General features: G+C 62.5%; 62 protein-coding genes and 1 tRNA gene (2 of these 63 running past the window's edge). 31 read left to right on the forward strand and 32 right to left on the reverse strand.

What is annotated here, in order from left to right; translation table 11 throughout:
* Positions 1-330, reverse strand: the start of a protein-coding gene (gene cysE / locus FJ942_RS13245) for a serine O-acetyltransferase (protein WP_140564637.1). It extends 519 nt beyond the left edge of the window; only the first 330 of its 849 coding nucleotides appear in the window; the start codon lies at positions 328-330; the stop codon falls past the left edge of the window.
* Between the two features lie 124 nt (positions 331-454).
* On the opposite strand from cysE, the gene FJ942_RS13250 reads away from it, so the two are divergent.
* Positions 455-1,060 carry a hypothetical protein gene (locus FJ942_RS13250; protein WP_140625535.1) on the forward strand — a complete coding sequence of 202 codons (606 nt, stop codon included), beginning with the start codon at positions 455-457 and terminating at the stop codon, positions 1,058-1,060.
* A 43-nt stretch (positions 1,061-1,103) separates the two neighbouring features.
* Here the strand turns inward: FJ942_RS13250 and FJ942_RS13255 are convergent, their stop codons facing one another.
* From FJ942_RS13255 to FJ942_RS13265, 3 genes are read right to left on the reverse strand one after another with little or no spacing between them, the layout of a single operon-like run.
* Positions 1,104-1,871 (reverse strand): alpha/beta hydrolase, encoded by a 768-nt coding sequence (locus FJ942_RS13255; protein ID WP_140558495.1) that lies wholly within the window; start codon positions 1,869-1,871, stop codon positions 1,104-1,106.
* Positions 1,872-1,891: 20 nt separating this feature from the next.
* The gene (locus tag FJ942_RS13260; RefSeq protein ID WP_140625537.1) at positions 1,892-2,455 is read right to left on the reverse strand and encodes a DUF192 domain-containing protein; all 564 of its coding nucleotides are present in this window, start codon (positions 2,453-2,455) and stop codon (positions 1,892-1,894) included.
* Between the two features lie 22 nt (positions 2,456-2,477).
* Positions 2,478-3,023 (reverse strand): cold-shock protein, encoded by a 546-nt coding sequence (locus FJ942_RS13265; protein WP_181165163.1) that lies wholly within the window; start codon positions 3,021-3,023, stop codon positions 2,478-2,480.
* 268 nt (positions 3,024-3,291) lie between these two features.
* On the opposite strand from FJ942_RS13265, the gene gloA reads away from it, so the two are divergent.
* Together gloA and FJ942_RS13275 are read left to right on the forward strand one after the other, a co-directional pair.
* On the forward strand, positions 3,292-3,732 hold the full coding sequence (gloA, locus tag FJ942_RS13270) for a lactoylglutathione lyase (RefSeq protein WP_140522101.1): 441 nt from the start codon (positions 3,292-3,294) through the stop codon (positions 3,730-3,732).
* 129 nt (positions 3,733-3,861) lie between these two features.
* The gene (locus FJ942_RS13275; RefSeq protein WP_140897929.1) at positions 3,862-4,155 is read left to right on the forward strand and encodes a DUF2218 domain-containing protein; all 294 of its coding nucleotides are present in this window, start codon (positions 3,862-3,864) and stop codon (positions 4,153-4,155) included.
* Between the two features lie 31 nt (positions 4,156-4,186).
* On the opposite strand, the gene FJ942_RS13280 is transcribed toward FJ942_RS13275, so the two are convergent.
* Positions 4,187-4,741: a DUF1697 domain-containing protein gene (locus FJ942_RS13280; protein WP_140897931.1), complete on the reverse strand. Its 555-nt coding sequence runs from the start codon at positions 4,739-4,741 to the stop codon at positions 4,187-4,189.
* Positions 4,738-5,994 (reverse strand): threonine ammonia-lyase IlvA, encoded by a 1,257-nt coding sequence (gene ilvA / locus FJ942_RS13285; RefSeq protein ID WP_140493713.1) that lies wholly within the window; start codon positions 5,992-5,994, stop codon positions 4,738-4,740. The genes FJ942_RS13280 and ilvA overlap by 4 nt, the downstream gene beginning before the upstream one ends.
* A gap of 408 nt (positions 5,995-6,402) precedes the next feature.
* On the opposite strand from ilvA, the gene FJ942_RS13290 reads away from it, so the two are divergent.
* Both FJ942_RS13290 and FJ942_RS13295 read left to right on the forward strand, forming a co-directional pair.
* The gene (locus FJ942_RS13290; RefSeq protein WP_140493715.1) at positions 6,403-7,476 is read left to right on the forward strand and encodes an alpha/beta hydrolase; all 1,074 of its coding nucleotides are present in this window, start codon (positions 6,403-6,405) and stop codon (positions 7,474-7,476) included.
* A 142-nt stretch (positions 7,477-7,618) separates the two neighbouring features.
* Positions 7,619-8,779, forward strand: coding sequence for an alpha/beta hydrolase (locus tag FJ942_RS13295; RefSeq protein WP_140671724.1), 1,161 nt, complete (start codon positions 7,619-7,621; stop codon positions 8,777-8,779).
* Between the two features lie 21 nt (positions 8,780-8,800).
* Here the strand turns inward: FJ942_RS13295 and ade are convergent, their stop codons facing one another.
* Complete coding sequence (gene ade / locus FJ942_RS13300; RefSeq protein ID WP_140493720.1) at positions 8,801-10,612, reverse strand: adenine deaminase; 1,812 nt, start codon at positions 10,610-10,612, stop codon at positions 8,801-8,803.
* Between the two features lie 185 nt (positions 10,613-10,797).
* Here ade and FJ942_RS13305 point away from each other — a divergent pair, with 185 nt between their 5' ends.
* Positions 10,798-11,463 carry an outer membrane protein gene (locus tag FJ942_RS13305; RefSeq protein WP_140897933.1) on the forward strand — a complete coding sequence of 222 codons (666 nt, stop codon included), beginning with the start codon at positions 10,798-10,800 and terminating at the stop codon, positions 11,461-11,463.
* Between the two features lie 659 nt (positions 11,464-12,122).
* Positions 12,123-12,413 carry a hypothetical protein gene (locus tag FJ942_RS13310; RefSeq protein ID WP_140671726.1) on the forward strand — a complete coding sequence of 97 codons (291 nt, stop codon included), beginning with the start codon at positions 12,123-12,125 and terminating at the stop codon, positions 12,411-12,413.
* Positions 12,414-12,596: 183 nt separating this feature from the next.
* On the opposite strand, the gene FJ942_RS13315 is transcribed toward FJ942_RS13310, so the two are convergent.
* Complete coding sequence (locus tag FJ942_RS13315; RefSeq protein ID WP_140517659.1) at positions 12,597-12,833, reverse strand: hypothetical protein; 237 nt, start codon at positions 12,831-12,833, stop codon at positions 12,597-12,599.
* A gap of 471 nt (positions 12,834-13,304) precedes the next feature.
* Between FJ942_RS13315 and FJ942_RS13320 the strand changes: the two genes are divergently transcribed.
* Positions 13,305-13,604, forward strand: coding sequence for a DUF1236 domain-containing protein (locus FJ942_RS13320; protein ID WP_140493726.1), 300 nt, complete (start codon positions 13,305-13,307; stop codon positions 13,602-13,604).
* A 173-nt stretch (positions 13,605-13,777) separates the two neighbouring features.
* Here FJ942_RS13320 and FJ942_RS13325 read toward each other — a convergent pair.
* Positions 13,778-13,863, reverse strand: a tRNA-Leu gene (locus tag FJ942_RS13325).
* Between the two features lie 135 nt (positions 13,864-13,998).
* Entirely contained in the window at positions 13,999-14,577 is a 579-nt protein-coding gene (locus FJ942_RS13330; RefSeq protein WP_140522089.1) for an NUDIX domain-containing protein, read from the reverse strand.
* Between the two features lie 153 nt (positions 14,578-14,730).
* Between FJ942_RS13330 and FJ942_RS13335 the strand changes: the two genes are divergently transcribed.
* The 3 genes from FJ942_RS13335 to FJ942_RS13345 all read left to right on the forward strand — a co-directional run bounded on the left by FJ942_RS13335 (position 14,731) and on the right by FJ942_RS13345 (position 16,513).
* Positions 14,731-15,834 carry an NADH:flavin oxidoreductase/NADH oxidase gene (locus FJ942_RS13335; protein WP_140522087.1) on the forward strand — a complete coding sequence of 368 codons (1,104 nt, stop codon included), beginning with the start codon at positions 14,731-14,733 and terminating at the stop codon, positions 15,832-15,834.
* Positions 15,835-15,964: 130 nt separating this feature from the next.
* The gene (locus tag FJ942_RS13340) at positions 15,965-16,243 is read left to right on the forward strand and encodes a DUF982 domain-containing protein (RefSeq protein ID WP_032920128.1); all 279 of its coding nucleotides are present in this window, start codon (positions 15,965-15,967) and stop codon (positions 16,241-16,243) included.
* A gap of 30 nt (positions 16,244-16,273) precedes the next feature.
* Positions 16,274-16,513, forward strand: a complete 240-nt coding sequence (locus tag FJ942_RS13345; protein WP_140493732.1) for a DUF2188 domain-containing protein — start codon at positions 16,274-16,276, stop codon at positions 16,511-16,513.
* Positions 16,514-16,620: 107 nt separating this feature from the next.
* Here the strand turns inward: FJ942_RS13345 and FJ942_RS13350 are convergent, their stop codons facing one another.
* Positions 16,621-16,917 carry a hypothetical protein gene (locus tag FJ942_RS13350; RefSeq protein WP_140494988.1) on the reverse strand — a complete coding sequence of 99 codons (297 nt, stop codon included), beginning with the start codon at positions 16,915-16,917 and terminating at the stop codon, positions 16,621-16,623.
* 171 nt (positions 16,918-17,088) lie between these two features.
* Positions 17,089-17,688 (reverse strand): NAD(P)H:quinone oxidoreductase type IV, encoded by a 600-nt coding sequence (gene wrbA, locus FJ942_RS13355; protein WP_140671730.1) that lies wholly within the window; start codon positions 17,686-17,688, stop codon positions 17,089-17,091.
* 174 nt (positions 17,689-17,862) lie between these two features.
* On the opposite strand from wrbA, the gene FJ942_RS13360 reads away from it, so the two are divergent.
* The 8 genes from FJ942_RS13360 (at position 17,863) to FJ942_RS13395 (ending at position 26,104) form a co-directional block, all read left to right on the forward strand.
* Positions 17,863-18,606 carry a competence/damage-inducible protein A gene (locus FJ942_RS13360; protein WP_140517664.1) on the forward strand — a complete coding sequence of 248 codons (744 nt, stop codon included), beginning with the start codon at positions 17,863-17,865 and terminating at the stop codon, positions 18,604-18,606.
* An 81-nt stretch (positions 18,607-18,687) separates the two neighbouring features.
* The gene (locus FJ942_RS13365) at positions 18,688-19,521 is read left to right on the forward strand and encodes a universal stress protein (RefSeq protein ID WP_140493736.1); all 834 of its coding nucleotides are present in this window, start codon (positions 18,688-18,690) and stop codon (positions 19,519-19,521) included.
* Positions 19,522-19,634: 113 nt separating this feature from the next.
* Positions 19,635-20,135, forward strand: coding sequence for a xanthine phosphoribosyltransferase (gene gpt, locus FJ942_RS13370; protein ID WP_140897935.1), 501 nt, complete (start codon positions 19,635-19,637; stop codon positions 20,133-20,135).
* A 209-nt stretch (positions 20,136-20,344) separates the two neighbouring features.
* Positions 20,345-20,833, forward strand: a complete 489-nt coding sequence (locus tag FJ942_RS13375) for an NUDIX hydrolase (protein WP_140517665.1) — start codon at positions 20,345-20,347, stop codon at positions 20,831-20,833.
* A gap of 107 nt (positions 20,834-20,940) precedes the next feature.
* Positions 20,941-21,252 (forward strand): PilZ domain-containing protein, encoded by a 312-nt coding sequence (locus FJ942_RS13380; protein WP_140493741.1) that lies wholly within the window; start codon positions 20,941-20,943, stop codon positions 21,250-21,252.
* A gap of 666 nt (positions 21,253-21,918) precedes the next feature.
* Positions 21,919-25,686, forward strand: coding sequence for a vitamin B12-dependent ribonucleotide reductase (locus FJ942_RS13385; protein ID WP_140897937.1), 3,768 nt, complete (start codon positions 21,919-21,921; stop codon positions 25,684-25,686).
* Positions 25,687-25,692: 6 nt separating this feature from the next.
* Positions 25,693-25,893, forward strand: coding sequence for a type II toxin-antitoxin system HicA family toxin (locus FJ942_RS13390; RefSeq protein ID WP_140517667.1), 201 nt, complete (start codon positions 25,693-25,695; stop codon positions 25,891-25,893).
* A 4-nt stretch (positions 25,894-25,897) separates the two neighbouring features.
* The gene (locus FJ942_RS13395; RefSeq protein WP_140517668.1) at positions 25,898-26,104 is read left to right on the forward strand and encodes a type II toxin-antitoxin system HicB family antitoxin; all 207 of its coding nucleotides are present in this window, start codon (positions 25,898-25,900) and stop codon (positions 26,102-26,104) included.
* Between the two features lie 50 nt (positions 26,105-26,154).
* Here FJ942_RS13395 and FJ942_RS13400 read toward each other — a convergent pair whose 3' ends face one another.
* Positions 26,155-26,781, reverse strand: coding sequence for a hypothetical protein (locus FJ942_RS13400; protein WP_140897939.1), 627 nt, complete (start codon positions 26,779-26,781; stop codon positions 26,155-26,157).
* Positions 26,774-27,295 carry a hypothetical protein gene (locus FJ942_RS13405; protein ID WP_140517670.1) on the reverse strand — a complete coding sequence of 174 codons (522 nt, stop codon included), beginning with the start codon at positions 27,293-27,295 and terminating at the stop codon, positions 26,774-26,776. Before FJ942_RS13405 ends, FJ942_RS13400 begins: the two co-directional genes overlap by 8 nt.
* Before the next feature lie 206 nt (positions 27,296-27,501).
* On the opposite strand from FJ942_RS13405, the gene FJ942_RS13410 reads away from it, so the two are divergent.
* A complete protein-coding gene (locus FJ942_RS13410; protein WP_224519152.1) occupies positions 27,502-27,840 on the forward strand; it encodes a hypothetical protein in 339 nt (112 codons plus the stop codon).
* A 10-nt stretch (positions 27,841-27,850) separates the two neighbouring features.
* Here the strand turns inward: FJ942_RS13410 and FJ942_RS13415 are convergent, their stop codons facing one another.
* The 10 genes from FJ942_RS13415 to FJ942_RS13460 all read right to left on the reverse strand — a co-directional run bounded on the left by FJ942_RS13415 (position 27,851) and on the right by FJ942_RS13460 (position 36,620).
* Positions 27,851-28,825, reverse strand: a complete 975-nt coding sequence (locus tag FJ942_RS13415; RefSeq protein ID WP_226880337.1) for a DUF3592 domain-containing protein — start codon at positions 28,823-28,825, stop codon at positions 27,851-27,853.
* A gap of 173 nt (positions 28,826-28,998) precedes the next feature.
* Positions 28,999-30,081, reverse strand: a complete 1,083-nt coding sequence (locus FJ942_RS13420) for a GH25 family lysozyme (protein ID WP_140517671.1) — start codon at positions 30,079-30,081, stop codon at positions 28,999-29,001.
* Positions 30,082-30,252: 171 nt separating this feature from the next.
* Entirely contained in the window at positions 30,253-31,038 is a 786-nt protein-coding gene (locus FJ942_RS13425) for a phosphodiester glycosidase family protein (RefSeq protein WP_140517672.1), read from the reverse strand.
* A gap of 132 nt (positions 31,039-31,170) precedes the next feature.
* Positions 31,171-31,797, reverse strand: a complete 627-nt coding sequence (locus FJ942_RS13430; protein WP_140517673.1) for a transglutaminase-like cysteine peptidase — start codon at positions 31,795-31,797, stop codon at positions 31,171-31,173.
* A 207-nt stretch (positions 31,798-32,004) separates the two neighbouring features.
* Positions 32,005-32,877, reverse strand: coding sequence for an undecaprenyl-diphosphate phosphatase (locus FJ942_RS13435; protein WP_140517674.1), 873 nt, complete (start codon positions 32,875-32,877; stop codon positions 32,005-32,007).
* Between the two features lie 257 nt (positions 32,878-33,134).
* Complete coding sequence (locus tag FJ942_RS13440; RefSeq protein ID WP_140493757.1) at positions 33,135-33,332, reverse strand: hypothetical protein; 198 nt, start codon at positions 33,330-33,332, stop codon at positions 33,135-33,137.
* 244 nt (positions 33,333-33,576) lie between these two features.
* Complete coding sequence (locus FJ942_RS13445; RefSeq protein ID WP_140517705.1) at positions 33,577-33,972, reverse strand: GFA family protein; 396 nt, start codon at positions 33,970-33,972, stop codon at positions 33,577-33,579.
* 148 nt (positions 33,973-34,120) lie between these two features.
* Entirely contained in the window at positions 34,121-35,077 is a 957-nt protein-coding gene (locus tag FJ942_RS13450; protein WP_140561001.1) for an alpha/beta hydrolase, read from the reverse strand.
* Between the two features lie 206 nt (positions 35,078-35,283).
* Positions 35,284-35,532 carry a ParB N-terminal domain-containing protein gene (locus tag FJ942_RS13455; protein ID WP_006206067.1) on the reverse strand — a complete coding sequence of 83 codons (249 nt, stop codon included), beginning with the start codon at positions 35,530-35,532 and terminating at the stop codon, positions 35,284-35,286.
* A 128-nt stretch (positions 35,533-35,660) separates the two neighbouring features.
* Entirely contained in the window at positions 35,661-36,620 is a 960-nt protein-coding gene (locus tag FJ942_RS13460; protein WP_140896734.1) for a LysR family transcriptional regulator, read from the reverse strand.
* Positions 36,621-36,755: 135 nt separating this feature from the next.
* Here FJ942_RS13460 and FJ942_RS13465 point away from each other — a divergent pair, with 135 nt between their 5' ends.
* From FJ942_RS13465 to FJ942_RS13505, 9 genes are all read left to right on the forward strand, one after another.
* A complete protein-coding gene (locus FJ942_RS13465) occupies positions 36,756-37,538 on the forward strand; it encodes an ABC transporter substrate-binding protein (protein WP_140650685.1) in 783 nt (260 codons plus the stop codon).
* A 62-nt stretch (positions 37,539-37,600) separates the two neighbouring features.
* Positions 37,601-38,248: an amino acid ABC transporter permease gene (locus tag FJ942_RS13470; protein ID WP_140517677.1), complete on the forward strand. Its 648-nt coding sequence runs from the start codon at positions 37,601-37,603 to the stop codon at positions 38,246-38,248.
* Between the two features lie 13 nt (positions 38,249-38,261).
* Positions 38,262-38,921 carry an amino acid ABC transporter permease gene (locus tag FJ942_RS13475; protein WP_140650691.1) on the forward strand — a complete coding sequence of 220 codons (660 nt, stop codon included), beginning with the start codon at positions 38,262-38,264 and terminating at the stop codon, positions 38,919-38,921.
* Entirely contained in the window at positions 38,918-39,682 is a 765-nt protein-coding gene (locus FJ942_RS13480) for an amino acid ABC transporter ATP-binding protein (protein WP_140493771.1), read from the forward strand. Before FJ942_RS13475 ends, FJ942_RS13480 begins: the two co-directional genes overlap by 4 nt.
* An 8-nt stretch (positions 39,683-39,690) precedes the next feature.
* Complete coding sequence (locus FJ942_RS13485; protein WP_140493773.1) at positions 39,691-41,331, forward strand: N,N-dimethylformamidase beta subunit family domain-containing protein; 1,641 nt, start codon at positions 39,691-39,693, stop codon at positions 41,329-41,331.
* A gap of 1 nt (position 41,332) precedes the next feature.
* Positions 41,333-42,718, forward strand: a complete 1,386-nt coding sequence (locus tag FJ942_RS13490) for an aspartate aminotransferase family protein (RefSeq protein WP_140897941.1) — start codon at positions 41,333-41,335, stop codon at positions 42,716-42,718.
* A gap of 4 nt (positions 42,719-42,722) precedes the next feature.
* Entirely contained in the window at positions 42,723-43,652 is a 930-nt protein-coding gene (locus FJ942_RS13495; protein ID WP_140637925.1) for a 3-keto-5-aminohexanoate cleavage protein, read from the forward strand.
* A 52-nt stretch (positions 43,653-43,704) separates the two neighbouring features.
* Complete coding sequence (locus FJ942_RS13500) at positions 43,705-44,211, forward strand: GNAT family N-acetyltransferase (protein WP_140517682.1); 507 nt, start codon at positions 43,705-43,707, stop codon at positions 44,209-44,211.
* A complete protein-coding gene (locus FJ942_RS13505; protein WP_140897943.1) occupies positions 44,208-45,236 on the forward strand; it encodes a histone deacetylase family protein in 1,029 nt (342 codons plus the stop codon). The genes FJ942_RS13500 and FJ942_RS13505 overlap by 4 nt, the downstream gene beginning before the upstream one ends.
* A gap of 133 nt (positions 45,237-45,369) precedes the next feature.
* Here FJ942_RS13505 and FJ942_RS13515 read toward each other — a convergent pair whose 3' ends face one another.
* Together FJ942_RS13515 and FJ942_RS13520 are read right to left on the reverse strand one after the other, a co-directional pair.
* Positions 45,370-46,437 (reverse strand): aldo/keto reductase, encoded by a 1,068-nt coding sequence (locus tag FJ942_RS13515; RefSeq protein ID WP_140517684.1) that lies wholly within the window; start codon positions 46,435-46,437, stop codon positions 45,370-45,372.
* Between the two features lie 121 nt (positions 46,438-46,558).
* Positions 46,559-47,026 carry a hypothetical protein gene (locus tag FJ942_RS13520; RefSeq protein WP_140494990.1) on the reverse strand — a complete coding sequence of 156 codons (468 nt, stop codon included), beginning with the start codon at positions 47,024-47,026 and terminating at the stop codon, positions 46,559-46,561.
* 219 nt (positions 47,027-47,245) lie between these two features.
* Between FJ942_RS13520 and FJ942_RS28510 the strand changes: the two genes are divergently transcribed.
* Positions 47,246-47,575 carry a hypothetical protein gene (locus FJ942_RS28510; RefSeq protein WP_181169915.1) on the forward strand — a complete coding sequence of 110 codons (330 nt, stop codon included), beginning with the start codon at positions 47,246-47,248 and terminating at the stop codon, positions 47,573-47,575.
* A 58-nt stretch (positions 47,576-47,633) separates the two neighbouring features.
* On the opposite strand, the gene FJ942_RS13530 is transcribed toward FJ942_RS28510, so the two are convergent.
* A complete protein-coding gene (locus FJ942_RS13530; RefSeq protein WP_140656037.1) occupies positions 47,634-48,140 on the reverse strand; it encodes a DUF1993 family protein in 507 nt (168 codons plus the stop codon).
* Between the two features lie 142 nt (positions 48,141-48,282).
* On the opposite strand from FJ942_RS13530, the gene FJ942_RS13535 reads away from it, so the two are divergent.
* Entirely contained in the window at positions 48,283-49,320 is a 1,038-nt protein-coding gene (locus FJ942_RS13535) for a DUF1176 domain-containing protein (protein ID WP_140656039.1), read from the forward strand.
* A gap of 16 nt (positions 49,321-49,336) precedes the next feature.
* Here FJ942_RS13535 and FJ942_RS13540 read toward each other — a convergent pair whose 3' ends face one another.
* The 5 genes from FJ942_RS13540 to FJ942_RS13565 form a co-directional block, all read right to left on the reverse strand.
* Positions 49,337-50,179 carry an alpha/beta fold hydrolase gene (locus FJ942_RS13540; protein ID WP_140564733.1) on the reverse strand — a complete coding sequence of 281 codons (843 nt, stop codon included), beginning with the start codon at positions 50,177-50,179 and terminating at the stop codon, positions 49,337-49,339.
* 254 nt (positions 50,180-50,433) lie between these two features.
* Complete coding sequence (locus FJ942_RS13550; protein WP_140880400.1) at positions 50,434-52,044, reverse strand: molybdopterin-binding/glycosyltransferase family 2 protein; 1,611 nt, start codon at positions 52,042-52,044, stop codon at positions 50,434-50,436.
* On the reverse strand, positions 52,041-52,745 hold the full coding sequence (locus FJ942_RS13555; RefSeq protein ID WP_140880399.1) for an XdhC family protein: 705 nt from the start codon (positions 52,743-52,745) through the stop codon (positions 52,041-52,043). Before FJ942_RS13555 ends, FJ942_RS13550 begins: the two co-directional genes overlap by 4 nt.
* A gap of 6 nt (positions 52,746-52,751) precedes the next feature.
* The gene (locus tag FJ942_RS13560; protein ID WP_140493798.1) at positions 52,752-53,090 is read right to left on the reverse strand and encodes an XdhC family protein; all 339 of its coding nucleotides are present in this window, start codon (positions 53,088-53,090) and stop codon (positions 52,752-52,754) included.
* A 57-nt stretch (positions 53,091-53,147) separates the two neighbouring features.
* Positions 53,148-54,319: the 3' portion of a VWA domain-containing protein gene (locus FJ942_RS13565; protein WP_181165115.1), read on the reverse strand. It continues 79 nt past the right edge of the window; only the last 1,172 of its 1,251 coding nucleotides appear in the window; its start codon lies off the right edge, out of view; its stop codon occupies positions 53,148-53,150.

Raw genomic sequence — 54,319 nt, forward strand, 5'->3', positions numbered from 1 at the left:
CGGCATGATGAAGCGGTCGCAGGCCGGATCGCGGTCGTAATAGGCCTGGATATCGACACGCACGATGGTCGGCCAATCCTTGTCGTCGGCCAGCATCGACTTGAAGGTCTGGCGGATGAGATCGGAACCTATGTCCTGGTGCGCCAACCGCTCGGCCAGCCGGTGGATGACCGCCTCCTCCAGGCTCTCCTGATTGAGGATGGTCGAATAGAGGAAGGCGGCGAGCAGCGGGTCGCGATTGACCGCGTCCATCGCTTCGTCACGGATCGAGCGCCAGATCGGATCGACCGGCTGCAACGCGCTGTGTCGGGAAATGCTGATGCTGTTCATCGACGTCGTCCTGCCGCCTTGCCTAATGTCGGGCCGCACATATAAGCCAGATCATAGCACGATTGAACTCAATTTTCCTTAGTGCTCTGTCAAATGGATTTGGTTAGCGGGAATTCAAGCCGGCATGGAAAATGAACTCTTGCTCGACAATGCCCTCAAACGCGAGCTTTCCGCTCTCTATGAGAGACAGGACCGCCATTACCACAACCTTACCCATATCGAGGCGATGCTGGCGCTCGCCGGCGAGTACCAGAAGCTGCTCGACGATCCCGAGGCCGTCGAGGCGGCGATCTGGTTCCACGACGCCGTCTATGACAGCCGGGCTAAGGACAACGAGGCGCAAAGCGCAGCACTCGCGGAAAAAAAGCTCGCGGGCCGCATCGACGCCCAGCGCCTCTGCCGCATCAGCGCCATGATCCTTGCCACCGCAACACACCAGTTGCCGGGCTTCGAAGACACGGCCGCGGTGCGTGACGCCGCTCTTTTCCTGGACATGGACCTGTCGATCCTCGGCGCAGCGCCGGATGCATTCGATGCCTATGAGCGCGCGATCCGCGCCGAATATCAATGGGTGGAGGAGCCGATCTGGCGGGCCGGACGCGGCGCGGTGCTGAACAGCTTCCTGACACGCCCGCACATCTTCCACAGCGAGGAATTCCGTCGGCGCTTCGAGCAGCAGGCCAGGCTGAATCTCACCCGGTCGCTCGAAGCGCTGCAAAAACCAGCGTGACATCTGGCTTGTGCATCAGGTTTTATCGGGCTCTTGCGCCGGGTCAAAGCGGATTTTCGGCGTAGAATTCCAGCACACGCCGCTTGAAGGTCTTGTCGCCGACGGCCAGCATATGGTCACGGCCTTCGATGTGGAAAGCCTTGGCGTTGGGCATCAGTGCGGCAAGTTCGTCGGGCGAGCCGCCAATGTCGTCGGTGGTGCCGACGGCGATCAGCGTCGGCTGGGCGATCCGGGCAATTTCATCCTCGCTCAGCAACTCGCGGGAGGTGGCGATGCAGGCCGCGAGCGCCCGGCGGTCGCTGCGAGTCTGGTCGGCGAAGGCGCGAAACGAACGGCCGCGGGGATGAGTGGTCTTGGCCGGATCGTCGGCAAGAAGGGCTGCCGCGATCGGATCCCAATCGCCGACGCCGTCGATCATGCCGATGCCGAGACCGCCGAAGACCAGCGTCGCCACCTTGTCGGGATCCGACAGCGCCAGGAATGCCGCTATCCTCGCGCCCATCGAATAGCCCATGACATGGGCGCGCCCGATGCCGAGATGATCGAGCAAAGCAGCCGCGTCCGAGGCCATCCGGGCCGGGGTGTAATCTGCCTCTTCGTAGCTTTTCGATGACGAGCCGTGGCCGCGATTGTCCAGCGCAATGGCGCGGTAGCCGTCATCGTTCAGCGTCTTGAACCAGCCGGGCGAAACCCAGTTGACGTAATGGCTGGAGGCAAAGCCATGGATCATCAGCACAGGATCGCCCCGGCCCGATTCCGGCTGGCGGTCGAGGAAGGCGATATCGAACCCGTCATGGGAAAAAAACTGCATCGGCTATACTGCCCGCGTCCTCAACCGCCACCGCCGTTCGGCGCATCGCCATTGTCCGATGGCGGCACCTCGGGGCCTGATATGGTGCCAACGGCCGGATGCCGCACCAGGTCGCCATAATCGATACCGTTCCTGGCGGCGGTGCCCGCCTTGAGCTCAAGCACGAAGCGCACCGGCACGCCGGGCGAAATGAGCGCCTGGGATTGCGGCTCGCCGTGCTTGACCGCCCGGATCTTGCCATCCTGGCCGATAAAAACCAGGTCAAGCGGCATCGGCGTGTTCTGCATCCAGAAGTTGACCTGCTGCTGCATGTCGAAGACGAACAACATGCCGTGATCGTCCGCCATGTCCTGGCGATACATCAAGCCGGCCTCGCGTTCAGCATCGGTGTCGGCGATTTCGATGGAAAAGGAGCGATCTCCGCCTTTCGTCGCCACGACCAGCGGCGTCGGGTCCACCGGCAGGGTCATCACCCGGCTGTCGGCCGCCGTCGGTGCAGGCGAATAGAAATAGGCGGCCGCGGCGACGATGACCGCAGCCAGGACGCACATTGCGCCCGCCGTAAGCCAATTCCTATGTGTCATGCGAAAATCCTCGGCAACCGCCCTAATGCGCGACCGGCAAGGTTCCCATATCGGGGTGGATTTCGGCAGCCATAAGGCCTTTGTCGCCGCGCCCGAAGCGGACAAGCACGACCTGCCCCGGCCGAAGCTCGGTGATGCCGTAGCGACGCAAGGTCTCCATATGGACGAAGATGTCCTCGGTGCCCTCGCCCCGGGTCAGGAAACCAAATCCTTTGGTGCGGTTGAACCACTTCACCAAGGCACGCTCCAGCCCGCTTTCGGGCGTCACCGAGACATGGGTGCGCTGTTCCTGCATTTCCGCCGGATGGACCGCTGTGGTGACATCCATCGAGAGAACCCGAAAAGCCTGCAATCCGCGCTCGCCCTGCTTGACGAGGCAGACAACGCGCGCTCCCTCCAGAGCAGTCTGGAAACCATCCCGTCTAAGGCATGTCACATGGAGGAGGATGTCGCCTGAAACGCCGTCATCCGGGAGGATGAAGCCATAGCCCTTGGCTACATCGAACCACTTGATGGCGCCGGATATTTCGGTCAGATCGACGGCATCGCCGCCTTCGTCGCGCTTCATGGCGTCGCCAAGGGTTTCGGACCGCCCCGTCAAAGAGGCTTTTTCCCCCATAAGAATGCCCCCTTTTTTCAAGAACACCGCAACTGATTCTTGACACCAGATTAACACTGCGGCTTCCGGTGAGTGCAAGACCTGACGTGCCTTTTTTCACGGTTCATTATGCGAATACCGGATTTGTTCTTTGGCGGCGCCGGCAGCCGCCTGGGATTTGCCCTTTGGACGGCCCACCCCTATGTTGCGCCGCAACCCAACAAGTCGAGGAAATCACATGCGCTATCTGCACACCATGGTCCGCGTCGCCGACATCGATGCTTCGCTCGATTTCTACTGCAACAAGCTCGGCCTGAAGGAAGTGCGCCGCTACGAAAACGAGCAGGGCCGCTATACGCTGATCTTCCTGGCCGCGCCGGAAGACGAGCAAAGCGGCATCGACGAGAAAGCACCGCTGGTCGAGCTCACCTACAATTGGGACCCGGAAGACTACAAGGGCGGCCGCAATTTCGGCCACCTCGCCTATGAAGTCGACGACATATACGCCACCTGCCAGCGGCTGATGGACAGCGGCGTCACCATCAACCGGCCGCCGCGCGACGGCAACATGGCTTTCGTCAAGTCGCCGGACGGAATCTCGATCGAACTTCTGCAGAAAGGTCCGGCGAAGGCAAAGGCCGAACCGTGGGCGTCGATGCCGAACACCGGAAGCTGGTGATCGATCACCTTTTCGAGCGGTCGGCAGCCGGCCTATGGCGGCGGGCGAGCTTGCGCCTATCTATGCGGCGATAGCGCCCGCCTCGAAAGCGGGCACCGTTTTGTGCGTTTCACCCTCGGAGATCCCTTCATGACGATCAGCCATGCCGATGTCACCACCGCACATGCAAGCCGTTATCTGCAGCAATTGTGCAAACATTGGGCGCACAAATTCCCCGTGGAATTCGATCCCAATCATGGCGCCATCGACCTTTCGCTCGGCCGCACCATCATGGATGCCGACGGAGCTGCGCTGCACATCACCGTGTCGAGCGACGACCCCGGCTCTGTCGAGCGCCTTGAAAGCGTCGTCGCCGACCACATCAGACGCTTTGCGTTTCGCGAGGAGCTGACGTTCGACTGGAAACGCGCCGAGGCGGCGTAGGCTCTTCTCCGCGCATTACGGCAGGCATTAATCAGCCGCCGCCGGGCTTGCCGGCCATCTCCAGCAGCGCCAGCACCGAGCGCCAGTTGCGCGCAGTGCCAGGTACCTTCAGTACGCGTGGGATCAGATTGGCAAACACCGATTTGCCCAGTCCGCCGGGTGCATGCAGGTAAAGCACGTCGCCCTTGATCTCGAACCGCTCCGGACCCGTACATTTTTCGGCCAGCCGCGCCGCCTCCTCGGCGGTAGGCGCGCGCTCCAGCGCATACGCGTGCAGCTTTGTCGGCTCCTCGGCAATCTCCGGATAGGGATTTTCCCTGACCAGCCGTTCGACCCAGCCGAGATCGCGCACCATGATGCGCGAATGAAAACCCCATTTCTCCTCGAAAGCCGCTTCGACCTGTTTGGTCAGCGTGGCGGCGTCTCCCTCCTTCGCCCGGAACACCGCGTTGCCGCTCTGCACGTAGGTAGCGACATCGCAAAACCCGAGATCCTCGAAGAACGCCCGCAACTCGGCCATCCTGACGATGCGGTTGCCGCCGACATTGATGCCTGAAAACAGGGCGATGAAGACGTTTCCGCTCATATGATGAACCCGGCCAATGTCTCGTTGTCGGTGATATCCTGATACTGGACGCCTTCGGCCTCGAAATTCGCTTTCAGCAGGTCGAAATTGCGGCGATCCTTGGTTTCGATGCCGATCAGAACCGAGCCGAAATTGCGTGCCGACTTCTTCAGATATTCGAACCGGGCGATGTCGTCGTCCGGCCCCAGCATTTCAAGGAAGTCGCGCAGCGCGCCCGGCCGCTGCGGAAAGCGGATGATGAAGTATTTCTTCAGGCCCTCGAAGCGCAGTGCCCGTTCCTTGACGTCCGGCAGCCGTTCGAAATCGAAATTGCCGCCCGAAACCACGGCCACGATGGTCTTGCCGCGGATTTCCTTCCTGGAAAAATCCTTCAGCGCATCGATAGCCAGCGCGCCGGCCGGCTCCAGCACCACGCCCTCGACATTGAGCATCTCAATCATGGTCGCGCAGAGCCGGTTTTCCGGGATCAACCGCACCGTGTCGGCGGCGAAGTCCTTGAGGTGCCGCAGGGGCTCACGGCCGATTTCGGCGACCGCCGCGCCGTCGACGAAATTATCAACCTTGGCGAGTTTGAGCCGTTTTCCCGCCGCAAGGCTCTCGCGCAGGCTTGGCGCCCCTGCCGGTTCGCAAAAGACGAAGCGCGCCTCACGCCCCTGATCGGCGAAGTAGTGCGTCACCCCTGCGGCCAGACCTCCGCCGCCGACCGGCAGCATGACGATGTCGGGCATGCCCGCGCCGGGCATCTGGTGGGCGATCTCATAGGCGACCGTCGCCTGTCCCTCGATGATGTCCTTGTGGTCGAAGGGCGGCACCATATGAGCGCCGGCGCTTTCGGTGAATTCGATGGCGGCGCGATAGCAATCGTCGAAGAAATCGCCGACGAGCCTGATCTCGACGAAGTCGCCGCCGAACAGCCGCGTCTTGTCGATCTTCTGCTGCGGCGTCGTCACCGGCATGAATACAACGCCCTTTTTGCCGAAATGGCGGCAGACGAATGCAAAACCCTGCGCATGGTTGCCTGCGGAAGCGCAGACGAACAGTTCGGCCTGGTTGCCCTCGCCCAGGGCCTTGCGGAAGAAGTTGAAGGCGCCGCGGATCTTGTAGGAGCGCACCGGGCTCAGGTCCTCGCGCTTCAAAAGCACCCGCGCGCCGGTCTTCTTCGACAGATAGTCGTTCTCCTGCAGCGGCGTTTCCGGAAAGATCCGGCGGATCGCGGAAGCAGCGGTGGCAACACGGGAAGAGAAGCTGGTCATCGGAAAGCCACCTTGAACGCATGTCGTTTGGGAACGTCTATCACCGATTGGCCGCGGAACGACCGTTTGTCGCGAGCCTTGCCGCCGAGCAACCCGATTCCGTCTATTGCACAGGCGACCCCGTGAAACCATTGCCCCGTCACTCATGTTCCCAAGCGGTCGGCATTTAGTGACACATTTGCTGTCAGTTGGAGGCGATCGTTAATGTAATTCTTGAAATTCATGCGGGTGCCAAGCCCCGAAAGGGCCCGCCCTGATGCCAGTCTGGCTTTCGTGCAACACTGCGGCGGCGGTCGCGAGACGCCGACCGCTTTTCGGCTGGGCACGACTTACTTCCGCCGCACTTGCGCTGTCGGGGGAGACTTGCGGAGGCGATTGGCCTTTTCGGGCCGGAGTGGAATTTCAGACGTGCCGTTGAAGACGATTTTTGCCATTGGCCTAGCCTTGCTTGTCGCGGGCTGCGCGGGACAGCAGACCCAGGAACTGCTCGGCAGCGCCATCGTGGCAGCGCCGGTGACCGAGATCGCCGGCAATCACAGCATCTTCATCGCCACCACGCGCAAGAAATCCGACGATCCGAACAAGGTCTTCGACGGCGAGCGATCGGCCACGCTGAACTACGCCCGCGTCAACGTCACCGTGCCCGGCATCCACCAGACCGGGCAGATCGAACGCCGCTCGCGCGGCAAGTCGAACGATCCGGCCAAGTATTTCATGGCCTCCGAGGTCGTCGGCTACGACACCCAGCCGAAATTCGCCAATGCGCTAAGTGCTGACATCGCGGCGCGCGGCGACCGCGTCATGGTCTTCGTCCATGGCTACAACACCGGCTTTGACGACGCCGTTTACCGCCTGACCCAGATCGTCCACGATTCCGGCTATCCCGGCACACCCGTGCTGTTTTCCTGGGCATCCGGCGCCAAGACCACCGACTATGTCTACGACAAGGAAAGCGCCAGCGCCGCGCGCGACCAGCTCGAGGTGACGTTGCGCATGCTGGCGCAGACCGGCGCGCGGCGCATCGACATCGTCGCCCATTCAATGGGAACCTGGGTGACCATGGAGACGCTGCGCCAGCTCGCCATCACCGGCGACCGTGATCTCGGCGGCAAGCTCGGCGACGTCGTGCTCGCATCGCCTGACATCGATGTCGACGTGTTCAAGAGCCAGATGCGCCGCTATGGCAAACCCAACAAGCCGTTCATCCTGTTGTTGTCGGATGATGACCGCGCGCTCCGGCTCTCCGGTCTGATTGCCGGCGCGCGGCCGCGCGTCGGCGACTACAAGGACGCCGCCGACCTTGCATCCTACGGCGTAACGGTCGTCGACCTCTCCAAGATCAAGGGAGCGGACAGTTTCAACCATACGAAATTCGCCGACAATCCCGCGCTGGTGAAGATGATCGGCCAACGGCTGCGCGAAGACGATGGATTTGCCAGCGACCGCGACGTGACCGACCGCATCAGCCTGCTCGGCCAATAGATGCATCGCCGCGGGTTCGCGTGGCCCGCTCGGCCTTGCGACAGAGTCGACCAACTTTGAACTGGACCGCGCCGGCCTCTGGCCTTATCGAAATATCCAGCGACGTCACGCGTTTGACGTCCTCCTTTGCGGGAGCCGGCGTGTGACGGTGCATTCGAAGAGTTTCGTCGTCATTGCGTTCACGCTGCTGGTCGCAGGCTGCGCCGGCCGAAACACGCACGATCTGCTGAACAGGACGACGGTTGCCGTACCCGCGTCCGACATCGCGGCCACCCACGAGATATTCGTCGCCACCACCCGCCAGAAGGCGACCAAGGACCCGCGGCAGGTGTTCGACGGCGATCGCTCCTTGACCACCAGCTTTGCCCGGGTCGACGTCACCGTGCCGAAAAGTCACAAGGTCGGCATGATCGAGCGTGTCCGGGGGTCTGCCAACAGCAATCCAGCCAAGGATTTCACCGCCAAGGATGTCGCGTTCTACGCGGATGCGCCGCAATTCGCCAAGGCGGTCGGTGCCGACATCGCCATGCGCGGCGACCGTGCGCTGGTTTTCGTGCACGGGTTCAACAATGGTTTCGACGACGGCATCTACCGGCTGACGCAGATCGCGCACGACACGAAATATCCGGGCACGCCGGTGCTGTTCTCCTGGGCCTCGAGCGGCAAGACGACGGGCTACATCTATGACAAGGAGAGCGCCAACGCGGCGCGTGACGACCTCGAGGCAACGCTCAGGATGCTGGCCAAGACGCGGGCCAAGAGTATCGACATCGTTGCCCATTCGATGGGAACATGGGTGACCATGGAGGCGCTGCGCCAGCTTGCCATCACCGGCGACCGCGATCTCGACGGCAAGCTCGGTTATGTCGTCCTGGCCTCGCCCGACATTGACGTCGACGTGTTCAAGAAACAGATGATCCGCTACGGCAAGCCGGACAAACCGTTCGCCATCCTGCTTTCAGCGGACGACCGGGCGCTCAAACTGTCTTCCCTGATCTCGGGCGACAAGCCCCGCGTCGGCGACTATGACGACGCGGCCGATCTCGCCAGCTATGGCGTGTCTGTGGTCGATCTCAGCCAGACCAAGGGTGGCGACCGGCTGAACCACGCCAAATTCGCCGACAATCCGATCCTGGTTCAGTTGCTCGGCGACCGGCTGCGGGCCCCGGCCGGCCTGGCGTCGGACGAACCTCCAGTGCAGCTCAACAATCTCGGCCAAGGCCTCGGCAAGGCCGTCGGCTCGGTTGCCGAGATCGTCATCACCACGCCGTTCAAGGTGCTGACGATCGCCACCGGCGGATGAGCGAAGCGACCGCAACTGCTCTTATACGAAGAGGTCGACCTTCTGGAAGGTCGTCACGTCGATCAGGCCGACATCGGAAATCCTGAGCTCCGGAATGACGACCAGCGCCAGCAGCGAGTGCTGCATGTAGGCGTTGTTCAGCGAGCAGCCCATCTGGCGCATGGCCTCGGTCAGTTTGTCGGCCTTGGCCGCGACGATTTCGGCCCGCTCGTCCGACATCAGCCCGGCGATCGGCATTTCGACCAGTGCCAGTTCCTTACCCTTGGAAAACAGCACGACGCCGCCACCGACCTCGCCCAGTCGGTTGACCGCCAGCGCCATATCCCGCTTGTTGGTGCCGACGACGATGATGTGGTGGGCATCATGCGCCACGCTCGACGCCATCGCGCAATCGCCGATGTAACCGAAGCCGGAGACAAAGGCATTGGTGACGCCGCCGGTACCCCTGTGGCGCTCGACCAGCGCGATCTGGCAGACGTCGTTGCGGCGATCCATGGCGACCAGCCCGTCCTCGACGGCGAGATCCGCTTCCAGCGCCCGCGTCGGTGCCTGATTTTCGATGACCCCGATGACCCGGACCCGGACTTCGTTCGCGCCGTTGGGTGCCGTGATGTCGAAATCGTGGGCCTTCAGCTTCTTGCCGAGCTTGACGGTGTTCTTCGCCGCCTTGGGATAGTCGTAGACCGGAATGTCGATGTCGAGCTTGCCGGCCTTGGCCAGCCTGACGCCACGCGCATAGACCTCGTCGATGGTCATTTCGGCGAGATCCGAGACGATTAAAAGGTCAGCCAGCCGCCCCGGCGCGATCGATCCGATCTCGCGCTCCAGCCGGAAATGCTGAGCGGTGTTGAGCGTCGCCATCTGGATCGCGGTCACCGGTTTCAAGCCCTGGCTGATGGCGTGGCGGACCACGCGGTCCATATGCCCCTGGTGAACCAAGGTGCCGGAATGGCTGTCGTCGGTGCACAGGATGAAATTGCGCGGATCGATGCCGCCCTCGGTAACCGCCTTGATCTGCGAGGCGACGTCGTACCAGGCCGAGCCCAGCCGAAGCATCGCCTTCATACCCTGGCGCACGCGGGCGATGGCATCTTCGGCGCGCGTGCCCTCATGGTCGTCCTCCGGGCCGCCGGCGACATAGCCATGGAACGGCAGGCCGAGATCGCGCGAGGCATAGTGCCCGCCGACGGTCTTGCCGGCTTTCACGGTCGCGGCGATCTCGCCCGACATCACAGGATCGTTGGCGGCTACGCCAGGGAAATTCATCACCTCGCCCAGCCCGATGATATTTTCCCAGCCCATCGCCTCGGCGACGTCGGCGACCGTCAGTTCGGCGCCGGCATGTTCGAGCCCGGGGGCCGAGGGCACGCAGGACGGCATCTGGACATGCACGTTGATCGGCATGGCGACGGCCTCGTCATGCATCAGCCGCACGCCGGGCAGGCCGAGCACATTGGCGATCTCGTGCGGATCGATAAACATCGAAGTCGTGCCATGCGGGATCACCGCGCGGCAGAATTCGGTCACCGTCACCATGCCGCTCTCGACATGCATGTGCGCGTCGCAAAGGCCGGGCACCAGATAGCGCCCGCCGGCATCGACCACCTTGGTGCCCTGCCCGATGGCATGGCCGGCGTTCGGACCGCAATAGGCGAAGCGGCCGCCGGCAATAGCGATGTCGGTGCCGGCTACGATCTCGCCGGAGTGAACATTGACCCAGCGCCCGTTGCGGATGACGAGATCGGCGGGTTTCCTGCCCATGGCGACATCGACCAGATGCGTTGCCATTTCAGTCCATGGTCTGGGTTTGCTGCCCGACGGCGTGTTCGCCATGAAGCGACTCCTGTTTGCCCGACTGTGCCAAGCCGCCACGGTTTTGACCAGCCTCACACTTTCTCCCGATTGTTCCAAGACCGACGGAGAGCGTAAATCGGCCGCACAGAAATGGGATTCCGTTTTGCCGCAAATCGGGTTACCGTGCCTGCCAGGATCTTCCAGCTCTTCGTTCGGGCAGTTCGATGCGTCGCCTAATGCTTGCAACTGTCGGTTTTCTTGCCGCTCTGGCCGCACCGGCTTTCGCAGCCGAACCTGTGGCCGATGTGCCGATGACCGTGCCCGGTTTCGACTGGACCGGCTACTATGCCGGCCTGCAAGGCGGTTATGGCTGGGGCAGTTCCGATATCTCGGGAACCGAGGGCGAGCCGTTTGCCGCCTCGCCAGACCTCGACGGCGGTTTCGTCGGTGGCCATGTCGCCGGTCTGTGGCAATTCGACCAGGCTGTGCTCGGCGCCGAAGCAGAGCTTAACTATTCCTCGGCAAAGGGCGCCGAAGAACTGGGTGCGGGAAATCTGCTCGGCACGGATGTCAAGTGGTTCGGTTCCATCAATGCCAAGGCCGGCTATGCGATGGATCGGTTCCTGATCTACGGCATCGGCGGCGTCGCCTTTGCCGGCATCGAAACCTCCCAAGATGCCGGTACCTCGTTCGACAACACGCGAACCAGCATAGGCTGGACGGTTGGGGCCGGCGTCGACTATGCGCTGACCGACAGGTTCGTCGTCGGGGCGCAGTATCGCTACTATGATTTCAGCAAGGAGCATTTTGATGCGCCGGACGATTTTCTCGATCGCGACCAGAATGTGAAGCTGAATACGGTCGGCATCAATCTGAGCTACAAGTTCTGAGCCCCATCACCGCGCCCGGTCACCGGGCAGGATCATGCTCGATCTCGCATGGTCCGTGACGGCAATTCTAAGGCAATTCCAAGGACTGAGGGGCCGGCGTCCCCAGTGGGCGGGGGGATGGGTTGGGCCTGGTAGACGCCGGCCTCGACGGATCAGATCCGCCGCGCAGACACCGTATCATTGCCTGCGGCGCGCGGAATTGCGTGATCGCACCAGTATCACCATGCCCGCTTGTCTGAACGTCACCGGCGCAGCACTTGATGCCGCGTGCCGTTTATGATCCTGCCCTCGCACGCAGGCGCGCGTCCGCCATCGCAGTACCCGCGCCCGATCGCGCAGTGAACACTCAAAGAATTGCATCGAGAAAAGAGCCATCGAACCGCAAGTGCGGACGAAGGTCCAAGAACATCAGCAAGACCTTGGTCCGAATACCTACAGCAGAGGTCCGATCAGCTCTCCTGCAAGGAACGTACTCGCATTCCTTCCATTTGTTGAACGGGTGCAGCAATGGTCCTTCATGTGCCCACGAGAGCAGGGTTACAATCATTTGCACCCTCAACCCCCTGCTCAGTTCGCAGGCAGAAAGCTCAAATCGAGATCTCGTGCGGCTTGAGCTGTCGTGAAACTACCCCCGAGGGATCTGGAATGGAGAAACACTTATGAAAGCGATTTTTCTGACAAGTGCCATGGCGCTCGTTTTCGTTGCAATGCCGGTTGTCGCTTCGGCGGCAGAAGCCGACGTCGTCATCAAAACCCATCGCCATCATCACCGCCACGTGGCAGTGATCAACGATCAGGGCCAGCGCCTCCATCATCGGCGCCATGGCACGGTGGCCTTCTATGACCAAGGTCGCCGGCATCATCGCCGCGACACCGTCGTCATAACGGGCTCAACTGAACGCCGTCACCACCGGCATCACCCAGTGGTGATCTACGACAGCAACGACTAATATTGTGCAATCCGGCCCGGCTGATCGCCAACCCTGCCGGGCCGTGCCCGCGAGCGGCGGACCGACAACAAGGGAAGTGGAGGCTGAGGAAGCCAGGCGGGTCTTCCCTGTTGAAAATGAGTGCTTAATCGCAGCCCGGGTATGAGAGGCCGGTCGTGCTCTCCAGCTTGAGCTTCTGGTCCCTCAAGAGGGCGCCAGTAAAAAATAAACGCCGGCGACCAGTGTCGATGTCAAACAAATCGCCATTGCCACGACCACCTTGGTCGCGAACCGCTCGGCTCTCGCGCAAAGCGCGTCAGCAAAATCGTCGCTCTGGATACTTTTCAAGAGCGGCTTGGTGTCGACGCCAGCCATGTGATTGTCGTTGTCGGGGATTGTGACACGGTCACGGCCATCAGTTTTGATGGAACCAGGGGTCATGCTTTGCCTCACGAAGCGTCGGATTGACATCAGCCACCGTTCGACGGATTTGCCAATGCGGACGGCACTTTGACTTTGGGAGCGTCAATCTTGACGCCAAATGTTTTTTCCGCCTGCCACAACAATGGCCACGGCAGCGCTGCCGCCAGAATTTACCACAGCGGGCCCGGCTGCCATGATCGGCCTCCAGTTGAAGATCATTAGCAAACGCAACGCACGCTTCCTACCGGCGGTTCCACTGCTAGGGCTTGGGTCCTATTGAACATGCGACCAAAGTCAGATCGTGGCGCGCAAAAGGCCCAAACCCACGGTTGTTTGGAACTCACGCGTCTAAGAGCGATTGCCTGACAGGCCATTGAACGATGGTTCCCCTGATCGATGGCCAGCATTGGGAGCCCTTGCCAACCCTGGCAATCCTTCGGGCGCCACCGCGCTTCGCGTCAAGCCCAACGAGAGAGAAAGGAAGCAACAATGAGAACCGATCTTACAACCGTCGTAGCGGGATTCCTGCTGCTTGCCGGCATCGGTGCCGCCGCCGCACAGGATGTGGTCATTCAGCCGCAGGACGAAACCGTCATACAAGAATACGTAAAGAAACAGCCTCTGGCCTCAGTCAAGATTCCCGGCGTCGAGCTCAACGTCGGGACCGCCCTGCCCGACACGGTCGAGCTTCATGAAATTCCCAACGTCAAATATCGCTACGTCGTCGTGGACAATCACACCGTCGTCGTGGATCCCGGCACACGCAAGATCGTAAAGATTATCCAGTGAGCGCTTGAACGCCACGATCCGTCGTTTCAGGTCGGCGGATCGTGGCAACGTTCGCCGAGGGCCCATAGCCGACGGCGCGCCTCGGCGCACGGTCGCCGAGCCGCCGCTAAGAGACCCGGGTGGCACCCGTTGGTGGCGGCTAGGCTCTGCAGAGCATTGAAGTAGAGTTAAGGTGGTGCGGACGACGGGAATCGAACCCGTACGATCAGAGATCGAGGGATTTTAAGTCCCTTGCGTCTACCAATTCCGCCACGTCCGCGCGCCTTTCGTTTCAACTACCTAGGCGATCTCGTCAATCGGGGCCCATGCAGTCCCAAAAAAGCGTTGTGCAAAACACGTTCGTTTTCATTCGCCCCGCACCGATTCTTCGTCCCGCAGGGGCGACCGGTATCGGTCAAACAGCGATCGGATGGAGCTTCAGATGCTGGATCAGGATGATGGTCTTGGCGTCGATGATGCGGCCATCGGCAATGCCGGCCAGAGCCTCGTCGAGCGGCATTTCCAGCACCTCGATGTCCTCGCCTTCGTCCGCTGCGCCGCCACCGGCCGAAATGCGGTCGGCGGGCGAATAGAGGGCGGTGAAGAACCAGAGCCGCTCGGTGACGCTGCCCGGGCTCATATAGGGCGAAAACAGCCGCTCCACATGGTTCAGCCGATAGCCGAGCTCTTCCTCCGCCTCCTTGCGGATGCAGGTCTCCGGATCGTTTTCGTCGAGCAGTCCCGCGCAGGCCTCGACCAGCGGTTCGCGGTGGCCGGTGACATAGGCGGGATAGCGGAACTGGCGCACCAGGAGCACGGTTGAACGCTGGGGATCATAGGGCAGGATCACCGCGCCATCGCCGCGATCGTAAGTCTGGCGGATTTGTGTCTCCCATTGTCCGTCGCGGCGACGGTAGTCGAGGACGGTTTTCTTCAGAATCGCCCAGTCGTCGGATAGGATTTCTTCAGAACGGATGCGGATACGATCTTCCATCGGCTGCCTCCACGTTGCCCGGGAGGCGTAGCCGCGAATCGGCGTTCACGCAATCGGGGCAGCGGTTGGTCCAGTAAGCATTTCACTCTCTCGTGTGTGGCATGGCGGCGATCGATCGCCTAAATAGCGCATCCTATTCCCGGAGTTTCGTTCATGACCACATCGCTTTTCCAGCCGATCACGCTCGATGGCTTGAGCTTTCCCAACCGCATCGCCGTCGCGCCGATGTGCCAGTATTCGGCCGAGGACGGCTCGGCGAGCGACTGGCATCTCCACCACTGGATGAACCTGGCAATGTCCGGCGCCGGCATGGTCACGGTCGAGATGACCGATGTCGAGCGGCGTGGCCGCATCAGCCATGGCTGCCTCGGCCTCTATTCCGAAGACAATGAAGCCGCTGCGCGCCGCGCCCTGGACGCAGCAAGGCGCGTGGCCGCACCCGGCACCAAATTCGGCACTCAGCTTGCCCATGCCGGCCGCAAGGCCTCGAACCGCAAGCCTTGGGAGGGGGGCGGACCGCTGCAGCCGAACGAGGATCCTTGGCAGACCGTCTCGGCCTCGGCAATCGCCTACGATACCGGCTGGAACGTGCCGCGAGCGCTGGAGGAAGAGGAGATCCTCCAGCTCATCGAGCGGTTCGCCGAGGCGGCGAGGCGGGCCGAACGCGCGGGCTTCGACTTCATCGAGCTGCACGCGGCGCACGGCTATCTGATCTTCCAGTTCCTGTCGCCGCTCTCCAACCAACGCACGGACCGCTGGGGCGGCTCGCTGGAAAACCGCATGCGTCTTGTCGTCGAGATCGCCAAGGCGGTAAAAAAGGCAGCGCCAAACCTGATGCTGGGCGCCCGGCTGTCGGTCAAGGATTGGGTCGATGGCGGTTTCGACGTCGAGGATGCGATCGAAGTGGCGAAAGCGCTGAAGGCCGAAGGCGTCGCTTATCTCTGTTGCTCGAGCGGCGGCAATTCGCCCTTGCAGAAACTGCCCTCCGGCCCCGGCTATCAGGTGCATCTGGCGGAAGCCGTGCGCAGGGGCGCCGGCATCCCTACCCGCGCGGTCGGTCTGATCGACGATCCCAAGCAGGCAGAGGCGATCATCGCCGAAGGCCGCGCCGACATGGTTGCGCTGGCGCGCGCCTTCCTCGCCGACCCGCGCTGGGGGTGGCGAGCGGCCGCCACGTTCAGCGAGACGATCCATCCCGCGCCGCAGCTCGCGCGCTCGGTGACGACGATGCAGCACTGGATGAAGGCGGCGGGCTGAGCGACCCTTCCGAGAAGGGCGGAACGCGTCGTCGAACGACCGCGCAATGGAGCTTCCAAGGAGGTCTGGGACGTTTGGGCGCAGGCTGAGGACACGGTTGCAACCAAATTGACTGCTTTGCGTTGCGGCCATGATGGACAACAAGCCTTTTGAAACACCGGTCGTGGTCGAACTCGGCCATGTCGGCAAATATCGCCACATCCGCAGTACCCAAGAGGCGGCGGAGTGCCTGATGACGGTTTGGCCGCTCAATCGCGGCCCCCGTCATCGTGATGCTCTCGACACTTGCCTCAAAGTGCTGGAAGGTTATCGTTCGACAGCGGATGCGCGCCGGGCCCTTATCGAAGCCGCCAGGGAATCGGAAGTGCTGGTGCCAGACGACAAGCTGTCCGACGACCGCCTGCATTGAGCGGACGGACCTTTAAACCGGAGGTTTTTGATGGCGAAGCTGACTTACAAGATAGTCGAGCATGACGGCGGCTGGGCCTACAAGGTCGGAGCGACCTTCTCGGAGACGTTTCCCACGCATCAGGACGCGTTGCGGGCCGCCGAGATCGCTTCAGCCGAGCAGCAGGTCGCGGGGTCGACGGACGGCATCCAGTACGAGGATGCCGACGGCAAATGGCATGAGGAACTGGCTGATGGACGCGACCGGCCGCAGACCGAGGTTTCCGACTGATCTTTCAGCCCAAAGCCCGATCGCCCCAAAGGCCGGCCGCCCCGGAGCGCCGACCGCGGACGTCGGGAGAGAAAACGTCCTACGGTCAGCAGGGAGCTTACGGCTGATTATTTGCCGCAGTACTGGTCATTGACGTTGCCTTGAGCATTGGCGTCCGGACCTGGAGTGTTGTGAGCACATGGGCCCATCCCACCGGTATTGCCTTGGGTGCTCAACCCGGAGCCGTATGCGTTGATGCTCCCGGTGGTGCTCTGGTCGATGGCTGATGAATCCTCATTGCCGAACAGCGACCAATTGTTCCACCAACTGTCATGGTTGTAATACCTGCCGTCAGTCGACTGCGCCATCGCCGATGTGGCAAGACCGGCCGTCAGAACGAATGCCGCGAAAAGCTTTTTGTACATTGGATCACTCCGTTTTGTCTTCGTCGCCTTGGGTGCGACACGGGGCAAACCAGTCATCAGCCGAATGGTTCCTTGAATTCGTTGTGAAGCGTCGGTGAAGCGACGATCCACGGCGTGGACCACAAGCATCGCCAGCAGGAGCAACGCCGGCAGGCACCGGCGGCACAACGATCAGCCGTGCAGCTTCGCGGCGATTTCGGCGACGCGCCCGCCCTGGAACTTCGCGCCTTCGAGTTCCTGCGCCGAAGGCTGGCGCGAACCGTCGCTGTCGCTTGTGGTGGTCATGCCGTAGGGCGCCCCCCCACGCACGACATCGTTGCCCATCTGAGCCTGATAGGCATAGGACAGGGGAACGATGATCATGCCGTGGTGCTGAAGCATGGCCTGGGTGCTGATCAGCGCCAGTTCCGCGCCGCCGTGCTGGGTCGCGGTCGAAGACATCACCGAGCCGATCTTGTTGATCAGCGCGCCCTTGCCCCATAGCGGGCCGGTCTGGTCGAAGAAGTTCTTCAGTTGCGCGCACATCATTCCGTAACGCGTCGAGGCGCCGACGATGATCGCGTCATAGTCGCTCAGTTCCAGCGGGCTGGCGATCGCCGCTTCCTGGTCGAGCTTGTAGTGGGCGGCCTTGGCGACCGCTTCGGGCACGAGTTCGGCGACGCGCTTGATGGTCACCTCGGCACCGGCTTCGCGAGCGCCTTCGGCTGCGGCCTTGGCCATCTGCTCCATGTGACCCCAGCTCGAATAGTAGAGAACAAGTACTTTGGCCATTTGCGTCTCCTTGACGTGATGATCCTCGCCCGCCCCAGCCACGCCAGGGTACTTAGGGCGCCAATATTCGGGGAATACCGCGTATGCGGGCACAGTTTGTTCACCGGTCGGATGGCATTGCCGCTGGCCGCGTGCCGCGCTATTTCAGGCGACCCGTTTTTGCCGGAGCCATCGATGTCCGAAATCGTTACCGCCGCCATGCTCGTCATCGGCGATGAGATCCTGTCCGGCCGCACCAAGGACAGGAATATCGGCCATCTGGCTGACATCATGACGGCCATCGGCATCGACCTGAAGGAGGTGCGCATCGTTCCCGATGAGGAAGACGAGATTGTCGCCGCGGTAAATGCGGTGCGGGCTCGCTATACCTATGTGTTCACAACCGGCGGCATCGGCCCGACCCATGACGACATCACAGCCGATTCGATTGCCAAGGCCTTCGGCGTGCCGTGCGAATACGATGCCAAGGCCTATGCCCTGCTGGAAGCAAGCTATGCCGCTCGCGGCATCGAATACACCGAGGCCCGCAAGCGCATGGCCCGAATGCCGCGCGGCGCCGACCATATCGACAATCCGGTGTCGGTCGCGCCCGGATTCCGCATCGGAAATGTCCACGTGATGGCGGGCGTGCCCTCGATCTTCCAGGCCATGCTCGACAATGTCGTGCCGACGCTGAAAGCCGGCACGAAAATGCTGTCGGCAGCGGTGCATTGCCCGTTCGGCGAAGGTCTCGTCGGCGGGCCGCTGGGCGAGATCCAGAAAGCGCATCCGGACACGATCATCGGCTCCTATCCGAAATACGGCGACGGCAAGTTCTGGACCGAACTGGTGGTCCGTGCCCGCAGCCAGCAGGCCCTGGACGCCGCGCGCGCCGATGTCGAGGCGATGGTGGCCGGCTTTGCCAGCAGCGCGAGCTGATCCGGTCCAGGCCGGAACCAAGCACAACGCGGCGACGTTTCCTTGCCGCGGGCGGATCGCTCGCAAAATGAGGGGATCACCATGCGCTTCAAGACCATCGTCGCCATTCTGCAGAACGAGCAGGACGCGGAGCGCGTGCTCGACTTCGCCATTCCGCTTGCCGGCCGCTTCCAGAGCCATCTGATCGGCATCCACGCCGAAGCGCTTCCGGTGCCCTACACGTCGGCCACCGGCTTTCCCGACACCGAGTTCCTGCAGGTTTCGGCCGACATGAACCGCGAACGGGCCGAAAAGCTGCGGGCCGCGTTTCTCAGGCATATCGAGAATTCCGGCCTGTCCTTCGAATGGCACAGCCTGGAGAGTTTTTCCGGCGACAGCGCCCTGACCGGCATTTCAAGCGTGCGTGCCGCCGACCTGATCATCGCCGCGCAGCGCGAGACGGGCGGCGATGCGAGCGCCGACGTCGACACACTGGTCTACGACGCCGGACGGCCGGTGCTGGTAGTGCCGCACCTGGGTCCGCTGATCACCACCTTCAAGCGTGTGCTGCTTGCCTGGAACGGCAGCAAGGAGGCCGCACGCGCCGCCTTCGATGCGCTGCCCTTCATCATCGAGGCCGACAAAACCGACATTCTGGTCATCGATCCGCCGGACACGCTCGATGAACGCCCCGAGGCCGCCGGAGCGGAAATCGCTTCCGCCTTGTCGCGTCATGGCGCCAGCGTGAGTGTCTCGGTGCAGAGATCGGGCGGCACCTCGGTCGACGAGGTGATCCAGACCAGGATCGCGGAGACCGGCGCCGATTTGCTGGTGCTTGGCGCCTACAGCCACTCGTGGCTGCGCCAGCTCCTGTTCGGCGGAGTGACGCGCTCCGTGCTGCGCACCGCGCCGGTGGCGGCTTTCCTGTCGCGGTAAGTTCACAGTGTCGTTTGCGGCCGCTCTTGCCAAGCGCGAGGTTTTCCAGTTACTTCCGCGCGCATTCCCCTGTTTTCTGCGCGCGACCGCGCGTGCTGCGGAGTGCGCGAAAGATGTCCCTTCCCGAAAAAGCCTTTCCGGTCTCCTGGGACCAGTTCCACCGCGATGCGCGCGCGCTCGCCTGGCGGCTTGCCGGCACCAACAAGGCGCAATGGAAAGCGATCGTCTGCATCACGCGCGGCGGCCTCGTGCCGGCGGCGATCATCTCGCGGGAGCTTGGCATACGCGTTATCGAGACGGTCTGCGTCGCCTCCTATCATGACTACAGCAGCCAGGGTCAGCTGCAGGTGCTGAAGGAGGTCACGCCGGCCCTGCTTGCCGACGACGGCGCGGGCGTGCTGATTATCGACGACCTGACCGACACCGGCAAGACGGCTGGCATCGTGCGCGCCATGATGCCGAAGGCGCATTTCGCCACCGTCTACGCCAAACCGAAGGGGCGGCCGCTGGTCAATACTTTCGTCACCGAGGTCAGTCAGGATACCTGGATCTATTTTCCCTGGGACATGGGCTTCACCTACCAGAAGCCGATCGCCGACGATCACGCCGGCTGATTCGCGGCAAGCAACCTGCTGCAAATCGAGCCGCAGGGAAGTCTCATCCACTAGGCAAAGGGTCTCGCGAGGCTGGCTGGCGCGCGGAAATCGGCGTCTATTGGCGAAAATCGGCCATCCTGATGAAAGTTTTTACTTTTATTGCCGATAATTAGCCGTAAGATTCGTGAGACGGCAAACGATTCTGGAGGCTGGGGCTAGCTTCTCCGATGCTGACGAGGCCAACGACGCACAACCATCTGGCCGAAAGGGTCCGGCGACTCTTCGGCACCGCGCCGTGCCGTCTGCAGGTAGCCGCCCTGCCCTGGCGCGAAACCGGAAACAGCGTCGAGATCATGCTGATTACCAGCCGCGATACCGGCCGCTGGGTGCTTCCGAAGGGCTGGCCTGAAGCCAGGGAGCCGCTTTGCGAAGCCGCGGCGCGCGAGGCTGTCGAGGAAGCCGGACTGCGCGGGACGATCTCGCATCTCGAGGCCGGCCGCTACTTCTACGCCAAGGCCCTGGCCTCCGGCGAGGAAGTGCCATGCGAGGTATTGGTGTTCCCGCTGCATGTCGACAAGGTCGCCGACCATTGGAAGGAAAAACGCTCCCGCACCCGCAAATGGGTCAATTCGAGCGAAGCGGTGCGCATGGTCAACGAACCGGATCTTTGCCAGATCATCGCCTATTTCTGCGCCGACCCGCGTCGGTTTGCCTGAACCGGGACCGGCCGCGCCACCAAGCAGCTCGGACGGGGGCGCCTGCGGCGTGAATGCTTTTCTAATGAAGACGTAATAGGATCTGATCCGATCCTGGCGTTTTACCGATGACAAATCCCGCAAATCCCAATCCAGAGAGATCCGACGAGCACAAGCGCGAGCATCGCCAGCGCGTGCTCAAGGGCGGCACGATCATCACGGGCATCTCGAATTCGGAAGTTGGCTGCACGCTGCGCAATCAGAATGAAGGTGGCGCCGAACTCAAGGTTCCGCCCGAAGCAACGATTCCGGATCATTTCCTTCTCTATGTGCCCGTCGACGGCATCGGCTATCGATGCGAGGTCCGCTGGCGCCGCAACGGCCGGATCGGGGTGCACTTCACCGGAACCGAGCCGAAGCCCAGGACGCATTACGGCTGATCCGCGACGTCGGATGCGCCAGATGGTCTGTGCCTGGATCACGCCCCGGAGCCGTCGCGAAGCCTGACAAGCGCGTCTTTGTCCCCTCGGCCGGGGGCTACCGCGGCAGCTCCATTCTATCCCCGTTATCCACATGTGTGACACACAAGATGTTGAGGTCACAAAAGCTACGCAAACGAATCCTTGACGGCGCAAAACGAGTCGCCTTTTATAGGCCATGCGCTCCTGTTGAGAGCGCGACCGGAAAGTTCTGAGCCCGGTCTTTTTCCCGGATTATGTGCGTTTTTCCCCACATTTCCGCCTGTTTACGAGGCTGGCGGAAGCGTTGGGATTGTGGGGGCGTGGGCGATAAAAGGGAGAATTGTCGGACTGGAATAAATTGTCTGTTAACACTATATTTAGTGTTTGCAGGCAGGTTCGACGCTAGATAATGTGAATTTCCCTCGAGTGAGGGAATCGGAAAAAATCAGTTTTGAGGGACCCGCGGGTTCGTCGGTGAGTTGGACAGGCGCTTCGCAAGAAGTTTGACCAGCAAGGCGGACGAAGACCGCGAAAATGGAGAGCCGGCCGTTTTCGAACGCCGGCAGACGGCGGACATGCGCGTTTCGCATTGGGAGCAGAAATCTCCTGACGAAAGCGCTATATATAGACAAAAGGGACCGGACAATGCGCATCGAGCGTCGTTTCACCAGGCAGGGACAATCGGCTTACGCGGAGATCGAATTCCGCAAGGCGCTCTCCGAGATCAAGAATCCGGATGGCTCGGTGGTGTTCCGCTTGGACAATATCGACGTGCCGGCGCAATTCTCCCAGGTCGCCGCCGACATCCTGGCGCAGAAATATTTCCGCAAGGCCGGCGTCCCCGCGCGGCTGAAGAAGGTCGAGGAGAACGATGTTCCCTCCTTCCTGTGGCGCTCCGTCGCCGACGAGGCCGAACTTGCCAAGCTGCCGGAAGCCGAGCGCTACGGGTCCGAGATCGACGCCCGCCAGGTCTTCGACCGGTTGGCCGGCACCTGGACCTATTGGGGCTGGAAGGGCGGCTATTTCAAGTCGGAGGAAGACGCGCGCGCCTTCCGCGACGAGCTTGCCTACATGCTTGCCACCCAGCGCGTGGCGCCGAACTCGCCGCAATGGTTCAACACCGGCCTGCACTGGGCCTATGGCATAGACGGCCCGAGCCAGGGCCACTTCTATGTCGACCCGTTCACCGGCAAGCTGACCAAGTCGAAATCCTCCTACGAGCACCCGCAGCCGCATGCCTGCTTCATCCAGGGCGTGCAGGACGACCTCGTCAATGAGGGCGGCATCATGGATCTGTGGGTGCGCGAGGCGCGCCTGTTCAAATACGGCTCGGGCACCGGCTCCAATTTCTCGCTGCTGCGCGGCGAGGGCGAAAAGCTGTCCGGCGGCGGCCGTTCGTCCGGCCTGATGAGCTTCCTCAAGATCGGCGACCGCGCCGCGGGCGCCATCAAGTCGGGCGGCACGACGCGCCGCGCCGCCAAGATGGTCATCGTCGACGCCGATCACCCCGACATCGAGGAATTCATCGACTGGAAGGTCAATGAAGAGCAGAAGGTCGCCTCGCTGGTGACCGGCTCCAAGATCGTCAAGAAGCATCTCGAAGCGATCATGAAGGCCTGCGTCAACTGCGAAGGCCATGACGACGACTGCTTCGACCCCGCCGTCAACACCGCACTGAAGCGCGAGATCAAGGCGGCCAAGAAGGACGCGGTGCCGGAGAACTACATCTACCGCGTCATCCAGTTCGCCAAGCAGGGCTACACCTCGATGTCGTTCAAGACCTACGACACCGACTGGGATTCCGACGCCTACCTCACCGTCTCCGGCCAGAACTCCAACAATTCGGTGTCGCTGAAGGACAATTTCCTGCGCGCCGTCGAGGATGATGCCGACTGGCATCTCACCGCCCGCAAGGACGGCAAGGTGCTGAAGACGCTGAAGGCCAGGGATCTCTGGGAAAAGATCGGCTACGCCGCCTGGGCGTCGGCCGATCCGGGCCTGCATTTCAACACGACGATGAACGACTGGCACACCTGCGCCTCCGCCGGTGCGATCCGGGCCTCCAACCCGTGCTCGGAATACATGTTCCTCGACGACACGGCCTGCAATCTCGCCTCGATCAATCTGCTCCCCTACCGCAATGCCGACGGCACGATCGACATCGCTGCCTATGAGCATACGGTGCGGCTATGGACCATCGTGCTGGAAATCTCGGTCATGATGGCGCAGTTCCCGTCGAAGGAGATCGCCAAGCTCTCCTACGACTACCGCACGCTGGGCCTCGGCTATGCCAATATTGGCGGCCTGTTGATGACCTCGGGCATTCCCTACGATTCCGATGAGGGCCGCGCCATCTGCGCCGCGCTCACCGCCGTCATGACCGGCACCGCCTACGCCACCTCGGCCGAGATGGCGTCCCAGCTCGGCGCCTTCCCCGATTACGACCGCAATGCGCAGAACATGCTGCGCGTCATGCGCAATCATCGCCGCGCCGCCTATGGCGACAAGGACGGCTACGAGAAGCTGGCCGTCAACCCGGTGCCGCTGGTCGCTTCCGACCTCAAGCAGCAGGAGCTGGCGACGCACGCCAAGGCTGCCTGGGACCGTGCCATCGAACTCGGCGAGGAGCATGGCTATCGCAACGCGCAGGCGACCGTGATTGCGCCGACCGGCACGATCGGACTGGTCATGGATTGCGACACAACAGGCATCGAACCCGACTTCGCGCTGGTGAAGTTCAAGAAGCTTGCCGGCGGCGGCTATTTCAAGATCATCAACCGCGCCGTGCCGGAAGCGCTACGCACGCTGGGCTATTCGGAAAGCCAGATCGCTGAGATCGAGGCCTACGCCGTCGGCCACGGCAATCTCAACCAGGCTCCCGGCATCAACCCCGGCTCGCTCAAGGCCAAGGGCTTCACCGACGACAAGATCGCGGCGCTGAATGCCGCGCTGAAGTCGGCCTTCGACATCAAGTTCGTCTTCAACCAGTGGACGCTGGGCGCCGACTGGGTGAAGGAGACCTTTGGCTTCACCGACGAGCAGCTCAACGACTTCTCGTTCGAGATGCTGCCGGCGCTGGGCTTCTCCAGGAAGGACATCGAAGCCGCCAACATCCATGTCTGCGGTGCGATGACGCTCGAGGGAGCGCCCTTCCTCAAGGCCGAACACCTCCCCGTGTTCGATTGCGCCAGCCCCTGCGGCAAGATCGGCAAGCGCTCGCTGTCGATCAACAGCCACATCCAGATGATGGCGGCGGCACAGCCTTTCATTTCCGGCGCCATTTCCAAGACCATCAACATGCCGAATGACGCCACGGTGGAGGACGCCAAGAACGCCTACATGCTGTCGTGGAAGCTGGCGCTGAAGGCCAACGCGCTCTACCGCGACGGCTCGAAGCTCTCGCAGCCGCTCAATGCCTCGCTGCTCGCCGATGGCGAGGAGGACGAGGACGAGGCGATCGAACAGCTGGTCGCCGCGCCTGCCGCGCAGCGTGCGGTGCAGGTCACCGAAAAGATCGTCGAGCGCGTCGTGGAGCGTCTCTACCGCGACCGCGAAAAACTGCCGAACCGCCGCAAGGGGTATACGCAGAAGGCGGTCGTTGGCGGCCACAAGGTCTACCTGCGCACCGGCGAGTTCGACGACGGGCGTCTCGGCGAGATCTTCATCGACATGCACAAGGAAGGCGCTGCCTTCCGGGCGATGATGAACAATTTTGCCATCGCCATCTCGCTCGGCCTGCAATATGGCGTGCCACTCGAGGAATTTGTCGAAGCCTTCACCTTCACCAAGTTCGAGCCGGCCGGCATGGTGCAGGGCAATGACGCGATCAAGAACGCGACGTCGATCCTCGATTACGTGTTCCGCGAACTTGCCGTGTCCTATCTCAACCGCCACGATCTCGCCCATGTCGACCAGTCGGATTTCGACAAGACGGCACTTGGGCGCGGCATCACCGAAGGCAAGGCCACGCCCTTCTCCAAGGGCCTCTACCGCGGTGCCTCGCCGGTCAAGCTGGTGTCGGGCGCCGAACCCAAGGGATTCGGCGGTTCCGCCCCGGCCACGGCCCCTGCCCGCGTGGCGCCGACGGCCTTCTCCGGCTCTAACGTACTGGCGCTGAAGCCGGCGAGCGACGAGGCCATCGCCTACAAGCGCGACTATGAGGAACGCGCCAGGGAACTGGTCGAGGACATCGCCGAGGAGGAAGCCGAGGCTTCGGGTGCCGAGGGGCTGTTCTCCAACGCCGCCGCGCACGAAGCCGCGGAAGCCAAGGCGCTCGCCGCCACCCGGCGCCAGCAATCGCTGATGCAGGGCTACACCGGCAACGAATGCTCGGAATGCCACAACTTCACCATGGTGCGGAACGGCACCTGCGAGAAGTGCGATACGTGTGGAAGCACGAGCGGGTGCAGCTGAGAGCTGATGCCGCCTCGGCTTACAGTCCGCGAAGTCATTCGCTTGCTGGAGACCGATGGCTGGTATCTGGTTGCAACCAAGGGCAGCCATCGCCAATATAAGCACAAGATAAAAGCCGGCCGCGTCACCGTGGCCGGCAAGTCGTCTGAAGAGGTTGCACCAGGGACATTGAACAGCATCCTCAAGCAGTCCGGGTTAAAGGAGTGACGACATGCGTTACGCTGTGGTGATTGAAAAAGCAGGAGATAATTTTTCTGCTTATGTGCCGGACCTGCCCGGCTGTATCGCGACCGGCGCGACGGTGCCTGAGGTGGAAACCGAGATTCGCGACGCAATACGCTTTCATATCGAGGGCTTGCGTGCCGATGGGTTGGATGTGCCCGAAAGTGTCAGCCTGGCAGAATATGTAGAGGCATAGAAGGCGCCGCTGCGATCCTTCCAATCCAGATCAGCCTCTGACCTCAGCACCTATTCCGCCGGCAACACTCGCAGCGTCTGCTCATCAAACAGCGGCTCGTCCTGGCCAATCCGGACAAACAGCAGCTTTTGCGCCGCACCCGCCGGTATCTCGAAATACTGGATGCCATCGGGCATCTCGCCCCAGTCGCCGCAGGGCGGTTCGGGGACCTCGTTGGGGTCGGCAAGTGCCTTCAGCTCTTTCGCGTAGGTGGCGTCGGGGCTGAATGTATAGCGTTTGACACCGGCGGGCACGGTTCCTTCCGTGTAGGGGGCGAGCACGCAGCGTGCGCCGACGGCGTTGTCGGTCTTTTCCAGGAACAGCCGCTGCAACGCGGCTTCGGCAGTTTCGCCGGGCTTGATGTCGAATACCTCAACCAGAGGATCGGCCGCGCCGCCATCGCTGTATTTGACGGCGAGCGCCTCGCCTGCGAACTCAAAGTGGATCTGGCGGAAACCGAAATCGCAGCGCTGCACCCAGGCGGCGAGCCCGACGGTTTTGTCGGTCAGCCTTTCCCAGGCGCATTTGTCGATGGGCGGGCGCGACGGCGCCGGTTCATCCGCTCGTGCCACGGCCGATATTGCCACGGACGCAAACAGGGCGCTGCCCCAGACGATCGATATCATGGCGCTATTCATCGCTGCATCCTGTCAAAGTGAAGACATCCCACGCCGAGCCACCGGGGTTGGCGTTGGCGAAGTCGACCCAATCGGTGAAAGCCACGCCGAAATCCGGCAGCAGCAGCCCTTTCGGCGCCGGCGTCGCTTCGCGCGAGTTCAACTGCTCGGCGCCGCCTCCGGTCAAGGCATAGACTTGGCCCTCCCATATCCTGCACAGGCCGCTGCCGTCCTGCAGCCCCGCTTCGCGGTCATCGTCGGTGCAGGGATGGCGGATGGTGCCGAGCGGCAACGAATTCCTGCCGTTGGTCCAGGTGATATCGGCCGGGAGGCGGATATCGGTCTTGGGCACGGCCAGCGAAAACACCTGCGCCGTCAGTGCCGCCGGCTCATTGGCGAGCGGCCGGAATTGCATGACCGCACCGGAGCGCTGCTCCCGATAGGTGGCATGGCTCAGCAAGCATTCCCCGGCGTTCGCCACCTGCATCGAACTGAGCAGACCCGCGAAGACGAAGGCCAGTTTACGGGTGATCATCAAATGTCCCTGGGAAAGCGTTGTGAAAGCCAAATGCTGGCCGCATACCGTCCCGCACAGTCGCATCATCCACGCAAAAGCATAAGCGAAATCCGGAACGGCTGCATTGTCGGCTCCTTGGACGAAAACTTATCTCTCGCAACCCAACAGCCTGTATGGTCGAGCGCACTGATCGAGGGGTGGTGATGCGACGTTTGGTGATTACGATGGCAATGTCCGCATTCGCGACTGGTGCTGCGCTGGCGGCGTCGCCCTATGTCGGGACTTGGTCCAGCGACCGACTGAACTGCCACGCGGCCGCCGACATCCAACGCCAGACCGTCTACTCCGTAGACCGAGCGGCCCTGTCGCTGCCCGAGTTCGGCTGCGAGCACGCGTCATTTCGCAAGTCGCCGACCGGCTGGGTGGTACATGCTAGCCGGTGCTACGGATCGTACCCGTCACTGGAGGAGCCCTTCACTCGTGTCATCCATATCGAGAGGCATGGCGCCACGATGCGGTTCACCTGGCCTGGCTTCGACAGCGGACTTCTTGTGCATTGCTGAGGCGTTCGCGTCAGACCAGCCCGACCAGAAAAGCAGCGCTGCCGAGAAAGCCAACCGAACAGACCCACAGCACCCACAATCCGAGCACCCTGCATTCGAGCACCGCCGAAGCAGGGTTGGCGGGGTCATAGTGCACGTCCACCTTGGTGCCCTCGACATAGCACCGCGCCTGAGCCCCGACGAGGCCTGGCAACGAAGCCGTCACGCTGGCGCCGAAAGCGACGCGATCGGCACTGTATCGCTGGCCGGCGACGCCATAGCTGTAGACGATGCGGGATTTGAAAACAGTACGCCAGGGCCGATAGCTCCCGGTCCGCTCGCGGGTTTTGATCGCCTGCAGGCCCGACGCGTCGATGCGGCCGACGGCGACCGGCCATTTTGCCGCCTGCTCGGCCATCGATTTCTGGACGAAGCCCATGCGCAGGACAAACAGGCCCATGAACAGCAACAGAGCCGCCGCACCGACATACTGCGGCTTGGGCAAATACGGGCCGATCGCCTCCAGGACACCGCCGACGGAAAACACCAACACCAGGGCGCCGACCACCAGCCCGGCGGAAAGCTGCACCATGAATTTGAAGGCGCCCTCCGGCATGGTGCGCTCGATCACGGCCTTGGCCGGATCGACAGGGTTATAGAAGACGGTCACGGCTGCGCCGCGGGGAAATCGCGCAAGGGTTTCGGCGACTTCGAAATTCCCCAGATTTTCCTGCACGCTGTAGTGCGAACTCTGAAATGTCTTCTTATCCACCTTGTACTCGAAGGTGATCGCCGGAAAATTGCGGATCTCGGTGGAATCGCTGCTGTCAGACCCGGAGCCGGAGCTTCGGACCTCGCGCGCTTCGACGCGCGAGGAGATGATCTTTCCCGGCGCCGGCAACCAGCGGCTGACCGCTTTGACCTCTCGCCATTTCAGGAAAGTGACGATCGACAGCCCGCCGGCGACCGCGCAGGCAAAGCCGACCAACAGAAATTTGAGTTCCAACTCATCTCCCCCGGAGTTCAGGAGCCCGCACATAGACATCATGACGACGGCAATGTCTTGCTTATTCGCTGAAACGGCCGAAGCCTCCGCGGATGCTCATCATCGTCTCCCATTTGCTGGCCAAACCGGCGGAGACCTGGGAGAGCGAAGCACGCCAAGCCTGATGGCTTGTTTCAATCCGCGTCGGCCACCATCTGCCGGCCGCCGGCCCAGGCGCGCCATTGGCGCTCGTCGCCGTGGAAGACGTTGAGGTCGATGCGGCCGGTGACGCCATGCGATAGGCCGGAGCCGGAATATTGCCAGAACAGCCATTTGCGGCCGGGATAGACCTTTGAGGGGTGCTGCGCCACGGCGCGCAGCCAGAACGAATAATCGAGGAATTCGCCGCGAAGATTGTCGCGGTAGAAATCGGGCGCGGTGTAGATGATGGGCCGCTGGCCGTAATGGCGTTCAAGCTTGTCCATGAACACCTGCATCTTCTCCAGCACCTTTTCGCGCGACGGCCGCCGCTTGCAGCTGGATTCGCCATTCCATTCGACATCGATCACCGGCGGCAAGGCGCCCTCGACCCTGGGCACGTTGCGGATGAACCAGTCGGCCTGCTCGCCGGCGGTGCGGCACCAGTAGAAGAAGTGATAGGCGCCGCGCTTCAGCCCTGCGGCGTCGGCGTTGCGCCAATTCCTGGTGAACATCGGATCGAGATGGTCGCCGCCGTCGGTCGCTTTAATATAGGCGAAATTGGCGCCCTGGGCGCGCAGCTTCTCCCAGTTGACGTTGCCTTGCCAGCGCGACACGTCGACGCCATGCACGGCAAGGTGTCGCGGCGAAGAGCGGCCGAAATTGATCGGCTTGGCATCGCGAAAGCCGTAGCGCGTGACAGGCCCGGCCAGCATCGGCGGTGCCGCCCGTGACAAGAGCTTCGGCGGCGATACAAGCGCCGCCGGCTCGACGACCGGCGGCTCGACGCTGTCCGGCAGGTCGGGCGCCGGAAACGCCACCGTCTCTTCCTCCGCCAGGCCGTAAGGTCGGACATTCTCGTCCACCGGCATGGCTTCCGCCATCCTGCGTTCGGCTGCCATTCTCCGTTCGGCCTTGGTCACTGGGGCGGATGCGATCGGCGCGCTTGGTCGCACCACCGAGTTGGTGATCTCGTTCGACGGCTTCTGGATGTCCAGCGCGTCCATGCCGGATGTCGACGAGCAGCCGGCAAGGCACAGCGTTGCGATCACGAAACTGACGGCGCCTGGTAACCGCATCTGGACCTGTACTCAAACACAACAGACCGAAGGCAACGGCCGACGGACAAACCAGGTCTAGTTATGAACGAGAAATTACCAATAAAGATTGAATCAAGTTTTTAAGCATGTTGGGCACGGTTCCGAGTGTCGGCCGTGCGCGGTGACAAGCGCAATCTAGGCCTGCCGATCCTATCGCCTGAAGACGCCGATCATCGGCCCCAGGTTCCAGTAGTCGTCATTGCGGCCGATGGCCGGCGCGAGCAGGCTCGATATCGACCCGTCGAGGAACAGCGCATTGTCGCAGCCGAGCCCGTCGCGAAACAGGCGTGCGAATGCATGGAATGTCACCGTGCCATTCGAAATGGCGAAGACGACGACGCCGTCCTTTCGCACCCCGACACCGTCGCGCGTCTTGCGCGAGGTGCTGTCGGCCCGGAATTTCTGGTGCAACTTGCCGTTGATCACCAGCATCGGCCCGGACTGCGTGGCATAATCGGTGGGCGGACGCTTCTCTAAGAAATCCCTTGTCGCGCGGACCGCGGCCTTGCCGTCGCTGATGTAGAAAATACCATTGGGCTGGAGCGAAAAATTGCCGCTTCCCGACCCGACCTTCGCCGAGGCCAGTTCCTGCCCGCGCTCGACATACAGGCCGACCGGCGCGAGGTTTGGATGGTACATTCCGGCATTGATGGCGAACAGCATCGTGCGCCCGGCCCGCCGCTGGGCATCGTCGAGATTGTGCAGCGATTGATAGGGCTTGCCGGCCGGATCCTTCCAGAACAATTCGATCCGATATTGCCTGGGATCGACCTCGCAGACCAGGTAGCTGGTGACCTCGAAGACGAAATCGCGGCACGGCGGCAACGAGGCGAACCATTGGCCGACTCCCATGCCGATCGCCGCCGCCGACGGCAGCGCGGTCTTGATCAGCGCGAGCAGTAATGGCGCGGATTGGAGGACAGTCAAAAGATCCATGCGCGCACCGGATTGCCGGTTCCAACGAGCCGCCGCCAGCATTCGCCGGCACGACGCAAGAACGGTCCCAAGCGGGAATGGATCAAACGGCCAAGGTCGAAGTGCGGCTGCCGACGCAAGACATCGGCGACATCATTGAACAGAGCTGACGAGCCGCTCGTCGCCGCCAAGGATGGAAACCCAGCGACCGCTGTTGTCGCTCGCCTGTCTCTTCAGGTAGCGATAGCCTGTCTGGTTCCAGAGGCGAACCTTGTCGCTGAGATTGTCGAGGACGAAATCGCCCTTGTCGGTGCGCACCGTAAGCACGGCGTGGCCTTCGCCGTCCGGCTTGCGCACCACCGTCATCAGCAGATTGGCGATTGCAATGCCGGCGGCCTGGAGCTCGCGCTGCTTTTCAAGCGCGTAGTCTTCGCAGTCGCCAAACCCGTTATCGGGGTAGGCCCACCACTCATCCTTGCCGTAGTTGTCCATGTCGCTCATCGGCTTGACGCGGGTGTTGACCGAGAGATTTACGGCGGAAATTTCCCGCAACAGCTGGCCGGTCATGCTCTCCGGAGCGTTGGCGGGCGAGCGGATGGAGCATTCGGCAGAATGGACCTTGCAAAAATCATAGTGCCCGATCGGCTGGGAGGTTTGCCCGCCGATAGTCATGGAAAGCGGTCCCGCATTCGCCAAACCCGCGGCCGAACAAAAAGCCGTCAGCGCCAACGCAAACCCCAAACCCCTCGCCTTGCGGCGCCAACCCACCGAGGATGCCATACGGCCCCACCCATCTATTTTTGTTAACAGAACGTTAAAGATGGATTTTGCCTGGAGTCAATGAAGGCGGCCGATCACATCTTTGGCGATCGACGCATGCCCGACCGGGGTTGCGCCGAAGCAACACCGGCTCGCACATTCCTGGAGTTGCCTTTTAGTCCCTTGTTTGACGCCGCGGAAAACCGCTGCGCGCTTTCCGGGATTGCTTCAGGCAAGCCATCCCATCGCCAGGCCCAGCAGCAAGGCGATGCCGAGCACGCCGCGATAAATGACGAAAGGCCAGGCTGAGAAGCGTTCCAGCACGCGCATCAGGCCCCATATGGCGAAGAAGGCGGATAGCGAGGCGACGACCAGGCCGACCGCGAGGATCGACCAGCCATGGGCATCGAGATGGGCCTTGTGCAGTTCCCAGAGCTCCTTGAGACCGGCGAGTGCGATGGCCGGCAGCCCCAGCAGGAATGAAAAGCGCGCCGCTTCTTCCCGCTTAAAGCCGAGCCCCAGTGCTGCCGTCAAGGTCGAACCGGACCGCGAGACGCCCGGGATCAATGCGCCGATTTGGGCGATGCCGACGAGCAGCGCATCGGCCATGGAGGCCTGGCCCATGGTGCGCGCATGGCGGGCACGGAGTTCGGCCAGCGCCAGCAGGAGTGCCATGACGATGCAGGCCCAGCCGATGACCCCGAGGCCGCGCAGCGGCGAATTGCAGGCGTTGAGAAGGCCAGACAGAGCCACGCCGGCGATGACGATCGGGATCGTCGCCAGCACGATCCAGAGCGCCAGCCGGAAATGTCGGTCGGCCAAATCGCGCCGTTTCAAGGCACTGACCGAACCGGACAGGATGTCCCTGACATCGTTCCAGAAGTAGCTGATCACCGCGGCGAGGGCCGCAAGCTGCATGGCGGCGGAGAAAGCGGAGCCGGGATCCTGCCAGCCCAGCATCGCCGGGACGACGCGCATGTGGGCGGTCGAGGAAATTGGCAGCAGTTCGGTGATGCCTTGCACCAAGCCGAGAAATGCGACCTTGGCGTAGCCCAGGCCGACAAAGCCCATGTCCATGCCTTGCATGCAGCTGTCGGCCATGTCGAATTCCATGTCAGAGAGATCGGAGTTGCGCGGGGAACGACTGGGGCGATCGGCCCCTGGGCAAGCCATACCGCCATGGGACGGAAAATCAATTTACGGATTTGTGAACTGGCACCCGGGAATGGGCGTCAGCGAGTGCGGAAGGCGCGTTCGAATATCAACACCGCGCCGCCTCGGCGCGTTGGCAGCACCAGGCAGTGGCCAGACCGGCCCGGCGGGTCGGCCTGCAAAAACTGGAGGAAATCACGATGCGATCAGGGGCACAGCCAGAGTTTCTGGCACGCCCTGGCGATCACGTGCGCCGGCGGCACAACCGGCTCCTCGACGGAAGGCCGACGCGCCCGTTCGAGCAGCATGCGCACCTGTTCCGGGCGCACACGATCGCGCTCCATCACAAGCAGGACCATCGGATCGCTCAAAAGCTCGTCCAGGGTACTGATGCTGTCGTTCATCCGTCGTCTCCTCGAATGCCGGCCCGCACCGGTTAAATAGGGAGACAATGATGGCTCGCCAATGACGCTTTGCCGGCTTTCGCGTGACTGTTTCGGTTATTTCGTGACTGTTTCGATTAATTTTTGTCACGGTCACGTAATTTCACCCTTCTGTTGGCCCGCTTCATCCGGCACAGCTCATCGGTTTCGGCGCTCAAGCGCCGATCCACCTTCTTTCATAAGGCGGGAAGGGAGGCCGGAGACCTCAGGCAGGCGGCGCGCCTTCGTGCTGCGGCAAGCCGTCATCGAGCGCCACCCAGGGCTGCTTGGAGGCGGTCCAGATGTGCATCTGCGGTTTGAAGACGGATGGATCGTCGAGTGACCCGGTGGTGACGCCTATAATGCCGGCGGCATCGCGCCGCGAAAACATCGTCGTACCGCAGCTTGGGCAAAACCCGCGTTTAATATCCGGCGAGCTGTTCGCGGTCGCCAACGGCCCTTCGACCGTCACATCGTCGATGCGAAACAGCACACGCGCATTGAAGGCGGCGCCGATCGCCTTTTGACAAAGCCGACAATGGCAGATGCGTTCGTTGACGGGCTCGACGTCGGCGCGATAACGCACCGCCCCGCACAGGCATCCGCCCTGATAGTTAGCCATTGCCGTATCCATTCCCGAGAAGATTTGATGCGAGACTATCGAGGCCGGATATCGGGTCAATTCAAAAGCATTGATACGATCCCATCGACTGCAGCGATAAAACTGCCGGCCGCCTCGAGGGAGACCGCCGGCAGCCAATGCCGGCAAGCTATTCGGTTTCGCCGACCACCTCGTCCCAGCTCTTCACCTTGGTCTCGCCGTTGAGGAACGGCAGCGCGGCGGCCGTCAGCTCTGGAGCGAAGAAGACGTCGTAGTGGGTGCGATTGGGCAGGATCGCCAGGCGGTTCCGCGACAGGTTTTCACGCATCCAGCCCGCGTCCTTCAAACCGCCGCCGAGCATCTGGTAGAACTTGATCTCGTGCTCGGGCTTGTACATGTCGCTGTCGCCGTAGGCCAGCATGACCGGCATCTTCAGCTTGGGAACATCGGCCGAGTAGTCGTAGTTCTGGCGCATGAAGTTGCCGAGCGTGTCGAGCAGCTTCGGGAACTCCTCGGGATGCGGCGCCACGGCGACGTAGGATTTGTACATCGGCGTGTCCTTCATGAAATCGGCCGCTGCCGCGCTCACTTGCGCCTGCTGCGGGCGCATCTCGTCATAGAAACCGTCGGCGGCATAGCCGGTCGAGACCAGCACAAGCCGGCGCACCGTTTCGGGGTGCTGGACGGCCATCCGGAAGGCGACGCCGCCGCCCAGAGAATAACCCATGACGTCGACCTCGCCGTAACCAAGCCGTTTGACGATATCAGCCATGTCGTCGCCCATCGCCTCCAGCGTGAACGGCCGGTCGCCAAGCGCGGTGCGGCCATGGCCTTGCAGGTCGACGGTGATGACAGTGCGATGTTCGGCAAGCTTCGGCAGAATGGGGGCGAACATGTCCGCTGTGCCGAGACCGCCATGCAGCAGAAGCAGCGGCTCGCCTTTGCCGTGGACGGCATAATAGTAATTCAGGCCGTTGATCGGCAGCAGGCCGGATTTTTCCGGCTTCGGCGGTGTCTTCGCTTCGGTCGTCATGGCAGATTTTACCTCGTTTGCGTTGGCGATGCCCGGACAGGCGAGAAGCGCCGCGGCCGAAGCAAGAATGGCGAAAAGCAGGGCTTTGGACATATCAATCTCCTCCAGTCTGTCCGTGTGTCGGTGCGTTCTTGAGCTGGCTGGTGCATCGGCCCCAACCCGCGCGAAAACCGATCGAGAATATTGGTCTGACCGGCTTCCGTCCCAAGGACGAACCAGCGAAATGCAAACCGACATCATCAAGGAGAAATTCTGGGGCTTTCCCGTGGATGAGGACCAACGGCGAAATCGAGGACGCGTCAGTGGCGCTTGGCTTGCACCAGATAGGCATCGATCTCGGTCTCGCCGAGCCACTTGGCCGCTTCCAGCCGATGCAGGCCTTCTACCAGGATATGACGCTTGCCGTCGTGACGGACCTGGATCGGCATCTTCATGCCATTTTCCAGAATGTCCTCGGCGAGATGACGGACCGTCTCGGGATGCAGCGTCTTCTTACGCGCCGTCGGCACGTAGATGTCGTCGACCTTGACCTTCTGCACTCTGAGCATGTCGACCCCCCGGGCGGAACGCCGCCTTGTCCTGAGATAGTCGCTTTGTTGACGAGGGCCAAGGGCGTGGCGACGAATAGGGCGGAGGCAACCGGGTTTGTCTGCCGCCGCGCAGTCGATATTGCGTATCAGCCTTTGTAGATACGGTCCTCGAGCGGCGTCTCGGCAATCAGCGCCTGCAGCCCTGACAGCAACGCCTTCTCGGCGCGGTTCATCGCCTTGTCCGGATTGACCAGCAGGAAGATATCGATGGCCGGCGGCGCATCATAGGGCGGCAGCCGCCACAGCGCGCCGTCGGCCACATCGCGCCGCGCCACATGCAGCGGCAGCGGGCCGATGCCGAGCCCGGCGACGATCATGCGCCGCACCTCCTCCAGGCTCGACGAAACGCCCACGACATCGGCGTTCAGCCGTGCTTCGCTACGCAACAGTGCGACCGGCCGCAGCGCATCCGAAATATGGTCGGTCTGGAACGATACTGACGGCTCGTCGCGGAGATCGGCGAGCGTCAGTCCGGTTTGCCCATAGAGCCTGTGCCGCGGCCCGCAAAAGAAGCCGAAGAACTCGCGATAGACCATGTCGTATTGCAGCGCCGGATCGCGCTGGCTGACCAGGCAGACGCCAAACGAAGCACGGCGCTCCCTCACCTGCTTGGCCACTTCGATGCTTGCCGCGACCGAAATGGTGATGCTGGCGCGCGGATAGTTGCGGTGGAATTCCGACAGCGCCCGATCGAACAGCGGCGAGACCACATGGCTGGCGGTCGCGATCATGACGTGGCCGGTGACATCGTCGCTGATGCCGCGCATCAAGAGCGGCAGCTGCGATATGGTGCCGAACACCTCGATGCTCTGCTCGTAGAGAAGCCGTCCAACCTCGGTGAGCTCGAAGCGCGTCGCATCGCGTTCGACCAGCCGCCGGCCGACCCGGTCTTCCAGCCGCCGCAGCGCATTGCTGACGCTTGGCTGCTTGAGGTTCAGCCTCTCGGCGGCACGCGTTATGCTCTTCACCTCCGCGATGACGACGAATGTCCGCAAAAGGTTCCAGTCCAGATCCCAGACCAGCCGTTCGGGGCGCGGCAATGCCATTTCTGATATCTATGCTCCCTATTTCCATTATCTATTTGCGCAATGCTACCGCAAAGGCAATCATTGCCGTCAGGAGTGCGCCCCAACGCCTCCCAAGAACAAGCCTTCGCGCTCCATCCAGAGGACAGGTTTCAAATGAACAAGGTATTTTCCGGCATTGCCGTCGCGGCGCTGCTGTTTGCGTCTTCCTTCGCTAACGTGTCGGCCAGGGCCGATGACCTCGAGAAGGTCAAGGCGGCGGGCGAATTGAAGATTTCCATGAGCGGGCAGTATCCCCCCTTCAACTTCGTCAACGACCAGAACGAGGTCGTCGGCTTCGACGCCGATATCGGCAAGGCCGTCGCCGAGCGCATCGGCGTCAAGGGCACCATCATCACGACCGCCTGGGACGGCATCATCGCCGGCCTGCTCGCCAACAAATACGACACCGTGGTCGGCTCGATGACGATCACGCCGGAGCGTGAGAAGGTGGTCGATTTCGTCGGCCCCTACTACCACGCCGGCCGTGCGGTTTTCGTCAACCAGGATTCCAAGGTGCAGAGCCTCGACGATCTCAAAGGTAAGACCCTTGGCGTGACGCTCGGCGAAACGCATGAGAAATGGGCGCGCCAACAGGGCGGCTGGGACATCCGCACCTATAAGGGGCTGCCGGAATTGCTGCTTGAGCTGAAGGCGGGCCGCGTCGACGCCATCGTCGTCGACAACATTCCGGTCATGGTCGCCGTCAAGGAGACCGGCGAGAAGGTACGCAAGCTCGACACGCCGGGTATCGAAGGCGGCAGCGTCGCCATCGGCATCGCCATCCGCAAGGACAATCCCGAGCTCAAGGCCGCCATGCAGAAGGCGCTGGACGGCATGATGGCCGATGGTACCTACGAGAAGATATCGATGCACTGGGTAGGCAGCGACATCCGCTAACTTCGCCAGGCTTCGGCGGTCCAGGCCGCCTGAAGCCGAAAGCCACTGCGCCGGGCCATTCCATGGATTTCTCCTTGATGCAGCGCGTCTTCCCGTTCTTCGTGGAAGCCGCCTTGGTGACGCTGGAACTGACAGCGCTGGCCCTGGTTCTGGGGCTGGCCGTGGCAGCACTGGCCGCGACCGCAAGAATGTCGAGATCGGCGGTCCTGCGGGCCATCGGCACGCTCTATGTGAGCCTGTTCCGTGGCACACCGTGCCTGATCCAGCTCTTCGTGCTCTATTTCGGCGGTCCGCAGATCGGCATCAATCTGGATCCGTTCGCGGCCGGCGTGATCGGCCTCGGCCTCAACATCGGCGCCTATATGGCGGAGTCAATCCGAGGCGCGGTGGTGGCGGTCGACCGGGGCCAGACGGAGGCGGCCCGCACAATCGGATTCGGCCGGTTCCAGACCTTGCGCAAGGTCGTGCTGCCGCAAGCCGCCCGGCTGATGATCCGCCCGCTTGGCGTCAACACGGTCGCGCTGTTGAAAGGCTCGGCCCTGGTGTCCACCATCTCGGTCGTGGAATTGACCTACACCGCCCAGCGCTTCATCGGCTCCACCTACAAGCCGTTCGAGATCTTCGGCGTCGCGGCCCTGCTCTACATGGTCATGGTCTATGCCGTCGCCCGTATCGTCGACATGCTCGACAAGCGCTTCGCAATCATCTGAGGGGCGGAAAACAATGCAAGGCCTGGATTTCACCGTCGTCGCGCCCTACTGGGATCTTCTGCTGACCGGCGCCTGGTGGACATCAGTGCTGACGGTCTCGGCTGGAGCGCTTAGCTTCGCCGGCGGCATCTTCTTTGCGGTTGTCGTACTCTACGCGCCGGCAATCCTGGCCTACCCCGTGCGCGCCTTCATGTGGGTGTTCATGGGCACGCCGCTGCTGTTGCAGCTCTTCCTGATCTATTTTGGCCTGGTGCAGGTCGGCATCGACATCCCTGCCCTCGTGGCCGGCATTGTCGGCCTTGGACTGCATTTTGCCGTCTACAATGCCGATGTCATCCGCGCGGGCATCGTGGCCGTCGATGTCGGCCAGACGGAAGGTGCACGCAGCATCGGCTTCGGCAAGTGGCAGACGCTGCGCCATGTCGTGATACCGCAGGCCATCCGCAACACGGCGCCGCCGATCGGCAGCAATTTGATCGCGCTGTTGAAGGAATCCTCCATCGTCTCGGTCATCGGCATTGCCGAGCTGGTTCACTCGGCGCAACTGGCGATCAGCGAAACGTTTCGCCCTTTCGAATTCTACATCACTGCCGCCGCGCTCTACTACATTCTCAACCTCGCGCTCGAAGCGGCCCTGCATAGGTTCGAAAGACATGTGGAGGTTTCCCGATGAGCACGCAGCGGCCGATGGTCGAGGTCCGCGGCGCACGCAAATCGTTTGGCGCCGTCGAGGTCCTCAGAGGTATCGACCTATCGGTCGAACGTGGGCAGATCGTCGCAATCATCGGCCCGAGCGGCTCCGGCAAGAGCACGCTGCTGCGTTCCATCAACCATCTCGAGGGTTTGAACAGCGGTGAGGTCTGGCTGGACGGCCTGCAGGTCAACCAGAAGCTGCATGGCCAGGCGTTCGAAAGGCACATCAACAAGGTGCGCCAGCAGATGGGCATGGTGTTCCAGCACTTTAACCTGTTCCCGCATTTGACCGTGATCGAGAACATCACGATGGGGCCGGTGATCCTGAAAAGCATGCCGAAAGCCGAAGCTCGTGCGCTGGCGCTTGGTCTTTTGTCCAAGGTCGGGCTCTCCGACAAGATCGACGCCTATCCCTCGCGTCTTTCGGGCGGGCAGAAGCAGCGCGTCGCGATTGCCCGCGCGCTGGCCATGCAGCCCAAGGTGATGCTGTTCGACGAGGCCACCTCGGCGCTCGATCCGGAGCTGGTCGACGAGGTCAACGCGGTGATGAAGCAGCTTGCCGCCGAGCACATGACCATGCTCATCGTAACGCACGAAATGCGCTTTGCCGGCGAAGTGGCCGACAGGGTGCTGTTCATGGATGGCGGCGTGGTGGTGGAAGAAGGCCCGCCGGGCGACATCTTCCGCGCCCCGCAAAAAGAACGCACCCGCACCTTCCTCAAGAAATACCTTTCCGCCTGAGTACGACGATGACCAGATTGACCACTGAATTCCCCGATTTCGGACTGACGCCGGAGCAGCGCCGGCACGCAGTGCGCGGCCACTATTATGAGTGGCCGGGCATGGATGGCGAGCGCGGCGAAATCTGGTGCTACAGCGACCGCTTTTCCTACCGCGCCGGCGAGACAGTGACGCTGCATGTCAGTTCGACGGCTCCGTCCTTCAGCATGACGATCGTCCGCGACGGCGGCACCGAGACAAAGGTGTTCGAGAAGTCCGGCATTGCGGCGCGTTGGCAGGAAAGTCCAGACCAGTGCTCGGCCGAAGGCTGCGGCTGGGAAGCCTCGTTCGAATTCAGCGTCGGCAGCGACTGGCCGTCCGGCGCTTACCGGGTGACGCTGACTGCTGAAGGCCGCGACGGCAAGCCGATCCAATCCCATCATCTTTTCATCGTCGCGCCCCTGCCCGGCAAGAAGCCAGGCCGTGTGCTGCAGGTGGCGGCGACAGGCACCTGGCTCGCCTACAACACCTGGGGCGGCTCCAATCACTACCAGGGCATCACCGGGCCGGACCGTAACGAATATTCTCCGATCGTCTCGACGCAGCGCCCCTGGTGCCGCGGCTTCGTCGTGCTGCCCAAGGAGGCGCCGCGTGTGCCGTTGGAAGTCGCGGTGCCGCCGAAGACAGTGCCGCGCTATCCACACATGGAATGGGCGCTCGCCACCGGCCATTCGAAGAAATACGCATCGTCGGGCTGGGCGAGCTATGACAGCCACTTCTTCCGCTTCGCCGAACGGGCGGGCTACGCCGTCGATCTCGCCAGCCAGCACGATCTGCATTTCTCGCCCGACATTCTCGATGGCTACGACTGCGCCGTCTTTGTCGGCCATGACGAGTACTGGACCTGGGAAATGCGCGATGCGGTCGACAGCTACGTCGAACGTGGCGGCCATGCGGCGCGCTTCGCCGGCAACTTCATGTGGCAGACGCGGCTGGAGGATGAAGGCCGGCGGCAGGTCTGCTACAAATACCGCGCCCGGGCCGAGGACCCCGCCTATCGCGGCGGCGACGTCACCCGCGCCACCAATTCCTGGGAGGCGCCCGAGATCGGCCGGCCGGGTTCGGCGACCTTCGGGCTCAACGCCACACGCGGCCTCTATGCCGGATGGGGCGGCTGCGCGCCACGCGGCGTGCGCGGCTTTCCCGTGTATCGGCCCGAGCACTGGGCCTTTGCCGGAACCGGCATCTACTATGGCGACCTGCTTGGCGCCGACAGCCATGTCTATGGCTATGAGGTCGACGGGCTGGATTTCGAAATCCGCGGCGGCCTTCCCTACCCGACCGCGACCAGCGGCGCACCGGACGGCTTGCAGGTTCTCGCCGTCGGCATGGCCAGCCAGGTCGAGGAAAGCGCCGATATCCCGATCGAGGATCAGTTTCTCACCGACGAGGATGGTCGCTTCAGCGCCGAGACGCTGTTCGGCGATCGGAGCGACGCCAATCTGGAAAAAGTCAAACGCGGCAACGGCATGATCGTCAATTTCCCGCGCGGCAAGGGCGAGGTCTTCCACGCCGGAAGCTGCGAATGGGTCGCCGGCCTGCTGAGGCAGGACCCGATGGTCGAACGCGTTACCCAAAATGTCCTCGATCGTTATCTCGGAAAGTCCTGACATGTCGAAAGCCCAGACCGCCGCCCCGGACATTGACGCCCGGCGCCAATCGCATCTGTTCTACCTCTCCAGCCTGCGCCGGCCGCTGATCGACCGTGCCGAGGGCATCTATATGTGGACGCAGGACGGCCGCCGCTTCATCGACGGATCAAGCGGCCCGATGGTCGCCAATATCGGTCATTCCAACCGCAATGTGCTCGACGCCATGAAGCGGCAGATGGACCGCGCCACCTTCGCCTACCGGCTGCATTTCGAGAACGAACCGGCAGAAGAGCTGGCGCGTGAGCTGGCCGGCAAGCTGCCCGAAGGCATGGATCGCATCTTCTTCGTCTCAGGCGGCTCGGAAGCGACCGAATCCTGCATTAAGCTGGCGCGGCAGTGGGCGGTGGCCACCGGCCAAGCCAGCCGCTGGAAGGTGATCACGCGCTTCCCCTCCTATCACGGCGGCACGCTGGGTTCACTGTCGATCACCGGCGACTACGCGCTGGCCGAGACCTTCACGCCAATGATGCGGGTGATGCCGACCGTGCCGGCACCGGCGGCCTGGCGCAACCGCGACAATCTCTCGATGGAACAGCGCGGTCTCCGCTATGCCGACATGCTGGAGGAGAAGATCCTGGCCGAGGGGCCGGAGAGCGTGGTCGCCTTCATCATGGAACCGATCGGCGGCGCGGCGACAGCGGCGCTTGTCGCGCCGGACAGTTATTATGGGCGCATCCGCGAAATCTGCGACCGCTACGGCATCCTGCTCATCCATGACGAAGTGATGAGCGGCGCCGGCCGCACGGGAAAATTCCTCGGCGGCGACCATTGGAACTGCAAGCCGGACATCGTCGCGCTATCAAAAGGCCTGGGATCGGGTTACGCGCCGCTCGGCGCGCTGGCGGCGCCGATGCGGCTGGTGCAGCCGCTGCTCGCCTCCGGCGGCTTCCAGCACGGCCATACTTATGCCGGCAATCCGCTCGCCTGCGCCGCAGGGCTGGCCGTGCTCGGCGAAATGGACCGCCTCGACCTGATCGCCAATGCCGCCGCCATGGGCGATGTGCTGATGGACGGATTGCGAGAGCTAGCCAAGCGCTTCCCGTTCATCGCCGACGTGCGCGGCAAGGGCCTGCTCACCGGCGCCGAGATGCTTGCCGATCCCGAAACGCTGCGGCCGATCGACCAGAGCAGGAAGGCGACGCAGCGCCTGCTCGACCTCGCCTATGAGCGCGGGCTGATCATCTATGGCCGCAAGGTCAAGGGCGGTGTCGACGGCGACAATTTCATGGTCGCACCACCGATGATCGTCACCAGCGAGCAGGTCGGCGAGATCATCTCCATCATCGGCGACTCGCTCGAAGTTCTGGCTGCCGAACTCGACCTTCCGGTCGAAGGCCGGGGATAAAACAATGGCGCCGAGAAAGGTCATCATCACCTGCGCCGTCACCGGCTCGGTGCATACACCGTCCATGTCGCCTTATCTGCCGGTAACGCCGGACCAGATCGCGGCGGATGCCATCGCCGCGGCCGAGGCCGGCGCCTCGATCCTGCACTTGCATGCCCGCGACCCAAAAGACGGACGGCCTACGGCCGATCCGGACGTGTTCATGCAGTTCCTGCCGCGCATCAAGCAGGCGACGTCGGCGGTGATCAACATCACAACCGGCGGCTCCTCCCTGATGACGCTGGACCAGCGGCTGGCGGCACCTTTGCGGGCCGAGCCCGAAATGTGTTCGCTCAACATGGGCTCGATGAATTTCGCGCTGTTCCCGATGCTCGACAAGCCAAGGGAATGGCAACACGAATGGGAACCGAAGCTGCTGGAAGCCACACGCGACACGATCTTCAAGAATACCTTCGCCGATATGGAGGGCGTTCTCGAGAGACTGGGCAAGGGCTGCGGCACGCGTTTCGAATTCGAGTGCTACGATGTCGGCCATCTCTATTCGCTGGCGCATTTCCGCGACCGGGGGCTGGTGTCGGGGCCGCTGTTCATCCAGTTCGTGCTGGGTATTCTTGGCGGCATTGGCGCCGATCCGGACAATCTCATCCACATGAAGCGCATCGCCGACAAGCTGTTCGGCGACAGCTACCAGTTCTCGGTGCTGGCCGCGGGCCGCCACCAGATGCCGCTGATCTCTATCGCCGCGGCCATGGGCGGCAATGTCCGTGTCGGGCTCGAAGACAGTCTCTACGACGGCCGCCAGCTGGCGAAATCCAATGCCGATCAGGTGCGCCGTATCCGTGGCATTCTCGATGGACTGTCGCTGGAGGTTGCCACCCCGGCCGAAGCACGCGACATGCTGGCGCTGAAGGGTGGCGACAGGGTAGCGTTTTAATGCGACTGGCTGAGATGATAGTGCTCCGTCACACCTTGGCTCCCTGCTTGCCATGACAAGTCCGGAAAAAATCCTCCTCCGCCCCGGACGAATCGAAGACGTCGAAACCATCCATGCCGCAATTCTGAAGCTCGGCACCCATATCGGCGCGCCCGAAGAAATCGTCTCAACGCCAGACGATCTCAGGACCTGGGGCTTTGGCGAAAGACCTGCCTTCTCGACCCTGATCGCCGAAGTCGATGGCGAATTCGCCGGACTGTGCCTCTATTTCCCGATCTTCTCGACCTGGATGGGGCGGCCCGGCGTCTATGTGCAGGACCTCTATGTCGAGGACCGGTTTCGCGGTCGCAGGATCGGCGAGCGCCTGCTGCGGCGCGTCGCGACCGAGTGCCGCAAGCAAGGCGGCGCTTATCTCAGATTGTCCGTCGATACCGACAATGAGAGCGCAAAGGCCTTTTATGAAAGGCTGGGCATCGCCTGGTCGAGCTACGAGCAGACGCAGAAGATCATCGGCGACGCTTTCTTCGCCTTTGCCGACGCGCCGGAGGAAAAAGAATGAAAGCCTTCTACGCGCAGGAGCAGAAGCGCCACGACCCCAAGGCTTTCCTTTCCAGCGGCGCCCCGCAGCCCAATCCCGAAAAGCCGGAGCGCGTCGAGAGATTGTTAGCAGGCGCAAAATCGGCCGGCTGCACGATCGAGCGGCCGCGCAATCACGGACTTGGTCCGGTCGCGGCGGTGCACACGCCCGAATATCTCGATTTCCTGGAGCATATCTACACGCGTTGGCAACGCATCGAGGGTGCCTCGGCTGAAGTGATCCCCAACATTCACCCGATCGCGCGCAACGGCTCCTATCCGGCCTCCGCGGTCGGCCAGGCTGGGTACCACATGGCCGACACGGCCTGCCCGATCTCTGGCGAGACCTGGCAAAGCGCGCTGTGGAGCGCCTGGAGCGCGGTCGAGGCGGCGGAAGCGGTGATGGCGGGCGCGCCGGCCACCTATGCGCTTTGCCGCCCCCCCGGTCACCATGCGTTCGCCGACGTCGCCGGCGGCTTCTGCTTCATCAACAATTCGGCCGTCGCAGCACAGGTACTGCGCCGCCAAGCGGCACGGGTTGCGATCCTCGATGTCGATCTGCATCACGGCAACGGCACGCAAGGCATCTTCTATGCGCGGCCCGACGTGCTCACCGTGTCGCTGCATGCCGACCCGGTGCGCTTCTATCCGTTCTTCTGGGGACATGCCGACGAGCGCGGCGAAGGCCCCGGTCTCGGCTATAATTTCAACCTGCCCTTGCCACGCAAATCCGCCGACGCGGCGTTTCTGGAAGCGCTTCAGGTGGCGTTCCAGCGTATCCGCGCCTTCGCGCCCGACGCGCTGGTCGTGGCGCTCGGGCTCGACGCATTCGAGGGTGATCCGTTCGGCGGGCTTTCGGTGACGACGCCAGGTTTCTCGCGCATCGGCGAAGCCATCGCCAAGCTCGGCCTGCCGACGACAATCGTTCAGGAAGGCGGCTATCTCTGCGACGAACTCTGTGACAACCTCACCGCTTTCCTGACCGGGTTCGGCACCAAGGCACGCTGACAGGTCGAGCTGCGCCTGAGACCTCCATCGGTCAGAGCGAGAGCGGGAAATTTTCCACGCAATGTTTCGATCGGAAAATCCACCATCGTCTCCATCGCGCTGTTATTCCCAGATAATTCAACTTCCGAGTCGATCAAGGACAGGGATTGCCGACCCGCTGATGAATGGCGTCCACTGCCTTCTGCATCTCTTCGGTCCAGACAACCTCCACTGAAGACAGCGCCATTTCCAGCTGCGAAATGGTCGTCGCGCCAATGATGTTCGACGTGACAAAGGGCCGGCTCGATACATAGGCGTTGGCGAACAGCGCCGGCTCCAGGCCGAAGGAGCGCGCCAGCTCGTTGTATTCAAGCTGCGCCTCGGCGGCATTGGGGGTCTCGTAACGCTGGCCGCGGTTGAAGAGCTGCGAGCGCGACCCCTGCGGGCGCGCGCCGTGATCGTATTTGCCTGAGAGATAGCCCTGCGCGAGCGGCGAATAGGCAAGCAGCGAGACCTCTTCGCGATCGCAGACTTCGGCGAGGTTCACCTCGAAGGTCCGGTTGACCAGATTATAGGCGTTCTGGATCGAGGCGACCCGTGGACCAATAGCTTTGTCAGCCTCTGCAATGAAGCGCATGACGCCCCAGGAACTCTCGTTGGACAGGCCGAAATGGCGGATCTTTCCGGCCTTCACCAGGTCATCGAAGACGGCAAGCGTCTCCGCGATCGGCGTTTCTCCGGTCGGCGCCCCGACGGAATCAGCGCGGCGCGCCACGGCCCCGACGCGCGTCGGATTGGCGCCCCAGGGTATGTCCCGCTCCGGCCAGTGGATCTGGTAGAGATCGACATAGTCCGTGCCGAGCCTGGCCAGGGACTTGTCGACGGCATCGAAGATATCGGCGCGCACCAGCTGCGACGGCCTGTCGCCGCGAAACCAGCTGTTTGCGGTGCGACCGACGACCTTGGAGGCGAGTATCACCTTGTCGCGGTTGCCCTTTGCCTTCATCCAGCTGCCGATGATCTTCTCGGTCCGCCCTTGCGTCTCCGCCTTGGGCGGGATCGGGTAGAGCTCGGCAGTGTCGATGAAATTCACCCCGCGCGAAAAGGCCAGGTCCATCTGGGCGTGGCCGTCGGCTTCGGTGTTCTGCTGGCCCCAGGTCATCGAACCGAGGCAGATCTGGGTGACAAGAAGATCGGTCCGACCGAGACGGCGTTTGTGCATGGAAGTGTGCTCCGGCGGGAAAAGCTTGCGCGGCTGCGCGGGGAAGGAATTTTCATCCTACAAGAAAGCAGAGGCGCTCTCCAAGCCTCGGCAAACCGACTTTTGCGTGAACCAGACTGCGCTAGCGGCGAGCCCCTGCCAGGGCGCGCCGCTTGGCCTCGTCGATCAGCATGTTAGCCACCTGCATGCGGATCATGGCGCGCTGGCGCAGGTGCGGCGCGACGCGATCGGGATGGTTCGAAAAGGCGAAGCTGCGGCGCATGCGGCCAAAATCGGCGACAGCCTTAGGCGTGTCCAATCCCAATTCCACGGCAATCGATTCGGGATCGATCGGCGGCAGTTTTTCTTCGGGCCTTGTCTCTTCGCCCGCAAGTGCCAGCTTCGCATGATCGAGCAGGGCCGCGAATTCTGCGGCGAGATCCGCGCCTGCCTCGCGATATTCCGTGGCAAATCCGCTGCCAGAAACCTTGATGCGGCCCGAATGGAGCTCGTCGGCGACGGAAAGATAGTCAAACGGAATCGACGGGCGAGTGGCGGCCTCTTCGCCTCCCCCGTCCTTGTCGGAGGCAACGAAGAGATCATCGAGCAACGAAGCGAAATCCCGCTTGGCGCTGGTAACGATGTCAGCCTCCCCAGTCTCACGGTGTGTCCGAGACATCCACCTTAGGGTCCGCTCGTTAAAAATGCATGCCGCCGATTTTAACAATTGAAGGTTTACGGGGCTGGACCACGCCCGGTCAGTCACAAAAAGCCGGACTGCGGTTGGTGCAGTCCGGAATTCGCCAGAAGCGGCGAGGAAAAACCGGCCATGTGCCAGCAACAGGGATACGATTCGCGATCTGCGAAAGTTTCAGGCGATGCAGGATCATGGCAGAAAATTTTGCTGAGCATGGCAGGCATGCAAATGCTGCACTGCACAATTGTCACGAATCCCCTATACTCGGACGCTGGGAGGTCCACAGGGGCCTGGATTATGGGGTTCTTCACTGAAATGTTCGCACGGCCACGGCCGCAGGAACATCTGCGTTATCGTGCCGCGCTCGCGCTGCTGCATTCCATGAGCAATGCGGACCGCGCCGACATCGGCATCAAGCCCGCCGATTTCCCGCGCGTCGCCCGCGAAATGTCCGTCCGCTAGTTCGGCCAGCCAGGGATATTCCGGCTCCGGCCGGGCACCCCCTTGAAGGCGTGATCCGTCAACGCGAGCCCAGGAACGTTGCCTTGCCCAGCGGCACACCATTATGGCGAAGAATGTCGTAGGCGGTGGTGAGGTGGAAATAGAAGTTGGGCATGGCCAGATGCAGGAGGTACTGCAGACCGGCCATCGAAACCTCGCGCCCGCCGAGCCTGACCTCGACAATTCGCTCGTCCGAACTTTCCAGATCGGCCGCGGAGAACGTCGCCAGATGGTCAAGCGTCTTGGCGATGCGCGCCTGCAATTCGGCAAAGCTCGCCTCGTTGTCCTCGTATTTGGGAACCTCCCGGCCGGCGAGCCGCGATGGGGCTCCCTTGGCATGGTCGGTGGCGATCTGCACCTGCCTGGTCAACGCGAACATGTCGGGCGCCAGCCGCGCCGTCAAGAACACCTGCGGGTCGATCTTGCGCTCGCCGGCGTTCTGTTCGGCCGTGGACAGCACGCTGGACAGCGCTTTCAACCGGGCCGAAAACACAGCCACCGATACTTCATACATGGATAGGGTCACGCAATTATCTCCCGGGGCAGTTGAAGCGCCGCGAGCGCGAACTAGCGCCTTCCCGGGCGATTCTTCAAGCGATACCCGCAAGGCGTCACCACGTCGCCGCAATCACCGTGGTAGAATCTCCGTTACCGCGTGGAGATTGCCGATGAGACACGCTTTTCTCGCAGCGACTGCCTTGTTCTCCCTTGCCTCGATCGCCCAGTCGGCACCTGCCGACGAGGCGCCCTACGTCGATGACAGGTCGAGCGCCGAGGCAGTTGTCCGCTCGCTCTACAGTGCCATCAACCGGCATGAATTCGCACGTGCCTGGGGTTATTATGGCGATACCAAGCCGGCCAAGGACTTCGACAGCTTCGTCAAGGGCTATGACGGTACCGACAAGGTGGATGTCAGGACCGGCGCCGTATCCAATGAGGGCGCGGCAGGCAGCATCTACTACAGCGTGCCGGTCGCCATCCAGGCAACCGACAAGAAGGGCGAGGCGAAGGTCTTTGCCGGCTGCTACACACTGCGCCAGGTCAATGCCCAGATTCAGGCGCCGCCATTCCAGCCGATCTTCATCGACAGCGGAGCGCTGAAGCCGTCGAGCGCGGATTTCGAGGAGGCTGTGCCGGCTAGCTGTGGCGACGGCCCGCCACCGCCGAAGAGGGATGCAGCGCTGGAGCAGGCCAAGAAGGCTTTCCTGGCCAGCTATAGCGACCAATGCGACAAGGATCTCGCGGCCAAGGAGCCGGAGATTTTTTCCATCAAATACAGGGACAAGGATGCGGCGGCCGGCGATCCCGACAAGGAAACGCGCCTGTTCCATTTTTCCTGCTCGGCGGCCGCCTACAATGAAAGCTCGATCTACTACATGACCGACGAGGCGAACGGTGTCAGGCAATTGCAGTTCACCGAACCGGAGATGGACATCCGCTACGTGAACAACGACAGCGAAGGCATGGTCGAATCCATGCACATCGTCGGCTTCCGGACCACTGGCTGGGCGACCAATTCCAGCTACGACCAGGACGCCCACACGATCACCACCTTCAACAAGTGGCGCGGCGCCGGCGATGCCTCGTCAGCAGGCACCTATCTGTTCCGCAACGGCGATTTTTCGCTCGTCCAGTACGACGTCGACGCCTCCTATGACGGCGAGGAAAACCCGCAGACGGTTGTCGACTACAACACCGCTCCCTGAGCCGTGCGGCGTCCGATCAGGGCGCCTTCGACAGCATCCAGTTCAACGCGCCGCGCCAGTCGACCATGCGGATGGGGGTGCCGTGCGTGCCCGTCTCGAAGCGCACGAAGCGGGTCGGATAGGCTTTCGACTTGGCGATGATGGACCGGAAGAAGGCTTCCTGGTTTGCCACGGGAAAGACCACGTCATGGCTGCCCTGACCGAAGAAAACCGGCACGTGGCGCCTGAAGGCAGGGCTGGAGAAGAAACTCTCGTCCCACAGCGAGCCAAGCAGCAAAAGCCCACCGATTTGCCTGCCCGTGTCCGTGCGGGCGGCAAGCTTCCAGCACAATGCGCCGCCCATCGAGCCGCAGGCGACGACGATCTTCGCGCCCGGCGACTGTTGCGCATAGTGATCGATCAGCGCCGCGACCTGTGCCGCGCCCTTGTCGCCGAAATCGGGGAAGTCAGGGCTGAGATAAAGGCCGCCATTGCCTGCCATCAGGTTTTTGATGCGGTTGAAATTGCCGCCGAAAGTGAAGTCATCGACACCTTGCTTGCGGCTGCCGCCCTGCCCGTGCAGGTAGAGCACGATGACGGAAGCCCCTTGCGTCTTGCCTACGGCGATGTGCCGGACGTCGCCGGCATCGGTTTTCAACAGCAAATCCTGCTGCACCTTGCGCACACCGGTATCGGTATACTGTGCATGCACGCGCTTTTCCGGCACCTCGTCGCGCTGGTTGATGTCGCGCATCTCGCGGTAGTCGATCACCGTGTAGGCGCCGTCTGACGAGAGCGTCGCGGGATAGGCGAACAGATCGTCCTTGAAGGGTTTTAGTTGGAGAGCAGAGGCCTGGGCAGCAGAAAACAGGAAAAATATCGAAATCAGAAAGGCAGAGAGCGTGAGCACCCCCCTCTGGCCTGCCGGCCATCTCCCCCTCAAGGGGGGAGATTGGCAGTTTCGGCGGGGGCGCCCTTCTGCCGGCCGTCGAGATTGGCGAAAGCCGAAATGATGTCCAATCTCCCCCCTTGAGGGGGAGATGGCCGGCAGGCCAGAGGGGGGTAGAAGCGTTGACATTAACGAAATGAAACCGGAAGCCATACCGCAGGCTTGCGTAATTCGGCCCGGGTTTGTCAATCCTGCAGCACGCCGCCGGCGCCTTCCAGCGCCTCGCGAGTGTCGACATCGACGGACGCGCCCTCGCCGATCTCTACATCGACGACGTCAAGTCCTCCGGCCTCGACCAGATGGCGTGCGCCGGTATCACCTTCGAGATGGGCGACAGCCGGGAACAGCGAGCGCGGCAGAAGTACCGGGTTGCCGCGTTTGCCAAGGTGCGAGGCGCGGACGACCAAATTGCCTCCCGCCCCGCGAAACGCATCGATCAGCCGGTCGAGATCGCCGGTCGAGACACCCGGCATGTCTCCGAGAACGATCATCGCACCGGCGGCATCTCCCGGCAGATAGGCCATACCGGCTTTCAGGGAGGTGGAGAGCCCATCGGCAAAATCGGGATTGTCGGCGAAAGTCACGTCCAGGCCCGATAACGCGCCGCGCACCCGCTCACGCTGGTGGCCGGTAACGACGATCGTGCCCGAAGCTTTCGAGGCGAGCGCACGCTCTGCTGTACGGCGGACCAACGGTTGGCCGTCGAAAAGCGCCATAAGTTTGTTCGGCCCGCCCATGCGGCTCGAACGGCCTGCCGCCAAAAGCACGATCCCGACCTTGAGCCGGCTTACGGCCGGCAGCGGTTCGCGCGGCTGCGGGCGTGTCGGGATTTCCATCAGCAGGCCGCCGACGCCCATACCAGCGATGTCGGTCGCCGTTACGTCGAGGCCGGCGATCAGCCGGTCGAGCACCCAGTCGAAGCCATTCTCCTTGGGGCTGCGGGCGCAGCCCGGCGCGCCGATGATCTGCTTGCCGGCGAGCCTGCCGAGCACCAGTAGATTGCCGGGGTCGACCGGCATGCCGGCGCGGATGACAGTACCGCCCGCTTCCTCGATCGCGGCCGGAACGACGTCGGCGAAATCGCTCATGGCCGAAGCGCCGAAGATCACGACAATATCGTTATCGCGCGCCAGCGAGGCGGCCGCCTCGGCAACCGGCGCAACCTCGTGCGGCGTGCGGCGCTCGGCCGTCAGCCGCCCGCCCGAACGCGCCAGCCGTGCCTCGGTGACGCGCAACGTCTTATCGAGCACGCTCGGCTTGACGCCCGGCAAGACGGTCTGGATGACACCGACACGAATGGGCCGATAGGCATTGACGGCAAAGATCTCGCCGCCGGCGCAGATTTCCAGTACGGCATCGACCAGCGCCGACCCGACGGCGAAGGGAATGATCTTCACGGTTGCCACCATCTGGCCCTTTTCGACCGGCGCATGCTGGCCAAGCGTGGCGATGGTGATGGTTGGATCGACGGCATTGATGGCGTCGATCATCGCGCTGTTGACGGTGAAGACGCCAGCGGCTTGGGCATGGAGGTTGACCCGCCCGGTCGCGGCAGGCTTGGCCTCTACGTTGCGGTGGCGCATACCGGTCGCGATCCGTTCGGCGGCGGCGTCTTCGCCCAGATCGCCGGGAGAAAGCACGGCCGCGACGACTTCGCTGATGCCCGCCGCTTTCAGCACCCCGACATCCTCTGCGCTCAGCCGATGCGCTTTGCGGAAACGTCGCTCGCCGACCGTCGTCGCGTGCGCAAGCATGACGCCTTCGGCCTGTTCGATAGGAACCGGGCCGAATTTCACGCCGCGGCGTCCCTGGCTTCAAGGCCGCGCGAACGAAACGCGTGAATGACCTGCGCCAGCACGGCGACGGCGATCTCGGCGGGGCTGGCCGCGCCGATGTCGAGACCGATCGGCGCCCGGATGCGGGCGATCTGCTCGGAACTGGCGCCCAGTGCCAGCAGGCGCTCGACACGCTTGGCATGGGTTTTCCTGCTGCCGAGCGCCCCGACATAAAAGCATCTGGCGTCGAGCGCCGCTTTCAACGCGAAATCGTCGATCTTGGGATCGTGGGTGATGGCAGCGACTGCCGTGTAGCTGTCGAGTGGCTGTCGTTGCAGGACCTCCTCAGGCCATTCGGCGTGCAAAGCGACATCGGGAAAGCGGTCCGACGTGGCAAAAGCCGTGCGCGGATCGATGATCTCGACTGGATAGCCGGCGATCCTGGCCATTGGCGCCAGCGCCTGGCTGATATGCACGGCACCGATCACCACCAGGCGAGGATGCGGCAGATGCGCGTTGAGAAAAAAGGTCCGCCCTTCCGCTTCGACCGAGCCGGAATTCCCGGTGCGGAACGCCTTGCTGATCGCGGCACCGAGATCGCCGGCGACCGGATCGCCCTCGCGCACGACACGGTCGCGGCCGTCACCAAGATCGGTGACCAGGATCGCGGCGCGGCGCGCGCGGCGCTCGGCGTTGAGTGTTTTCAGCGCATAGGGATCCATCGAAGATCAGCCTAGCCTTTCCACATACACTTTGATGCGGCCGCCGCAGGAAAGGCCCACCTGCCAGGCGGTCTCGTCGGCGACGCCGAATTCCAGCATTCTGGGCTTGCCGGTGCCGATGACGTCCATGGCATCCGTCACCACGGCGCCTTCGACACAGCCGCCCGAAACCGAGCCGTGGAAATTGCCGTCGGCGTCGATGACCAGATGGCTGCCGGCCGGGCGTGGCGCGGAACCCCAGGTCTCGACAACGGTCGCGATGGCGACATCCTTGCCGTCCTTCATCCAGCCTTCCGCGATGATCAGCGGGTCACGGGCCTCGTCGAGATAAATGCTGTCGCTCATCGTTGCTTCTCTCAGGGTCTGTTTTTCCCGGAAATATGTGTCTTCAGCAGCATATGGCTACGCGGCGCGCCTCGCGCCACCCTCCATCCATCGCCGCGGATCGACGGCATATCCAGGCTTCCGGTCCAGCGAAGCGCAGAGATCGGCAAGCGCGTCGAGATTGTGCACGGCACGGAATTCATCGACATGCGGCAGCATCGCCCTGACGCCGCGGGCGCGCGCCTGGAAACCGTCGAAGCGCAGCAAGGGGTTCAGCCAGATCAGCCGCCGGCAGGATTTGTGCAGACGCTCCATTTCCTCCGACAGGCCGTCGACCTCGTCTCGCTCCAGCCCGTCGGTGATCAAAAGCACCACCGCGCCCTGTCCTAGCACGCGCCGCGACCATATCAGGTTGAACTCGGCCAGCGTGTCGCCGATGCGCGTGCCGCCCGACCAGTCCTTGACCGCGGTGGAACAGTCGGCCAGGGCGGCGTCGGGATCGCGATGGCGCATCTGTCGGCTCAGATTGGTGAGCCTGGTGCCGAAAACGAAAGTGTGCACGCGCCGGCGCTTTTCCGTCAGAGCATGCAGGAAATGCAGGAAGATGCGCGTGTACTGGCTCATCGAACCGGAAATGTCGGCAAGCACGACCAACGGCGGATACACTTCGCGGAGCGAGCGGAATTTCGGCAGGATCAGTTCGCCCCCAGTGCGTGCGGCCGAGCGCATCATGGCACGCGGATCGATGCGGCGACCGTGCGAATCGGCCTTGAAACGGCGCGTCCGCACCATATCGAAGGGCAACCGCAGTTCGGCGATCGCTTTCCTGGCGTCGGCCATCTCGGCGGCATTCATCTGAGCGAAATCCTTGGCCCTCAGCACCTCGTTGCCGGAGAAAGTAAAGCGCGCGTCGACCTCGATCTCGGGGATTTCCTGCGCCGGCTGGTTCCTGCTGTGGCCTGCGAACATGGCCTGGCTGACACGGCTTTCGGCCGCGCGTGGCTTCTGCTTCTCCCTGGTATCGGGCGCCACCGGCGAAAGCATCGCCAGCATCTTTTCGATCAGCTCACGCGACTTCCAGAATAGCCGGAAGGCCTCGTCAAAGATGGCATGGTCCTCATGCCGCGACACCAGCACGGCATGCAGCGTCCAGTAGAAATCGTCGCGCGCGCCGATGCCGGTGGCAAGTACCGCCTCGATGGCATCCTTGACCGAGGCCGGACCGACGCGCATGCCTGATTTGCGCAAGA

This window comes from Mesorhizobium sp. B2-4-2, assembly GCF_006442845.1.
In the GTDB taxonomy this organism is placed as follows: Bacteria; Pseudomonadota; Alphaproteobacteria; order Rhizobiales; family Rhizobiaceae; genus Mesorhizobium.

What these genes read in the sequence shown, in the direction of transcription:
- FJ942_RS13380 (WP_140493741.1), top strand. Translation starts at nt 20,941, where the DNA reads ATGACAAATCCCGCAAATCCCAATCCAGAGAGATCCGACGAGCACAAG.
- FJ942_RS13260 (WP_140625537.1), bottom strand. Translation starts at nt 2,455, where the DNA reads ATGACACATAGGAATTGGCTTACGGCGGGCGCAATGTGCGTCCTGGCT.
- FJ942_RS13470 (WP_140517677.1), top strand. Translation starts at nt 37,601, where the DNA reads ATGGATTTCTCCTTGATGCAGCGCGTCTTCCCGTTCTTCGTGGAAGCC.
- FJ942_RS13555 (WP_140880399.1), bottom strand. Translation starts at nt 52,745, where the DNA reads ATGGATCCCTATGCGCTGAAAACACTCAACGCCGAGCGCCGCGCGCGC.
- FJ942_RS13500 (WP_140517682.1), top strand. Translation starts at nt 43,705, where the DNA reads ATGACAAGTCCGGAAAAAATCCTCCTCCGCCCCGGACGAATCGAAGAC.
- FJ942_RS13505 (WP_140897943.1), top strand. Translation starts at nt 44,208, where the DNA reads ATGAAAGCCTTCTACGCGCAGGAGCAGAAGCGCCACGACCCCAAGGCT.
- FJ942_RS13385 (WP_140897937.1), top strand. Translation starts at nt 21,919, where the DNA reads ATGCGCATCGAGCGTCGTTTCACCAGGCAGGGACAATCGGCTTACGCG.
- FJ942_RS13495 (WP_140637925.1), top strand. Translation starts at nt 42,723, where the DNA reads ATGGCGCCGAGAAAGGTCATCATCACCTGCGCCGTCACCGGCTCGGTG.
- FJ942_RS13440 (WP_140493757.1), bottom strand. Translation starts at nt 33,332, where the DNA reads ATGAACGACAGCATCAGTACCCTGGACGAGCTTTTGAGCGATCCGATG.
- FJ942_RS13465 (WP_140650685.1), top strand. Translation starts at nt 36,756, where the DNA reads ATGAACAAGGTATTTTCCGGCATTGCCGTCGCGGCGCTGCTGTTTGCG.
- FJ942_RS13425 (WP_140517672.1), bottom strand. Translation starts at nt 31,038, where the DNA reads ATGGATCTTTTGACTGTCCTCCAATCCGCGCCATTACTGCTCGCGCTG.
- FJ942_RS13280 (WP_140897931.1), bottom strand. Translation starts at nt 4,741, where the DNA reads ATGAGCGGAAACGTCTTCATCGCCCTGTTTTCAGGCATCAATGTCGGC.
- ade (WP_140493720.1), bottom strand. Translation starts at nt 10,612, where the DNA reads ATGGCGAACACGCCGTCGGGCAGCAAACCCAGACCATGGACTGAAATG.
- FJ942_RS13485 (WP_140493773.1), top strand. Translation starts at nt 39,691, where the DNA reads ATGACCAGATTGACCACTGAATTCCCCGATTTCGGACTGACGCCGGAG.
- FJ942_RS13535 (WP_140656039.1), top strand. Translation starts at nt 48,283, where the DNA reads ATGAGACACGCTTTTCTCGCAGCGACTGCCTTGTTCTCCCTTGCCTCG.
- FJ942_RS13450 (WP_140561001.1), bottom strand. Translation starts at nt 35,077, where the DNA reads ATGTCCAAAGCCCTGCTTTTCGCCATTCTTGCTTCGGCCGCGGCGCTT.
- FJ942_RS13345 (WP_140493732.1), top strand. Translation starts at nt 16,274, where the DNA reads ATGGCGAAGCTGACTTACAAGATAGTCGAGCATGACGGCGGCTGGGCC.
- FJ942_RS13490 (WP_140897941.1), top strand. Translation starts at nt 41,333, where the DNA reads ATGTCGAAAGCCCAGACCGCCGCCCCGGACATTGACGCCCGGCGCCAA.
- FJ942_RS13350 (WP_140494988.1), bottom strand. Translation starts at nt 16,917, where the DNA reads ATGTACAAAAAGCTTTTCGCGGCATTCGTTCTGACGGCCGGTCTTGCC.
- FJ942_RS13405 (WP_140517670.1), bottom strand. Translation starts at nt 27,295, where the DNA reads ATGATCACCCGTAAACTGGCCTTCGTCTTCGCGGGTCTGCTCAGTTCG.
- FJ942_RS13255 (WP_140558495.1), bottom strand. Translation starts at nt 1,871, where the DNA reads ATGCAGTTTTTTTCCCATGACGGGTTCGATATCGCCTTCCTCGACCGC.
- FJ942_RS13475 (WP_140650691.1), top strand. Translation starts at nt 38,262, where the DNA reads ATGCAAGGCCTGGATTTCACCGTCGTCGCGCCCTACTGGGATCTTCTG.
- FJ942_RS13515 (WP_140517684.1), bottom strand. Translation starts at nt 46,437, where the DNA reads ATGCACAAACGCCGTCTCGGTCGGACCGATCTTCTTGTCACCCAGATC.
- FJ942_RS13390 (WP_140517667.1), top strand. Translation starts at nt 25,693, where the DNA reads ATGCCGCCTCGGCTTACAGTCCGCGAAGTCATTCGCTTGCTGGAGACC.
- FJ942_RS13560 (WP_140493798.1), bottom strand. Translation starts at nt 53,090, where the DNA reads ATGAGCGACAGCATTTATCTCGACGAGGCCCGTGACCCGCTGATCATC.
- FJ942_RS13375 (WP_140517665.1), top strand. Translation starts at nt 20,345, where the DNA reads ATGCTGACGAGGCCAACGACGCACAACCATCTGGCCGAAAGGGTCCGG.
- FJ942_RS13430 (WP_140517673.1), bottom strand. Translation starts at nt 31,797, where the DNA reads ATGGCATCCTCGGTGGGTTGGCGCCGCAAGGCGAGGGGTTTGGGGTTT.
- gloA (WP_140522101.1), top strand. Translation starts at nt 3,292, where the DNA reads ATGCGCTATCTGCACACCATGGTCCGCGTCGCCGACATCGATGCTTCG.
- FJ942_RS13435 (WP_140517674.1), bottom strand. Translation starts at nt 32,877, where the DNA reads ATGGCCGACAGCTGCATGCAAGGCATGGACATGGGCTTTGTCGGCCTG.
- FJ942_RS13455 (WP_006206067.1), bottom strand. Translation starts at nt 35,532, where the DNA reads ATGCTCAGAGTGCAGAAGGTCAAGGTCGACGACATCTACGTGCCGACG.
- ilvA (WP_140493713.1), bottom strand. Translation starts at nt 5,994, where the DNA reads ATGACCAGCTTCTCTTCCCGTGTTGCCACCGCTGCTTCCGCGATCCGC.
- FJ942_RS13400 (WP_140897939.1), bottom strand. Translation starts at nt 26,781, where the DNA reads ATGAATAGCGCCATGATATCGATCGTCTGGGGCAGCGCCCTGTTTGCG.
- FJ942_RS13275 (WP_140897929.1), top strand. Translation starts at nt 3,862, where the DNA reads ATGACGATCAGCCATGCCGATGTCACCACCGCACATGCAAGCCGTTAT.
- FJ942_RS13460 (WP_140896734.1), bottom strand. Translation starts at nt 36,620, where the DNA reads ATGGCATTGCCGCGCCCCGAACGGCTGGTCTGGGATCTGGACTGGAAC.
- FJ942_RS13365 (WP_140493736.1), top strand. Translation starts at nt 18,688, where the DNA reads ATGCGCTTCAAGACCATCGTCGCCATTCTGCAGAACGAGCAGGACGCG.
- FJ942_RS13320 (WP_140493726.1), top strand. Translation starts at nt 13,305, where the DNA reads ATGAGAACCGATCTTACAACCGTCGTAGCGGGATTCCTGCTGCTTGCC.
- FJ942_RS28510 (WP_181169915.1), top strand. Translation starts at nt 47,246, where the DNA reads ATGTGCCAGCAACAGGGATACGATTCGCGATCTGCGAAAGTTTCAGGC.
- FJ942_RS13445 (WP_140517705.1), bottom strand. Translation starts at nt 33,972, where the DNA reads ATGGCTAACTATCAGGGCGGATGCCTGTGCGGGGCGGTGCGTTATCGC.
- FJ942_RS13330 (WP_140522089.1), bottom strand. Translation starts at nt 14,577, where the DNA reads ATGGAAGATCGTATCCGCATCCGTTCTGAAGAAATCCTATCCGACGAC.
- FJ942_RS13340 (WP_032920128.1), top strand. Translation starts at nt 15,965, where the DNA reads ATGATGGACAACAAGCCTTTTGAAACACCGGTCGTGGTCGAACTCGGC.
- FJ942_RS13480 (WP_140493771.1), top strand. Translation starts at nt 38,918, where the DNA reads ATGAGCACGCAGCGGCCGATGGTCGAGGTCCGCGGCGCACGCAAATCG.
- FJ942_RS13395 (WP_140517668.1), top strand. Translation starts at nt 25,898, where the DNA reads ATGCGTTACGCTGTGGTGATTGAAAAAGCAGGAGATAATTTTTCTGCT.
- wrbA (WP_140671730.1), bottom strand. Translation starts at nt 17,688, where the DNA reads ATGGCCAAAGTACTTGTTCTCTACTATTCGAGCTGGGGTCACATGGAG.
- gpt (WP_140897935.1), top strand. Translation starts at nt 19,635, where the DNA reads ATGTCCCTTCCCGAAAAAGCCTTTCCGGTCTCCTGGGACCAGTTCCAC.
- FJ942_RS13410 (WP_224519152.1), top strand. Translation starts at nt 27,502, where the DNA reads ATGGCAATGTCCGCATTCGCGACTGGTGCTGCGCTGGCGGCGTCGCCC.
- FJ942_RS13420 (WP_140517671.1), bottom strand. Translation starts at nt 30,081, where the DNA reads ATGCGGTTACCAGGCGCCGTCAGTTTCGTGATCGCAACGCTGTGCCTT.
- FJ942_RS13335 (WP_140522087.1), top strand. Translation starts at nt 14,731, where the DNA reads ATGACCACATCGCTTTTCCAGCCGATCACGCTCGATGGCTTGAGCTTT.
- FJ942_RS13265 (WP_181165163.1), bottom strand. Translation starts at nt 3,023, where the DNA reads ATGAAGCGCGACGAAGGCGGCGATGCCGTCGATCTGACCGAAATATCC.
- FJ942_RS13310 (WP_140671726.1), top strand. Translation starts at nt 12,123, where the DNA reads ATGAAAGCGATTTTTCTGACAAGTGCCATGGCGCTCGTTTTCGTTGCA.
- FJ942_RS13305 (WP_140897933.1), top strand. Translation starts at nt 10,798, where the DNA reads ATGCGTCGCCTAATGCTTGCAACTGTCGGTTTTCTTGCCGCTCTGGCC.
- FJ942_RS13250 (WP_140625535.1), top strand. Translation starts at nt 455, where the DNA reads ATGGAAAATGAACTCTTGCTCGACAATGCCCTCAAACGCGAGCTTTCC.
- FJ942_RS13360 (WP_140517664.1), top strand. Translation starts at nt 17,863, where the DNA reads ATGTCCGAAATCGTTACCGCCGCCATGCTCGTCATCGGCGATGAGATC.
- FJ942_RS13315 (WP_140517659.1), bottom strand. Translation starts at nt 12,833, where the DNA reads ATGACCCCTGGTTCCATCAAAACTGATGGCCGTGACCGTGTCACAATC.